Raw genomic sequence first — 56669 nt, 5'->3', positions numbered from 1 at the left:
TTTCACGGAAACTAGCGCGCATACCGTTATCCACAGCGCACGCACCAAAGTCTTCGGTGTACGCCACACGCAGTGAACCTAGATCGACAGACTCGGGACGCAAAAACGACAACGGGTCCAGAGGATAGCTCAGGGGGTCTCCCGCATCCATTCCTGCCGTGGCCGCCATTTGTAGGCAAGCATCCTCCACTGTGCGACCCATTGGCCCTACCACCGAAATCGAGGTCCAACCCAATAATTTACGCACACTGGGCACCACGCCGGGCGATGGACGAAAACCCACCACACCGCATTTAGCGGCGGGAATGCGTAATGACCCTCCCGTGTCAGAACCCGTGCACACGGGCAACATGTCGCAGGCCAAAGCAGCGGCAGATCCACCCGAGGAGCCGCCAGCATTCAAATTCGGATTAAACGGATTCCCCGTCGCGCCCCACACCGCATTGCGCGAGTTCGCCCCGGCGCCCATCTCGGGCACGTTCGTCTTGCCCGTCACAATCGCGCCCGCACGACGCAGCCGCGCGACCAACTCGACGTCCTCTTCTGGAACGTGATCCCGATAAATCGGCGAACCAAACGTAGTCAGTAAGCCGGCCGTCGGCTCTAGATCTTTCACGCCCATCGGCAGACCATGCAGTAAACCTAGTTTATCCCCCGCCATCACCGCCCGCTCCGCCGCACGCGCTTCTGCGCGAGCGCGTTCATAGGCTTTGGCTGTCACCGCGTTCACATAAGGGTTCACCGCTTCGATACGGGCGATACACGCCTCCAGCAACTCCACAGGGGAAAGCTGCCGTGCGCCTATCATCCGCCGCAACGTCACCGCGGAAAGAGAAACCAGAGAGTCATCCAGCGCCATGGTGGGAATACCTCGATCGGACGTGAGTCAATGTGGTGAATCAGCATACGTCTCTTCGGGGCAGACAATCAAATCGACGCACGATGAAGGCAGACGATACGTCAACAGTCCTTACTTTGCCTGAATACTGGCGCGTTTAGCGATATCTGCAATACATCGCGCTTCTTGGTCTTGCGCACCGCTTACCAACTTGCGGGGGAAGACCGTGATAGGCATTGCATAGCCACGGCAATCACTCATAGGCCTTCTTTTTCCACAGTTCCCAGGGTCGATTCATTACACCGGCCATCATCTCGTCAGCCAGCGCGGCCTCTTCCTGGCTCAGGTAGGTGATGTCGCCATTCAGGCCGATGGCCTTTTGCTGAAGCGCCGCATTCATTTCGGTATAGATGGCGCGATAGACCGCGACCGGTATGCCGTCGCCCACGGAGACGAAACCATGTCCGCGCATCAATGAAATCTGCCGATCACCGAGTGTCTTCGCCAACTCTTTGCCATGATCGCGATTGCGCACCAGCATGTCCGTGTCCCCAAAGCAGCATCGGATATCAAACACCGGTGCGCCGCTGCCTAGAAAGCCCGCCATGTGGTAAATGGGCTGCAACCGCACGGAAGATCCCGCAAAAGGGATGACCGATGGCGAATGGCTGTGCACGACGGCATGGACGTCGGGCCGCGCACGATAGATCTCGCCATGAATATAGCGCTCGAGATAGGGCTTTCGGTCGTCGTCCGTGGTCACTTCAGAGTCCATGCCAAACTCCATGATGTCGTCGGCGGTGACGAGCTCGGGAGCTAGCGAGCGAGACAACAGAAAGCGCTGCGTATCGTGCGGATGCCGCACACTGACATGGCCGAAACCGTCCAGCACGCCAAAGCGTGCCAGTACGCGGTTGGCGACGACCAGATCATCGATGCAGGTCTTGAGATCATGCGAATTGCTCATGGAGTGTCCTTACAACAAAGTCTGAAATTGAAGCCGCGCTATTGCAGTTTGATGCCGGAATGTTTGGCCAGATTACCGTACATCTCCAGATCCTTATCAATTTGACTAGCCATCGCGGTAGCGCCAGTCTTCTCGATCTCGTAGTAGCGATCGCGGAACGCTTTCTGCACGTCGGGGTCCGCCATGGTGGCGGTAACGGCCGCCTCGAACTTCGCCTTCACCTCTTTGGGCAAGCCCTGCGGGCCAAACACACCGAACCAAACCGAAATATCCAAAGCGCCGAACGGCTTGGTCTCGGCGATGGTTGGCAGATCTGGCAGGAACGACACCCGCTTGGCGGATGCCACAGCCAGCATGCGTAACTTACCCGTCTCGGCGTGCGGCGCCAGATTGGGAATCGTGCTGAAAAGGATGGGCACCTGATTGCCGAGTCCGTCATTAATAGCCGGCGCGCATCCCTTGTAGGGCACATGCACCATGTCAAGATCGGCGGCCAGTCTGATGGACTCACCCGCAAAGTGCTGCGGCGTACCGTTGCCGCAGGAAGAATAGCTGAGCTTGCCGTTGTTCTTCCGGATGAAGTCGATCAACTCGGGCACTGTCTTGGCCGGTATCGTTGCATTGACACCCAACGCCACAGGTGCGAGCACCAGCAGGGATAGCGGTGTCAGCTGTTTGCGTACATCCGGCGTACCCTGCATATTCAAGCTGGCATTGATAGTAAGCGTGCTGTTAGTCAGCAAAAAGGTATACCCATCTGCCGGTGCGCCGGCGACCTGATTGGCGCCGATATTGCCTGAGGCGCCCGGCTTGTTATCCACGATGACGGATTGACCGCCCAACTGCGCGGGCAGTTTGGTGGCCAGCAGCCGGGCGACAGTATCGGCACCCCCGCCTGCGGAAAATGGCACGACCAGGGTAATGGGACGGTCAGGGTAGGTATCAGCGGCATGGACGGCAGCCGAGCCCAGCGTAAAGCTCAGCAACAGAGCGTACGACATCCTCCGCAGTAGCGGGGCGATAAGCATGACGGTTGTCTCCGGGGTTAATTATTTATTTCTTCGAATGCAAGCCATTATCTGATCGCCGTCATATGGGTTCAAATGAAATAATCGTATTAACCATACGGTCTAGCGTATGGGTCGATAAGTTTGTTCCGGAAACAGCCCACCGCTAAATCCCTATTTCCTGCCCCACCACTCGGTGCCAGGCACTAAGAATGGCGCTATCGTTTTCGGCATGAAGCCAGGCACCATGAACCACGGACTCCACTGTACTGTCCTCGATCGTCGCGAAGCGCACGTCGGGTAGTTTTGCGTTGGCGAGCGCACGCGGCACCAAAGTTACACCCATGCCTTTCGAGACGCAGGCCACCACGGTCAGCCAGTGCCGAACGTGGTGCTGGATATCCGGGTGAAAGCCCGCAGCCAAGCAACGAGCAACGACCTGATCGTAATACGACGGCGAGAAGGCCCGTGAGAACAAGACAAAGGGCTCGTCGCGAAAATCACTCAGTTTCTGTATCTGTTCGCTGCTGGCTGGGTGTTTCAGCGGCAAACACAGTAGAAATGGCTCGCTTAGCAGCTCGCGGGCAGCGATCTCCGTCGGCAGCTTTGTGCTGTGAACAAATCCATAGTGGATTTGACGCCCCAACAGCGCTGGAATCTGATCCGAGGTACTGAGCTCCAACAATTGCAAAGCCACCGCGGGGAACTCGGCTCGGAACCGATCGACCGCCCGATCCAGGCCCCGATACAACATAGATGCGAAAAAGCCGACGCGAAGCACCCCATCCAAGCCTCCATGCACTCTGGTCGCGACATCTGCCGCTTGTCGAACTTGGGATAAGGCTTTGCACGCCTCTTGATAAAAGGCCGTGCCCGCCGCCGTCAACCTGACATCGTGCGACGAGCGCTCCACGAGCGCAAAACCGAGCTGCTGTTCCAACTGGCGTATGGATACGCTGAAGGGTGGCTGCGATATGTTGCAGCGCCGCGCCGCGCGACCAAAGTGCAGTTCTTCAGCGAGAGCAACAAAATGCCTGAAATGTCGGAGTTCTATACCTGTGGTCATTCGCGGGGCGTATGGGTCGTTCCGTAAAACGTATTGGACGCTAGGGTGGGTTTGACGCACATTATGTCCCGATTCAGGCTGTTGCGGCGTCAAGCCCGCCAGCACCCAAATATGGAGGCAACCCAGTGAAAGAGTTCGTTCGATACGAGGTTATAGAAGGCGTTGCAGAAATCACCATGGATCGCGGACCAGTGAACGCCATCAACATGCAATTGGCGCGCGAAGTCGTTGACGCCTACCATCGTGCCCGGCAGGATGATTCGGCACGAGCCGTCATCTTGAAAAGTGCCTTGCCAACAGTATTCTCTGCCGGGGTCGACTTGAAGATCGCACTGGAATTCAACGGCCAAGCACTACGTCGACTAATTGAGGTCTTTTACTACGAGATGCACGAGGCGCTCTATCGCATGGGCAAGCCCGTCATTGCAGCCGTAAACGGGCATGCGCGCGCAGCCGGAGTAACTTGGGCCGTGTCCTGCGACATGGTAATCGCCGCAGAAGAAGCCGAAATGGGATACCCCGAGATCAACGTGGGGCTCCTACCTGCCATGCATCTGGTTCATCTGCCGCGACAAGCAGGGCGCCATCGGGCCGCTCACCTACTTTTCACTGGCGATATTGTCAGTGCGGAAGAAATGATGCACCTCGGTGTAGTCAATGAAGTAGTACCACGCGAACGGGTCCTTGAACGCGCCCGGGCGTTGGCGCGGCGGCTTGCACAGAAGTCGCCGTTAGCCATGCGTATGTTGCGAGACGCGTTCATGCGCGCCAACGATCTCGACTATCGACGCTCGATGGAAAGCGTCGTCGAGACGATGTGCCTATTGAAAGAATCGGAAGATTCGCGCGAAGCACTTCGTGCATTCGTCGAGAAACGTGAACCCGTTTTCCTGGGTATCTAGTTCTACGGGCCCGATGCCTATTTAAAAAAATAAAACAGGAGACAACTATGATTAGAAAATTCATGCCGAGTATCGCAGCCTTGCTCGTAGCTGCCGTCGCAGGCATCGCACACGCAAGCGGCACCTATCCCAACAAGCCAGTAAAAATCATCGTGCCATTCACGGCAGGAACAGCAACCGACACGATTACCCGCATTATCGCCAGCGGGCTCACCCAGTCACTGGGCCAGCCAGTCATCGTAGAAAACCGTGCGGGCGCCGACGGTGCGATCGGTGCAGCAGAGGTGGCCCGTGCTGCTCCCGACGGATATACCCTGTTGATGTCCACTAACGGCTTCTGCGCCGTACCGTCAATGCGGAAAAGTCCACCCTACCACCCCATCAAAGACTTCTCGCGCATCTCTATGGTGGGGCGCTACTCGTTCTTTCTATTTGTCAACGCATCAGTCCCCGCACATTCCCTACAAGAATTGCTGGACTATGGCCGCGCGCACCCTGAAAAGCTGAACTACGCCACCGGCAATCCGACGGGCATCGTCGCCACCGGGCAGATGCTCTCACTGTCCAAGGTCGACATGCTGCATGTCCCCTACAAAGGCGAGCCTGCCGGTGTCACAGATCTGGTGGCCAATCGCGTACAGCTAATGTTTGCAACGCCAACCACTGCCGGTCAGTACGTTGCCCAAGGAAAGCTACGCATGTTGGCCACTACGCTGCCTACACGCAGCCCGGCCTTCCCTGAGATTCCAACAATGAAGCAAGCGGGTGTCCCCGCGTTCTCAGTCTCTTCCTGGGCAGCCTTGCAGGGACCCGCCAATATGCCGAGTGATCGGGCCGAAAAACTGTCGCGCGCGGTGGCCAAGGTACTCCAACAGGAGGATATCAAGCAACAGTTGGCACGCCAGAACTTCCTCCCCGCCAGTTCCACCACCGCGGAGCTGGAAGTCTTTATCAAAGATCAGCTTGCGGTCTACGCACAAACTCTGAAAGAAGCGAATGTCCAACTCCAATGACGGTTCTCTGGCGGAGATGAATCAAGCCGATACTGGTGCACTATCGGGTGTCGTCGTACTCGATCTGACACGGATACTCGCTGGCCCTTGGTGTACGCAAATGTTGGCCGATTTCGGCGCGGAGGTCATCAAGATCGAACGTCCGGAAGTCGGCGACGATACGCGAAGCTGGGGACCACCCTGGATGCCTAACGCCGATCTAGCTCCAGGGCCCGACGCTGATAATCCAAGCACAGCAGGCAACCAGCGTCACTCAACCTACTTCGCCGCGGCCAACCGCAACAAAAAATCTGTGTCTGTGGATATCTCCAATGCCGACGGCCAGAAGCTTGTGCACGCCCTCGCCATGCATGCCGATGTGCTGATCGAGAACTTCAAAGTGGGAGACCTCGCCCGCCACGGGCTGGATTACGCGTCGCTCTCTCGTGCAAAGCCCGGACTAATCTACTGCTCGATCACTGGTTATGGTCAAACGGGCCCCTATGCTGCCCGTCCTGGATATGACTTTATTTTTCAGGGGGAAGGCGGCTTGATGAGCGTCACAGGTGAGCGTGACAATCTCCCTGGTGGCGGGCCTCAGAAAGTCGGCGTGGCTATCGCGGATATCGTCACGGGGATGTACGCGTCAAGCGCAGTGCTCGCCGCGCTCCACCGGCGGGCCACGACCGGCACGGGTCAGTACATAGATCTTGCATTACTCGACTGCATAACAGCTTTTGGTGCGAACCTGGCTTTTAACCATTTGGTCAGCGGGGACGTACCACAGCGCTACGGTAATGCACACCCTGCTCTGGTTCCCTATGAAGTACTGAAATCGAGCGATGGTCACGTCATTGTGGCCGCCGGCAACGACGCGCAATGGCAGCGATTCTGCCAGGCATTGCAACGGGACGATCTGGCTACCGATCCGCGCTACGCTACGGGAAGCGACCGCATCATTCATCGTCAGGCGTTGATCCCGGAAGTCGAGCGTACCTTTATCACGCGGGAGTCAGCATACTGGCTAGCGCGACTGACTGATCACGGCATCCCAAACGGTCGTATCAACGATTACAAAGCGGTTTTTGAACATCCGCAAATCCAACATCGAAACATGCAGGTCAATATGCCGGATAACGACGGAAAACAGGTCCCCGGTGTAGCGAATCCGGTGAAGTTCTCCGAATCTGTTGTGCAATATCGCCACGCAGCCCCTAAGCTTGGACAGCACACACGAGAAGTACTGAGTGAAAGACTAGGCATGGAAGCATCGGCTATCCAATCGCTGGCAGATCGGCGCGTTATAGCTATGCGCTAAGCATTGGATAATGGGCATGGGTATCGATAAACCAAATCGGGCGCCGCACCGTCAAAAAGAGCATCCTAGGGCAGCAAGGCGCTTATCAAACCGCTGTGCCTATCAGTGAAGCAACGTCCGAGCATAACTCTCGCCCCGTTCACCCGCCTCGTCGACGCCAGGCCCACACCACAGTCGCAATCGGCGCCAGTATCACCAGCCACGACAATCCGTCCCAAACGCCATCGCCCAGCAGCGCCGATACAAGACCAACGATAGACGCTACGCCCAACCAGATCGGGACGTTAAAAACCTCGCCAGGCGATTGCTGGTGATCGGTGCGCACATACCGGAATTCATACTTGTTCATTGCGCGACCTCGTTAGTATTCGTGCGGCGCAGGGCACTTGCGGGCTCTGGCATGCCGTCGGTCTGCGTCTTGGGCGCCGTCACCGCCTTGGGCTTGCGCAACCACAGGTATAAGCCGCTGCCCAGGACAACGATAGCGAAAATGTCCAACAACGCCCATAGCAGCTTCAACGGCAGACCGCCGTAGTCGCCAAAGTGCAGCGGCTGCGACAGGAACAGCGTCTTCACGTACCAGGGCATATCCCGCGAATCGGTCAGGCGACCGGTGGAGGCATCGACCAGGGCAGGCTTGAGCAGGCGCGCAGTGACTGGCGTGCTGCCCTTCAGAAAGAAGGTGTAGTGATGGGGACTGGAGAACATCGTTCCCGGAAATGCCACCAGGCTCACAGTCATGTCGGGCACCGCGGCGCGAGCGGCGCGGATGGACTGTTCCAGATGCGCAGGCTGGGTCACAGGCGGCAAGCCGCGGTAAGGCGCCGTCATTTCGGCCATCTGGTCCATCTGCCACAGTCCCAGGACGACTCGGTTCAGTGTATTAATGGTACCCGTAATACCCACCACCGTAAGCCAGACCACCGTGACGATGCCCAGCAGGTTGTGCCAGTCCAGCCATTTGACGCGCGTGCTTCGCTGGGTGCGTAGCGCGCCGAATTTCAGGCGGCGCATGAAGGGGTAGTACAGCACCACCCCCGACACGATGGCCACGACCATCAGCAGGCCCATGGCCCCCAGGAATAGCATGCCCGGCAACCCTGCAAACATATCCGTATGGAGCTTGAGCATGACATACATGAAACCTTCATTGGTCGCCGGTTCGTCCAGCACCTTGGCCGTGCGCGAATCCACAACGACCGCGTTGTTCTCCTCGGGCGGGGCATCGACGGCACTGGCCATCGAGACATACGTAATGTCGGGATGCTCATCCTGCTCCCAGAACATGTAGCGGATGACCTCGCCCGGACGGCGTTCCAATGCCGCCTGCGCAATCTGGTCCATACTGGCGTTCGGCGTACCCGCAGGCATGAGCGGCGCCTCGACCACGCCCGACAGGTGCTCGATTTCTTCGTGAAAGATAAGGGGTAGCCCGGTCAGGCAAAGCAGCAGCATGAATACCGTGCAGACCAGACTGCTCCACTTATGAATCCAGGACCAAGTATGGGTAGACATCACGGTGTCCTCAGAAGGCGATGCTGGTCGATAGTGTGAACGTGCGCGGCGATCCTACAAACAGGTAGCCCGCGGTCGCGGTGCCCCAGTAATCCCTGTCAAACAGGTTTTCCACATTCAGGCGGAACGTGACGGGCTTACCACTGATCTTGGTCTCGTAGCGCGCGCCGGCGTCAACCCGGGTCCAGCTGGGAACGGACAGCGAATTGGCGGCATCGGCATACGTGCTGGCGGTGTAGATGACACGCCCCGTCAACGTCAAGCCTGGCAGGAAAGGCGTATCCCATTCCGCGCCGAGGTTGAATTGCCAATCGGGCACGCCGATGGCCTTGTTGTCTTCGAGGTCGGGTGACACGGCGTCGGTGATGACGCCGTCGATGTAGCTGACGCCGCCCAGTAATCGCACGCCACGCGTCACCTCACCTGCGAAGGTAGCCTCCAGGCCGCGGTTGCGCTGTTCACCGAAGACACCAAAGGTATCGCCAGAGATGCCGGAACTGGGCCGGGTCAGTTCAAACAGGCTGATCGTGGCCAATATGTCGTCGTTCAGGTTGTATTTGACGCCGATCTCTTTTTGCTTGGACTTGAACGGCGGTAGCGTTTCACCGGGATTGGTAATTGCCGCGCTGGTGGGTGCGGTGTCGCCCTGGGACAAGCCTTCGACGTAGCTGGCATACAGCGAGAGGTCGGGCCGTACTTTGAATACCACGCCGGCGAATGGCGTAGTGGCGCGCTCGTCGTAGCGCGGCCCACTGGCATCGCCAGTCATGAAGTTGTAGTTCTGGCTTTCTACCTGCTGGCGGCGCACGCCCAAAGACAATTGCAACTGATCCTGCATGAAGGACAGGGTGTCCGCCAAGGCATAGCTGGTGAGTTTCGTATCCTGGTATCGCCGCAGCGGGTTGTCGACGCCGGATGTAGAGGGGGTGTCGAAGACGTCGCCCGAATAGATATTGGAACTGCCAACCGGATAGTCCGTATAGAAACCCAGTCGGGCGTCCTGGTCCAGCTTGGTGTAGCTGAAGGCGACGTTGTGATTCACCGGGCCGGTGGCGAACGTACCGCGTAAGCCAGCCTCGGTGGACTTGCTGTCGACCGTCATCCGTTGCCAGCCGCCAGCGAAGGAATAATCGCCTTGCGAGTTCAGCAGGACGGGGTTCGCGGCAAAGGAATCCCAGTTCAACTTGCGCTGACCATAACCGGCGTAGGCGGTGATGTTGTCCGTCAAGTCGTATTCGACCTTGAAGACACCCGAGCCATTGCGACCATCGCTATAGCCCAGGCCGGGATAGGGGTTGTTGTTGCTCGGCGCCTCGGGGACCGACGTCAAGGCCGGGCCCATCTGGAACTGGCGCACGACATTGTCGATGTGTTCCTTTTGCCAAAGCAGGTCCAGTGAGGCGCGCAGTGATTCGCCACGATAGTCCAGCGCCAGAGAAGCCAGGCTATCACGCACCGATTGACCCTTGATCGGCGTATCACCATCCCGGGTCATCGCGTTCACGCGTATCCCGAAAGCGTTGTCCGGCCCGAAGCGGCGGCCGATGTCTGCATGCACGCCAAAAACAGAGTCCGATGCCACGCTGCCTGTAATGCGGGTGATCGGCTCATCGGTCGCGCGCTTGGGCACCAGGTTGACGACGCCACCTATGCTGCCGCCCGGCGTCATGCCAAACAGTGCCGCGGACGGGCCTTTGATGATTTCCACCCGCTCCAGCGTCTCGACGGGGGCACGCCAGTAGGGAGCCAAGCCGAACATGCCGTTGAACGCAAAGTCCGCCGTAGGCACATTGAAGCCGCGGATGGTGAGGTCTTCGTTAATGTTGGATCGCGCACTGCTCATGCGTACAGACGGATCCAAGGTAGCCACGTCGGCCACAGAGCGCGCCTGCGCGTTTTCTATGGTCTGGGCGGTGTAGCTCGTAACGCTGAAGGGCGTGTCCATGATGGAGGTGTTGCCCAGAATGCCCATGCGGGCCCCCCCGCCGATCTGGCCCCCCGCGATCGGCGCAGGCGCCTCGCCCAAGGCCTCCGGCGCACCCGACACCGTGACGGTGGGTAACACGCTGATGGACGCCGCATCCGGTGCCGTCGTCTGTGCCGTTGCCGTCGCCGCATAAAACGCCACGCCGCCACCGGTCAATACGCGTTTGATGGCTACGGTCATGCGTCTTTGCGCGCCTGCGCGATCGCCGGAGGGTTGTTCCACCATGAATTCCATGTTCAAAAGTAACAGAACACGTATGATAATCGTTATTATTCACGAAAGGTGGGGGGGTTTTACCCTTACAAAGGCCTAGCTCTGTGCCAACGCCGGTGCGGCGTTGGATTCTAGCCAAAGAAGCCGTCGCAGGGCTATGCCTTCGTCTTAGGCGCGCTCAGACTCTTGCTATAGAAACCAGACTGATCAAAGCAGCAGACACGCAGCTTTCCCGAAGCCAGCATGTCGCAAGCGTTCTCGACCCGGCGCTGCCGTGTTTTGGCCTGCTTTGCCGACTCAATCCAGTGGATCCAATCCACCCGTGCGATGGTCGTCGTGTCGTCCCAAGCCGCCTTAGCGTCCGCAGATGCGGCAAGGGCTTCCCGCAGGTCGTTGGGGACTTGCGGCTCGGGTTCCGGCTTGGCCGAAGATAATTGAACGGTCACCGTGTCTCCAGGTGACACGGCCGCGGTCTTTTGAAGCGAGTCATCGACCTTGAGCCAATGGCTGAGCTGACCGTCGGGTTCCAATGTGGCTTGAAACGGACACCCGTTAATCGTCCCCTCTACGGAGGTTCGACCCCGCCTCGGTAAGGTATCGCTAGCGGTTTTGGGCAAAACCAGAAACGCCCATGCGTCGTCCTCACCGGGTTTCGCCGGACGAAGTAGTGTTGCCTTGAATGTGGACGCCCCTGTTTTTGCCATATCGGGATACCTGTGGCGGCGAACAGCAGGTCGATCGCCGCATCGTGCGCTAGCCGAGTGAACAGCAATCAGCTTACATCACTCACACGATACCTCCCAAGAGGCTCGACACCAACAGAGAACATCCGCAGTCAACCCTCCCCGCTAGCTGCGCCAGCCTCCTATCTCAGCCTGGACGCGCGGCGAAACCCGGACGGATCTGTTCCATATAACAGGCTGAACGAGTGGGAAAAATTGCTGCGGCTAGAAAATCCCGCGCGCTTGGCCACATCGGCGACGGGCAGCGAGGTCGTGGTCAACAACTCCGCTGCGCGACGCAGACGAACAATTTTCACCAAACTCATGGGAGAGCGGCCGAAATTCTCGGTGAAGGACGCAGCAAACGAAGAGCGGCTCATGCCGGCAATCGTAGCCAGGCGTTCGACGGTAAATGGAGCCTCAGGTTGTCGGAAAATAGCTTTTAGCGCAAGGGCAAGTCCGGAATCGCTGACATCGAACAGCCAGGGCAACACACGGTCGCCTTGTTGTATGCAACGGCGTAGCGCCAGAATTAAGCACTGTTTCAATAATGTCTCGATCAGCGCGCGCGACCCCACGGCGGACCGGGAAGCCTCTGCCAACATCATGACGAATTGGCTGCGCAGCCCTTCAGCATCATCAAAGCGCGCCACCAGGGGTGCCCTCAAGAAACTGAACGGGTCCGGACCGGATTGGGGACCGATACTCACCTCCCCGCAAGCGGTAGACATTCCAGGTTCACCCTGACCGACCGTGACCGTGGGGACCGATTGACCTGTTTGCGGCGCGTGAAGCCTTTGCCGGTATTCCAGCCGTATTGGCGATGATGGGGAGCTCTCCAGACAATAGGCAATGCCGGCCGGCAAGAGCACAAAGGTATGGGGATTCAGCGCGATCGCATCTCGCGGGAGGGTCAAGGTTCCCGTGCCCGCCAGACAATAGTGCAAGGTCGCGGTCTGACAGGCGTCGAACTTGACGCTCCAGCCTCGCCGAATGTCGCAAGCAGTGAAATGCGTTGCGCCCACTTCGAGAGTAGCCAGCAATTCGTCAAGAACGTCAGAAGCGGCTAAGCCAGGCTTACCATTTTGGACGATTTCGCACGAATTCTGGATCAGATCGCACGGTGATGAGACTAGCATGATTCGTTCACCCCCTTTCTACGGAGATATCCCATGTACGACATGAAAAACATGAGTTTACTGAAGAAGCTGGACGAAACCGCACCCGAGGCAATGGCCGGTTTCTGGGCATTTGATAAGGCGGTATTTGCCGAGGGTGCGCTCTCGGTTCGTACGAAGCAACTGATTGCCGTCGCGGTCTCGCTCACCACCCAGTGCCCTTATTGCCTGGAATTGCATACCAAGGCAGCTCGCACCGCTGGCGCAACCGATGAGCAATTGGCGCAAGCCGCCCTCGTGGCAGCGGCGATCAGGGCTGGCGGAGCGATCACACATGCGACTCACTTATTCAAAGGATAAGCAGCTCTCTGGATCTATGTTGTAAGAGAAAAATTATTCCCTGATGGAATAATTTTTCTGGCCTGGCGTCTTACAGGGATATTCAGCGCCCTATCGGGGTAAGGAGCCTTATGCAGCACGAACCTGAACGCGATGCCCGGCCGCTCAATGCCCGGCAAACTTACCTGCGCCTGGGCGTGATCGGCACTATTTTGCTTGCCTCGGGTGCTGCTTTTGCGTACGTGGGCGGCTGGCTGGACCCGCAACGGCTGACGCCGGACCGAGTGGTGGATGCACTGGAAGCCAAGAGCGGCGTCCATCCGGGCTTTCGTCGCAATCACGCCAAGGGGGTCTGTGTCGTTGGCCATTTTGAAAGCAATGGTTCGGCACATGCGTTGTCAACGGCGGCGGTGCTCGCATCGGGCAAAACGCCGGTCGTGGGGCGGTTAGCCTTGCCGGGCGGTAATCCGGTTGTGCCGGATGCGAGTGTGCCCGTCCGCAGTTTTGCATTGCTGTTCAAGTCCCCCAATGGTGAACAGTGGCGCGCCGCCATGAACAACATACCGGTGTTCGCGGTGGCGACGCCGCAGGCGTTCTACGACCAGCAGGTTGCCACCAGCCCTGATCCTACGACTGGCAAGCCCGACCCGCAACGCGTACAAGCGTTTTTCGCGGCGCACCCCGAAACGGCGGCATTCCGTGCATGGGCCAAGACCGCCAAACCGTCGGCCAGCTACGCCACCGAAAGCTACTACAGCCTGAATGCCTTTTACTTTGTCGATGCGCAAGGCAAGCAACAGCCCGTACGCTGGCGTCTGGCACCGTTGAATGCCGCAGCGGCGTCAGCGGCCCAACCGCAGCATGATGGCAATTTTTTGCAAGCCGACCTGCTGCAACGGTTGGAGCAAGGGCCATTGACCTGGCGTCTGCTGGTGACGCTGGGAACAGCCGACGACCCCACTAATGACGCGACCAAGGAGTGGCCGGAAGATCGGCCCACCGTCGACGCAGGTACCTTGGTGATAACCAGCGGCGTCCCGCAAGACGAAGGCCCTTGCCGCGATGTGAATTACGACCCGACTGTGCTGCCGCAAGGTATTGCTATTTCAGATGACCCGCTGTTGCCGGCGCGCTCAGCCGCTTATGCGGCGTCTTATGAACGTCGCACTAGAGAGGGACCACACCAGGGGGCAATGATCTCACCTCATCCGACCCTACCGGAGCGCACACAATGAGCTTGTCAGCCTATTCCCTTCATCGCCCTCCGGCCAAGTTCAGTCGGCTGTCACGTTTTCTGCATTGGTTAATGGCGATCGGCATCATTGCGATGCTGTTTATCGGCGTGGGCATGGTGGCCACGGTTTCCGAGCGTCATCAATGGCTGATGCAGATCCACAAGCCGCTGGGCGTAGCACTGCTGGTGCTGGTATGCATACGCCTGGGTACGCGGCTGTACAAAGGGGTTCCAGCGTTGCCCGGCACGATGCCGGCTTGGCAGCGCAAGGCGTCGCACGCGTCGCACATTTTGTTATACGTGCTGATGTTCGCCATGCCGGTGATCGGCTGGGCGATGGTGTCGGCCGGCGGTTATCCAGTAATAGTGGGTGGCTGGCTATTGCCACCCATTGCGCCCACTGATGCAGCCCTGTTTGCCTGGTTGCGCGGCGCCCACCGTTATCTTGCCTTTCTGCTGTTTGCCACGGTGCTGCTGCATCTTGCGGCCGCGCTGTTCCATGGCTGGATAAAGCGTGACGGTGTACTGGAATCGATGACCCGCGGCCGCTGAAAAAATCGCTGACGTTGGGTACAGGACTCGGCAAAGTCCCGACGTGCCCAACAGTCAGCGATACGCCCTCTGGATCAAGCAGCCCGCCGAGAAGCAGCCTCGCGCTGGCGTTTGGCTTCTTCTAATAAATAAACCTGGTAATCATCCAGGTCGCCCTCGAAGTCTTTTATCCCACCGCGCGATACCAGCCAGAACTCGTCGCAAACGGAGCGCAACAATGCGCGATCATGGCTGACCAGCATCACTGAACCCTCGAACTCGTTCAAGGCAACGCTCAGGGCCTCGCGGGTAGCCAGATCCAGATGATTGGTCGGTTCGTCGAGCAGCAGTAAATTGGGACGTTGCCAGACGATCATGCACAAAACCAGACGCGCCTTTTCTCCGCCGCTCATACTGCCAACAGCCTGCTTGACCATGTCGCCACTGAAATTAAAGGTGCCCAGGAAATTGCGCAGCCCCTGTTCGCGACAGTCCATAGCGCTGGGGCGCATGCCAGCCGGAGTGTCTCGCACCAGACGAATCATGTGTTCCAGCGGATTGTCGGCGGGCCGCAAGACATCCAACTCCTGCTGAGAAAAGTAGCCGATATTCAGGCCTTTCCCCGTGATGATCTCGCCCGCGATCGGGTGCAATGCGCCGGCAATGGTTTTTACCAATGTCGACTTACCTTGGCCGTTGGCACCAAGAATACCGATACGTTGTCCCGCCAAGACAGAACGATTGATGTTCTGCACGATGACGGTGGGCGTTGCACCGGTCGGCGCGTCTTCCGGTGGCGGGTAACCGCAGCTGGCGGCGGACATCGACAGCATGGGGTTGGGCAAGTTCAAAGGCTCTTTGAATTCGAACTGGAACTCTGCGTCGGCCAGAATGGGCGCAATTTTTTCCATGCGCTCCAGAGCCTTGACCCGGCTTTGTGCCTGCTTGGCCTTGCTGGCTTTTGCCTTGAATCGGTCAATGAATTTTTGCAGATGCGCAGCCTTTTCCTGCTGCTTGGCGTGTGCTGCCTGTTGCAGCAACATTTGCTCAGCCCGCATGTCTTCAAACTTGCTGTAATTGCCGCCATAGCGCACCAGTTTGCCCTGGTCGATATGTAGCGTGACAGCGGTGACGGCATCCAGGAACTCACGGTCATGGCTGATGACGACCATCGTGCCGGCATAATTCTTGAGCCAGGCTTCCAACCATACCAGCGCGTCCAAATCCAAGTGGTTGGTCGGCTCGTCCAGCAACAGCAATTCTGACGGGCACATCAGGGCTCGCGCCAATTGCAGGCGCATGCGCCATCCGCCCGAGAAACTGTTTACCGGCCTGTCGAGCTCGGCCACGCTGAAACCAAGCCCTAATATGAGCGCCTGCGCACGGGCGGGCGCATCGTGTGCGCCTGCGTCGTGTAATGCCATGTAGGCGTGCGCCATACGCATGCCATCCTCGCTGGCCTCGGAGGCGGCGACCTCGGTTTGCGCGGCCAGCAAGACGGTGTCGCCCTCCACCACAAAATCCGTCGCGCTTTGCTCGGTTTCCGGCATATCCTGCGCCACTTGCGACATACGCCACTGCGCAGGAATGGAAAATTCGCCGGCGTCCTCGTGCAGGGTGCCATTGAGCACGGCGAATAACGATGACTTGCCCGCACCATTGCGGCCGACCAAGCCTACCTTTTCCCCGGGATTAAGCGTAACGGAGGTTTTGTCGAGCAATACTTTGCTGCCGCGACGCACGGTCACGTTCTTGAGAATAATCATCGAGGGGAAATCTTCATTTTCGGGCGAATAAGTAAAAAAGCCCCTTGGGGGCAGCAAGCCGAAGGCGCAGCGTGGATGGTTTTTTGCCTTAGGGTGGCCCAGCAGCAAAAAACCCCAACCGAGACCGGTCGGGGTCGGAACAAGGATGGCGGAGCGTCTAGTCGCCTAGCTGGGCTTTTGTGTGGACGGAATTGTAGCTGATCAGTGTGTCTCGCCATCCCGCCAACAAAATTCCCTAAGCAGCGGCGCCGTCAAATTTCTGTAACGTCAACGCATCCAGGTCAATGGATGGCACACAACGCAGGTTTACAGCACGAACCGCGGACCCGTCTGGATTCGCCCCCTCGGCGAAAGCCTCTATGCCGCACGTCTGGCAAAAACGATGGTCAATCTTGTGCGTGTTGAATCGATACGAGCGCAGCGAGTCCTCACCTTGCACCAACGTAAATTGCTCTGCCGGAACGAAGGACAACAGAAACCCCTTGCGCCGGCAATGCGAACAATTGCAACTGACGGCCTGCGTCGGGATGGGGCCCTGGACTTCAAATCTGACAGCGCCGCAATGACAGCTTCCTTCGAAGGACATAGCTTTTCCTTGTCGTCATTTTGCTTGCGAATACTGTAGCAAAGTTCAATGACGAGATTGAGCAAAGCTTGCCCTACGACCCCGTCGCGAATCAGCGGGTGCTCTCCGCGTTACTTGGCAGAGCCCGTTGAAGCACACAGGCCACATGCTCCGCTCGCAGCCCCCCTTGCGCTTGCGTACCATCGGCAATCTGATGACGGCAACTGGTGCCGTCCGCGACCAGCACGGTGTCGGCGCCGGCCTCGCGTACCGCCGGCAGCAGGGACAGCTCGGCCATTTTCATGGAGGTTTCGTAGTGCGACGCCTCGTAGCCGAAACTGCCCGCCATGCCGCAGCAACTCGACTCGATCAGTTGCACCTTCAGGTCCGGGATCAGCCCCAGGATCTGCTGGACGGGCTTAACGGCGTCGAAGGCTTTTTGGTGGCAGTGGCCATGCAATAGGGCGCGCTTCTCTGGCAACGGGTTCAGCTTGAGATCGAGCCGACCCGCCTTCAATTCGTTGGCCAGAAATTCCTCGAAAAGGTAAGCGTGCCGCGACAATGCCTGGGCGTCTTCGCCCAAGCCCATCACCAAGAATTCATCGCGTAGCGAAAGCAAACACGAAGGCTCCAGACCCACGATGGGAATCCCCCGCGCGACGAACGGCCGCAGGGCATCCACGACGCGGCGGGCTTCGACTTTCGCCTGATCGACCATGCCGGCCGACAGATAGGTGCGACCGCAGCACAAGGGACGCTTGGGCTCGGCATCATTCGCGGCCGGAACTGCAACGTGGACACGATAGCCCGCCGCCTGCAATACCTGAAGCGCCGCCCGGGCGTTCTCGGATTCGAAATAATTGTTAAAGGTATCGGCAAACAGCACGACGTCAGCCGTGTCCGCATCGGTCGACACAGCTTGATCGGTAAAGACGTCGCTGCGCCATTTCGGCAAGGTCCGCTTTGACGAGAACCCCAACAGGCGCTCCGACAACCAGGCGGCGCCTGGCAAGGTATCTCGCAGGTTAAATAGAAAGGGCAAACGGGCGCCCCAGGGGGCCCAGCGCGGCAACGTGGCAATGATCCGGTCCTTTAGCGCCAGGCCACGCTTCTGCCGCCACTGATCCAGGAACTCGATTTTCATGCGTGCCATATCCACGCCGGTAGGGCAGTCGCGCTTGCAGCCTTTGCAACTGACGCACAGGTCCATGGTGGCACGCATCTCGTCAGACGTGAAAGCATCGTCGCCCAGTTGACCCGACAGGGCCAGGCGCAAGGTGTTGGCGCGACCGCGCGTCAGATGCTGCTCGTCGTGTGTAACGCGGTAGCTGGGACACATCGTGCCAGCATCGAACTTGCGGCAGTGGCCGTTGTTGTTGCACATTTCCACCGCCTTGGCCAACCCCTGGGCCGGGTCGTCACCGGTACCCGGTGCACTGACCGTTTCCGTGGCGGGGTCACTATTCACGTTCCAGGCGGACCAGTCCAGCGCCGGCTTGAGCGCAATCGTGCGATAGTCTGGCTTGAAGCGGTACAAGGATCGATCGTCCATCTTGCTGCTGCGTACGATCTTGCCCGGATTCATCAGCCTGTCCGGATCAAAAGCATCCTTGATTTCTTCGAACGCGCGCGTGAGCCTCGGGCCGAATTGCCAGCCTACCCATTCGCTACGCACCAGTCCGTCGCCGTGCTCGCCGGAAAAAGCGCCCTTGTAGCGCCGCACCAATGCGCCGGCTTCTTCGGCGATGGCGCGCATCTTCGCCGCGCCGTCCCGACGCATGTCCAGAATGGGCCTGACGTGTAACGTGCCCACCGAGGCATGGGCATACCACGTGCCCTTCGTGCCGTGTCGGGTAAACACATCGGTCAACTGGCTCGTGTATTCGGCCAGATGCTCTAGCGGCACGGCGCAGTCTTCGATGAAGGAAACCGGCTTGCCGTCTCCGCGCATGCTCATCATGATGTTCAAGCCGGACTTGCGAACATCCCAAAGCGCTTTCTGTGCCGCGGCATCCGGCATTTCCACAACTGAGCCGGGCAGTCCCAGATCCCCCATCAGCTCGACCAACCTCGCCAGGTGGGACAGTTGCTCATCCTGGGACTCGCCGGCAAATTCGACCAGCAGAACAGCCGCGGGTTCGCCGATCAGCGCGCTATCGATAACAGGACGAAAAGCGGGATTGCTGCGAGCCAGATCGATCATCGTCCGGTCGACCAACTCAACCGCACAGGGCCCCAAGCCCACGATGTGGCGGGTCATATCCATGGCCTGATAGAAGGTCGGGAAATTGACCACACCCAGCGCTTTGGCGGCGGGCAACGGCGACAGCTTGAGCGTGATACTGCGGGTATAGGCCAGCGTGCCCTCGCTGCCCACAAGCATATGCGCCAGATTGATCTTGCCGTCGGCGGTATACGGACGCGGGCTTTGCGGATGAAAGATATCCAGGTTATAGCCACCCACGCGACGCAGCACGGACGGCACCATACGCTCGATTTCGTCGCGCTCGCGCGCGGCGATCTCAGTCAACCGATCCATGATGGTACGTATGCGGGGCGACGCATTGCCCATGCGGGCTGCCTCCCCAAAAGTCGCGGCGGTGCCATCCAACAGCAAGGCATCGATACTTAGCACATTGTGAACCATATTGCCGTAGGCGATCGACCGCGAGCCACAGGAATTATTACCCGCCATACCGCCAATCGTGCATTGCGCGGCCGTGCTGACGTCCACCGGAAACCAGACTCCGTGCGGCTTGAGCCATGCATTCAGGTGATCCAGCACGATGCCGGGTTCCACCGTCACCGTCATGGCGGCCAGGTCGAAATCGAGGACGCGATTCAGGTATTTGCTGTTGTCGATGACGAGGGCGGCACCCACGGTCTGGCCGCATTGCGAGGTGCCAGCGCCGCGCGCCAGCACGGGTACGGACATCTCGCGACACAGGTTCAGCGCTGCCGCGACATCATCGCCCCTCTTGGGAATCAACACGCCGACGGGTTCGATCTGATAGATGGATGCGTCGGTCGAATAACGCCCTCGCGCGCCCCGGCTGAACAGAACCTCGCCCTGCGTTTCATTGCGCAGGCGGGCGGCCAGTTCAAGATGCAACGGATTCAGTTCGGCATGTGCTTGAGGGGATAAGGGCGCGTTCATGGGATTCCTGCAACAGATCGGTGAGCAATATCAGGGTTCGCTTGCGGCGTCAGCGACATCTGGAGTGTCAGGGACGCCGGTGGTTTGGGAGGCCTCGGCACCATCGGTCGCGAGCTTCAGATTTTCCAGAACTGCCTCGCCCTTGCGCCGAAGGTGCTCGCGCATAATCTGCGCGAGCCGGGGACCATCGCGCGACGCCAGGGCGTCAGCCATGTCCAGGTGCTCTTGCATAGCCCGATCCCATTTGTCGTGATTGAGATTGGATCGGAACCGCAAGTTCTGTAGTCGCAGGTTGATGTTTTTGTACACCTGCGACAGCAAGTCATTGTGGCCCGCGCCATTGATGCGATCGTGAATGGCGCGGTTGACATGGTAGTACGACGAAAGATTTTGCCGGGCATGACACGCCTGCATCTCGTAGGTCAGCGCCTTGATCTCGGCGATCTCCTGATCCGTGATGCGCTGGCAGGCCAGCTCGCCAGACAACGCTTCCAGAGCGCCCATGACTTCGAAGCTTTCCCGAATGTCTTTTTCGGACAGGGCCACAACATGCGCGCCCCGGTTGGGCTGAATACGAACCAACCCATCGGCCGCCAACAGCCGGAAGGCTTCGCGCAAGGGTGTGCGCGACACCTGCAGTCGGTCACACAGTGCGCGCTCGTTCAGCCGCGTATCCGCCGCCAACTCACCCTCGATGATCATTTCCCTCAGGCGATCGGCGATGGTTGCGGGCAACGTGCGCCTGTCGACCGCCTCTGACGAGGGGACCGGCTCCGTCTGCGGCGAGGAAGAATGGCGGGGATGGTTCACAGCATCAATTTTCATTTGTATACAAAAATAGGAATGTCGCACATCATCAACGATAACCATGCCCCATGCCGTACCGATTAAAGGATTCCGCCTATTTTACCTATCCTATACCTATAAAAATGCTGTGGCGCGGCAAAACTTTTGCTTGCGAAAGAGCGCCTTTGCTGCGTATTCTTCATTAATATTTGTATTTTGTATACCAAATAATCAGGAGCACCCTCATGATGCCGCTGCACTCGCACCCATCCGGCCGTCACTTCCTGCAGATCCCGGGTCCCACCAATGTCCCTGATCGTGTACTGCGCGCTATCGACAATGTCACCATCGATCACCGTGGCCCCGAATTTGGAGAGCTCGGAAGGGCCGTACTGGCGGGCATGAAGAAAATCTTCAAGACCGAGGGCGACGTGATCATCTACCCCGCCTCGGGCACCGGCGCCTGGGAGGCCGCGCTGGTGAACACGCTGTCACCCGGCGACAAGATCCTGATGGCAGAGACCGGGCATTTCGCCACGCTCTGGAAAAAGCTCGCCGAACGACTGAAGCTGCAGGTAGAGTTCCAGGAGGGTGATTGGCGCCATGGTGCGGATCCCGAACAGATCGGCAAGCGCCTGGCCGCAGATAGCGGCCACGAGATCAAGGCGGTGTGCGTGGTGCACAACGAAACTGCCACCGGTGCCGTCAGCGATGTCGCGGCGGTGCGCCAGGCGATCGATGCCACCGGCCACCCCGCCCTGCTGATGGTGGACACGATCTCATCCCTGGGCTCGGTGGACTACCGGCACGACGAATGGGGCGTCGATGTCACGGTGGCCGGCTCTCAGAAAGGATTGATGCTGCCGCCCGGACTGTCGTTCAACGCCGTCAGCGCCAAGGCCCTGAAAGCCTCCGAAACGGCCGCACTGCCGCGCTCGTACTGGGACTGGAAGGAGATGCTGGCCATCAATCCGAGCGGATATTTTCCATACACCCCCGCAACCAACCTGCTCTACGGTTTGCGCGAGGCGCAGGAGATGCTGCAGGCGGAAGGATTGGACAATGTCTTCGCACGCCACAAACGGCATGGCGAAGCCACCCGTCGCGCGGTCCGCGCGTGGGGGCTGGAGATCCTGTGCGTCAAGCCCGAAGCGTACAGCCCCGCCTTGACGGCCGTGGTGATGCCCGAGGGGCATAGCGCGGACGCCTTCCGCAAGGTCGTGCTGACGCATTTCAACATGTCGCTGGGACAAGGCCTGGGCAAACTGTCGGACAAGGTTTTCCGTATCGGCCATCTGGGCGATTTCAATGACCTGACGCTGTGCGGCACCCTTTCCGGCGTGGAAATGGGTTTAGGCAACGCCGGTGTGCCGCACAACAAGGGCGGGGTGCAGGCCGCGCTGGATTACCTGGCGCAGACCAGTCGGGCTCAGCCCGCCTGACAGCCTGACACAAACAAGACCCGAAATACGATGGGCGACAAGTAGATCAAGCAGCATCACAGTGCATAAAGTCCGCAAGCTTGGGAAATAAGAACAGGACTCGCCGGACAGGCAGGAAGGCTCAAAAACAAAGCGTACCGATACCGGACGCTCCCGTAGCACGACCCGGAGGAGACACTCATGAAGCACCTGACTCACAGACTGTCGAAGAAATCCTATTTAATCGCGTCGCTAACGGCGCTGGCCGGCTTGACCGCGTTGCCCGCGCAGGCATGGGAACCCACCCGTCCGGTCGAGATCATCGTACCCGCTGGCGCAGGTGGCGCGTCCGATCAAATGGCACGCACGATCCAGGGCATCATCCTCAAGCACAAGCTGATGAAGCAGTCCATGCTGGTGCTGAACAAGGGTGGCGCCAGCGGAGCCGAAGGCATCATGGATACCAAGAGCTCGCCAAAGGATCCGCACAAACTGATGGTGGCCTTTTCTGCCATCTACACCCTGCCTCTCGCCGTCAAGCTGCCCTTTAACTGGCGAGATCTGAACCCGGTCGCCATGATCGCCCAGGACGAGTTCCTACTGTGGACCAATGCCGAAGAGCCCTACAAGACGGCCGCAGACTATTTGAAAGCGGTCAAGGCAGCGCCCGCTGGTCAGTTCAAAATGGGCGGCACCGGTGCAAAACGCGAGGATCAGATCATCACCGTGGCGCTCGAAAAAGCCGCTGGAGTGAAGTTCACCTATGTGCCCTACAAGAGTGGCGGCGAAGCTGCCACCCAGCTGGTGGGCAAGCACACCAACTCCAACGTGAACAATCCCAGCGAGAATATCGCGCAGTGGCGTGCCGGCCAAGTCAATGCCTTGTGCGTGTTCTCGGATGAGCGCATGGCATACACAAACAAGGTCACCAAAGAACAGTCATGGGCCGACATTCCGACCTGCAAAGACGCCGGCTACGACGTGCAATATCAGATGCTGCGGGCCTTCTTCCTGCCCCCCGACACCACGGCTGAACAGGCCGCGTATTACGCCGACCTGATCAAGAAAGTCAGCGAAACGCAGGAATGGAAAGACTACTTAGCCAAACAGGCGCTCAAAGGCGACTACCGGACCGGCGAGGCGTTCGTGAAATTCCTGGAAAAGGACGAAGCGAATCACAAAGCCTTGATGGAAGAAGCCGGTCTGGCCGCGAAGTAATCAGCCCGAGGAGTCAGGATGGATCATCAGCAAACGCAGGGCAACCCGTCGAAAGGCGGGTTGACGCACAGTGCCGTTGACGCGATTACCGCCGTCGTCTTTTTCTTCGTAGGCGTGGTCATGATGGTGGACAACCATCGCATCGGCGTCGCATGGGCGTCGGACGGGCCCGAGTCGGGATATTTCCCTTTTCATATTGGGCTCATCATCTGCATCGCTAGTGTGGCCGTGTTCCTGAAGGCAAGGTTCAGCAAGAACCCCAATCGGGAAGTTTTCGTCAGTTGGGAGCGGTTCCGATTGGTACTGCTGGTATTACTTCCCACTGCCGTGTATGTGCTGCTGATTCAATTCCTCGGGATTTACGTGGCATCGACGCTGTTCATCGCCGCCTTTATGCGATTGCTGGGCAAAATCTCCTGGCTCAAAACGGTGGTGATCAGCGTCAGCGTAAACGTACTGTTGTTCTGGATGTTCGAAGTTCAGTTCATGGTGCCTCTACCGAAAGGGCCGCTCGAAGCCCTGTTCGGTTACTGAAACCAGGAGGAGACTGCAAGTGGAAGAACTGAACTCTTTATTCCATGGATTTGCCACGGTCCTGAGCTGGTACAACCTGGGCATGATGTTCATCGGCCTGGTGCTGGGCGTCATCATCGGTGTGCTCCCCGGATTGGGAGGCCCCAACGGGGTCGCGATATTGCTGCCGCTGACCTTCACGATGCCGCCCACCTCGGCCATCATCATGCTGTCGTGCATTTACTGGGGGTCATTGTTCGCTGGCGCGATCACGTCGATTCTCTTCAATATCCCGGGCGAGACCTCATCAGTGGCCACCACCTTCGATGGCTACCCCCTGGCTCAGCAGGGCCGCGCGGGTAATGCCCTGACGGCATCCTTCACGGGTTCGTTCGTCGGTGCGTTATCGGGCGTGCTGCTGATTACCTTCCTGGCACCTCTGGTGTCCAAGTTCGCCCTGCGCTTTGGTCCTCCTGAATTCTTCGCGGTATTTTTGCTGACATTTTGCAGTTTTGTCGGCACGGACAAGAAGACGCCATTCAAGACCATCATTTCCATGATGTTGGGTTTCGGATTGGCGGCCATCGGCATGGACACGGTCAGCGGCGGCCTTCGCATGACGTTCGGCTGGTCGGAACTGCTGCGCGGCGTCGATTTCCTGGTCGTCGTTATCGGGCTGTTCGGCATCGGTGAAATCCTGGTCAGCATGGAAGAAGGCTTGAAGTTCGAAGGAAAAAGCGGCCGCATCAATCTCAAAGTCGTGCTGCAAACCTGGAAGGAACTACCCAAATACTGGATGACGCTCATACGCAGCACGGTAGTAGGCTGCTGGATGGGCGTGACACCGGGCGGGGCCACCGCGGCGTCGTTCATGGGCTACGGCCTGGCGCAGCGTTTTTCACGCAACGGCCACAAATTTGGCACCGGCGAAATCGAAGGCGTGATTGCGCCTGAGACGGCCGCCCATGCTTCGGGCACGTCCGCCCTGCTTCCCATGCTGGCGCTGGGCATACCCGGCTCGGCCACCGCGGCCGTGCTGCTGGGCGGCTTGATGATATGGGGCCTGCAGCCGGGCCCTCTGCTGTTTGTCGAACAAAAAGAGTTCGTCTGGGGCCTGATCGCCAGCATGTATCTGGGTAATTTCGTGGGACTCATCATCGTACTGAGCACCGTCCCACTGTTCGCCGCGATACTGCGCATCCCCTTCGCCATCGTGGCCCCCATCATCATCGTGGTCTGCGCGATCGGCGCGTATTCGGTTCACAACGCCATGCTCGACGTGTGGTTCATGCTGCTGTTCGGGGTGATTGGCTATGTTCTGAAGAAACTGTCGTATCCCCTGGCCCCCATGATCTTGGCACTGGTCCTGGGTGATCGCATGGAAGACGCCTTCCGTCAGTCCATGCTCGGCCCGGGCACCGGCCTGCACGTGTTCTGGTCCAACGGCCTGGTTGGCACCATCACGACGCTGGCACTCATCATGCTGTTCTGGCCGCTGGTGCCGATACTATGGCGACTGGTACGCAGGTCTGCCGGCGGCGGCTAAAGTACGATCTTTGCTCCGCCTATACGAGCAGCACGATTCCCTGGATATCCATATTGGGGATGATTAAACCCAATATGGATATGCCGAGTATCGCCGCACCATCGCGCTGGGATTTTTCTGACTTCAGGCGATAGCGCCATTGCCAGAACAGCTCCCATTCCTAGCGACTCAGGAAAGAAACTGGTAATAACGCAGAACCCAGTAGAACTGCCCAATCAGTGCAGCGATCACGAATACTTGGTGAAAGCGTCGATTCTTTACAAACATCGCAATGAGACAACACATCGTCATAACGCTTTGACGAATGAGATATTCCAAGCCAAGCTCTTGAAAATGAGCCACGCCTTTCAAAAGCGTGTCGATAATATCAACGGCGAACAGCCCGCCCAGCAGACCGTAGAACCATTTTTTCCGTGCGTGAAAATAATCCTCAAAGCCGTTGTACTCTTCCATGCGATCTGGAAACAGAATTGCGCAAATAAAAAAATACAGCGCCGCATAACAAATCAAGAACAGATAGAACTCGAACGTCCACTGCGCGATATGCTTAAGCCCAAATTCGAACCACCAGAAATGGATAACTGCCGAGAAAAGAAAAATTACCCAGCCCAGATGAACCAGATATATGGGTTCACGGTGAGGATGCTGGACAAACCGGGCAAGCCCCGAGAGTAAACGCGCCAGGCTAAGCCCCATGACAACGCCCAGTATGGTGCGGATGTGGATGAGCTGATCGGAATGCGAGATGGTCGTTTCCATAGCGTTAAACCCAGATAGTCCAATTGATCATGGCAGTAGCCGTCTATTAAACACTCTATGGTGGCGCCCCGCAGCGCCCCTACAAATTCAGCTCACCCAAGGAATCGAATACGCGCTGCGCCGCGCTATTAGTACTGACCGGACTCAAGTACAAGCGAAAGCTTATGTCAGGCAGACGCGGCAGGGCTTCGGCCTCGCCCATCACGCGCAGATCGCTACCCAACATCTCGACGCTACGTGCGGTGACTCCCAAGCCCGCGCGGACCGCGGCACGCACCCCGACAACGGTCGGTGAGGTATACGTAATCCGCCACGGAATACCCGCGCGTTCCAAGTGGTCAACCGCAATACGACGGAACTGGCTGGATTCAGCCGCCACAATCAAGGGCAATGGTTGGCTAGCATCGTGGCGATACCTCGCAGCGCACATCCACACAATAGGCGAGGTGCGCAGCGCGATCTGGCGCAACTCGGGCGCATCCATGGCTGCTACCGTCATGTCGATCTCACCCTGGCGTAATGCCTGCATCAGATGGGGACTACGCCCTGTGTGTATGGCGATACGCAAGCCAGGAAAGGCTCGCGAAAAATGCGCCAACAAGTTCGGCAGGATGCTGTCCGTCACATCATGCGGGGCACCTAGCCGCAACTCACCATTGACCGCCGTCGAGGCCATGGCCGCGCAGGCCTCATCGTTAAGTGCCAACAGGCGCCGGGCATAGTCCAGCAGACGTACGCCGTCCGGCGTCAATTGCTTATTGCGCCCCACCTTCCGGAACAGGCGCTTGCCCAGCTGGGTTTCCAACCGGCGCATCTGTTGTGTCACGGCCGATTGCGTGCGCAGGACTTCAGCGGCCGCTGCGGCAAATGACTCACGCTCGACGACGGCCACAAATGTCCTGAGCTGATCAATGTCCAGAGCCTGCATCTCAGTTAAGCGTTGCTAATGTATTGGAATCAGAAACCTGCTGTTTTCCCGGATCCGCATGTTTATAGTCGCGGTGCAGCTCATAACGACTATATGGAGACAACTATGCAGACCCTGCTACGCGGCGCCCTGGCCGCACTTTTGGTATTCGGCATCGGCCAATCCGCCGGGGCCGCCGACTATCCCAACCGCCCCATCCGCATGGTAGCGCCATTCGCGCCCGGTGGTGGCTCTGATGTGGTCGCCCGACTGGTCGCGGAAAAGATGGGGCCAATTTTGGGTCAGAGCGTGGTAGTGGAAAACCGCCCTGGTGCGTCGGGCATCATCGGCGGCGATCTGGTCGCCAAAGCCGACCCCGACGGCTACACCATTCTGATGAACAACAGTGCCCTCACCAGCAATCCAGCCCTATACAAGAAACTCCCGTTCGATACCGAACGCGATCTGGTACCGGTGATCGATCTGGCCAGCGCTCCCACGCTGTTAGCCGCGCATCCCTCCGCGCCCTTCGATACCATGGCGCAGTTGGCCGATTACGCCAGGAAACATCCCAATACCGTGTCGGTCGGTACACCTGGAGCAGGTCAAATGTCACACTTGGCTGCCGAAATGGTCAGTCAGGCCAGCGACACCGAGTTGATGATGATCCATTACAAAGGCACGGCCAACTCGCTTAACGATCTGGTCGGCGGCACGATCATGATGTCGTTTGGGACCGTACCGGGCTTTATCAAATTCATCAAGAGTGGCAAGCTCAAGCCCATCGCCGTGGCCAGCGCGCAACGATTGCCGGTGCTGCCCTCGGTACCCACCGTGGCAGAGACTTATCCGGGTTTCGAAATGAATGTCTGGTTCGGCGCCTTCGTTCCTGCCGGCACACCCGCCCCCATCATCGACAAGCTGCACCAGACCATCGCTCAAGTACTAAAAGACCCGGCCATACGCGCCCGCTTTGCCGACGAAGGCCTGGAGCCTGGCGGCATGTCGCGCGAGAAATTCGATGCGCTCTTTCATTCAGAACTGGCCCACTGGAAGAAGTTCGTCACGGAACGCAACATCCATCTCGACAACTGAAGCACGCCATGCCCATGCCATCCCTCATCGAACTCGCCCGTACGCCGTTGGCGGCGGAACCCCTGAAGCGCTTTGCCGCCGCGGTTTATCAACAGGCCGGCGTATCACCAGCCGATGCCGACCTGGCCGCAGACGCGCTGCTCCAGGCCGATTTGTGGGGCCATCAATCACATGGCCTACTTCGACTGGGTTGGTACTACGCTCGCCTGCAATCGGGCGCGATGCGGGGTCACACACAACTACAGACGGCGACGGATGCGGGTGCGATCGCCGTACTGGACGGCAACGACGGCGTCGGCCCTGTGATCGCACAGCAAGCCACTGAGGAGGCCGTGCGGCGTGCACGCCTGCATGGCGTGGGCATCGTGTCGGTGCGCAACTCCAATCATTTCGGCACCTGCATGTACTTCACGCGCATGGGCGCACAAGCGGGCTGTGCCATGCTGATGATGAGCAATGGCGGGCCGAACATGGCCCCCTGGGGTGGACTGCAAAAGAAGATAGGCACCAACCCCTGGTCCATCGCCGTACCCGCGGGCCGCCATGCGCCGATGGTTATGGACATCGCCAATTCCGGCGTCGCACGCGGCAAAATCTATCTCGCTGACAATCGTCACGAACCCATCCCGCCACACTGGGCGGTGGACGCGCAGGGCAACCCCACGACTGATCCCAAAGAAGCGCTCAAGGGTTTCATCCTGCCCATGGCCGGTCACAAAGGTTATGCGATCGGTGTGATGGTGGACGTGATGTCCGGCGTGCTGTCGGGCAGTGGCTTTCAGGACCAAGTCCATGGCCCGTACGACCCCGTCAATCGCAGTCTTGCCGGCCATTTCATCATGGCACTGGATATCGCCAGATTCCAACCGCTGAGCGAATTTCACGCACGTATGGAAGACTACATCGCCTCGCTCAAGAGCGTGCCCGTCGCGCCTGGCCACAAGAAAGTCTATTACCCAGGTGAACTCGAAGCCGAGGCCGATCAGCACCACCGAAACGCCGGTCTGGTACTTCCTGTCGACACACTCAGCGACCTGGAGCGCATTGGACAGGAAGCGGGAGTGAATTGGCGTGACTATGTTGTGCCGGTTTAGTAGACGACGTATTGAAAGGCAATAACGCTACTTCCCAGACGACGCAAACTCCCCCGCCAAATAATCAATCATCGCCCGCACCTTGGCGGGTGGGCGCCGGTCTGGCCTGAACAGGATATGTATGCCCCCCAGATCCAACATTGGATGATCTAGTTCCAGCGCAATCAGCGAGCCCTGCGCCACCGCGTCCCCAACGATAAAATCTGGTTGATAAATCACGCCCTGCCCGGCCAGTGCGGCGGTCAGTAGCGCATCGCCATTATTGGCGACGAGATCCCCTTTCACGGGGATCAACACATCGCGCGCGCTGCCAAAAACCCAATTACCCTGGCCTTGATGCGGTGACAGCGTGTAGCTCAGACAGTTGTGCCCTGAAAGCTCGGAGACACGCTTCGGCGTGCCGTGCCGCGCGAGATACTCGGGTGATGCGCATACTCGCATCGGACAGTCCCCTAGTCTGCGCGCCTTGAGGGAGCTGTCGGCCAACTGACCGATACGGATGACCAGATCCCACCCGTCTTGCATCAGGTCCTGCTGGGCATCGCTGAGGCCCAGCTCGACGGTAACCCGGGGATATCGCTGGCTAAAAGCCGGCAGCAGCGGGGCAATAAAGCGCACGCCAAAGGAAAGAGGTGCGTTGATCCGCAAGCGCCCCACCGCCTCGACACGCTGCGCCATGACATCGGCATCTGCTTCATCGAGCTCTTGGATGATGCGCTGGGAAGCGGACAGATAGTCGACACCCGCATCCGTCAGCATCAGACGCCGGGTGCTTCGGTGCAGGAGCTTGACGCCAAGCCGACTCTCGAGCGCATCAATATGCTTGGTAGCCATGGCGGGCGACATCTCCAACGCCCGCCCAGCCGCGGAGAGGCTACCGAGCGCGGTTGCCTGGATAAAAACCCGCATACCTGTCACACGATCGAGCATATTATTTCCCACTCACAGTTGGAACTGTTCATGCATCTTGCCATATTCTCTACTAATGAGAAGAAAGCTACGATAACAAGCATGATATTTCACAGGTCCACCGACCAAAGGATCACCCCCATGAGTACATCATCCCCTGCCACATCGACCATGCCGGTGCTGTTCATCCCTCATGGCGCTGGCCCCTGTTTCTTTATGGATTGGAATCCACCCGGCACGTGGGACACCATGGCCGATTTTCTAAAAGGCGTAGCCGCCACGCTGCCCGCAAAGCCCAAGGCCATCGTGATGGTTTCCGGGCATTGGCTCACGCAAGAAGGCTTTCGTGTGACCTTTGGTGCGCAGCCGCCGCTGATCTACGACTATTACGGTTTCCCCCAGCATACTTATGAACTGCAATATCCGGCACCCGGCGAGCCTGCGCTAGCCGAGCGCGTAAGCGGCCTGCTGTCGCAAGCCGGGCTGTCGAGCAACCTGGATGGCGAGCGTGGCTTTGACCACGGGATGTTTATTCCGCTGAAGTTGATGTTCCCCGAGGCAGATATCCCCGTTATCCAGTTGTCGCTACGCCGCGACCTAGATGCGCAGACGCATCTGGCGGTCGGTCAAGCCTTGGCCCCGCTGCGTGGCGAAGACATCCTGATCGTCGGCAGCGGCATGAGTTTTCACAACATGCGCGGCTTTGGCGATCCGCGTTTTACCGCCCCCTCAGAAAGCTTCGATGCTTGGTTGACCCACGCTGTCGAAACCGATGCGCAACAACGGTACGAGGCCCTGAGCCATTGGGCGCATGGTCCCCACGCCTACCAGTGCCACCCTGCTGGTCACGAGGAGCACCTGATCCCCCTGATGGTCGCAGCCGGTGCCGCAGGCCAAGACGCAGGCAAGAAGATTTTTTCCGGCAAGGCGCTTGAAACCCAGATTTCTGCCTTTCGCTTCGGCTAATTGCGCCGCTTGGTTTTGAAATCGGTGCCGCGTTTAGACCGCGACGCCGATTTCAACGGGAGATATGGCATGCAAATTGATCTTTCCAGAAAACAGGGCAGTAGAAGTAGAATGGCCTGGCACTCTCCTCATCTTTGAAGGTAGACGAACATGGCTGATCCCAATCCCGATTTCCAACGCCCCAGTGAGCCACTCACCAAGACGCTCAACGCGCTGCGGGCACATTGGGGTTGGTTCGTAGCGATCGGTATCGCTCTTGTCGTCCTCGGCGTCGTCGCACTGGTCCATGTGTTCGCGGCGACGTTGGTCAGTGTGATCTTCATCGGTACGCTGATGTTGATTGGCGCCGTGGGTCAACTCATCCAGGCATGGCGGGTCAAGCACTGGAGCGGTTTTGTTATTTGGTCGCTAAGCGGATTACTGTACGGTGCGGCGGGTGTCGTGGCTGTGACGAATCCCGTTGCTGGCGCGGCGATGCTGACGCTCTTGCTCGGTGCGACGCTTATCGCCGCTGGCGCTTTCCGATTGTGGGTCTGGTTCAATCATCGCAGTCAACAGGGCTGGCGCTGGCTGGCTCTCTCAGGCGTGCTGACTTTTGCCATTGGGATCTTGATCGCCGCAGGCTGGCCCGCCAATAGCCTGACCATCTTGGGCTTGCTGCTAGGCTTTGATTTGCTGTTCCAGGGGTGGTCGCTGCTGTTTGCAGGACTGGCGCTGCGCAAAGCCGAGTAGTTCGGCGACCTGCCCCGCCTAACTAGGCGGGGCATCCCCAGCCGACGCCACTAGCCCCCTGCTTTCAATCCCAGCCGCTTTATCGTTTCGCTCCAGCGGGAATACTCGGATGCCACATAATCCTGGCAAGACTTGGGATCTTTGTTCATGAGTTCTGCCCCCTGAAATCGCAGGCTTTTCTGAACCTCAGGATCTTTGAGCGACTCCTGCAACGCGCGATCAAGCTTCTCCAGAATCGCGGGATCCGTGCCCTTTGGCGCGATCAATACTTGCCATGTGCCCGCATCAAAACCTTTAAGCTCGGGCACAACCTCGCTTAGGCTAGGAACATCAGGCAAACCGACCGATCGCTTTTCCGAGGTCACCGCCAAAGCTGTCGCCTGGCCATTCTGAATAAATGGCATTGCACTATTAAACGATCCGGAATACATGAAGCTCACGTTGCCGCTGACGAGATCTGTCAGTGCCGGACCATTTCCTTTATAGGGAACATGCGGGAAATCCAACCCCAAACGATTTGCAATATCCATAGATACCAAGTGGTCGATCGATCCATTCCCTGATGATCCCTGAAAATACTTCCCCGGATTCGCCTTGACCTCGTCGTAGAACTGAGGCGCGGACTTTATATCCATGGCCTTGTTTGTTAAAAGAATCAGCGGCACACCGACTGAGCAACTTGCAGTCGTAAATGCTTTGGTTGGATTCAAATCATCCCGCCCAAACAAAGGCGGTGCTGTCGTGATGGACGAAGTGCCGTACAGCAAGGTGTACCCATCAGGCTTGGCACGTATCAACTCCTGCGTGCCGATGTTCCCTCCAGCGCCAGGCTTGTTTTCAATAATAATCGGGACGTTCAGCTTCTGTGACACGGTCTTAAACAGAACCCGTCCGATCGCATCCGTGGGGCCTCCCGGCGCAAAACCGATGATCAGAGTGATGGGCTTGTTGGGATAGCCTGCATCCGCATGGGCACCGCCTGTTAAACCCATCATTGCAATGGCCGCAATGGCACATATCAGTTGGTTCATTTTCATAGTGTCTCCTTTGTGCTGATTATTTGTATAAAAAGAGCGTCAAACTTATTGCCACGCTGCAGGATGTACGCCATTAGGTGCGGGCGGTAACGACCACCCCGCACGGGTTCGTGAGAACTGTGCGACAGGTGGCAACTGCTGCAATACGCCGTAAGCAGACTCGCGCTGTTCCAGTACCGGAGTTAACGCTTGAGCGAAATGTCGGCGCGGCTGCGTCGGGTCAAAGCCGTCTAATAGCCCCAACTCTTGCACCCACATCGATGTACGCGCCAAAGACACTTTGACGTGATAGCTCCCCCCCTCCTGTGCCCGACGTATTAACGCCTGCATTGCGCCCATTGCCCCCAGATAGCCCGTCAGATAATCATTTAGTAAGTACGGTGGTACTACCCGAGGCTTGCCCTGGCCACCTTCTCGCATGGAAATACCGCTCACTGCCTGACCCAACTGCTCAAATCCGCCGCGTTGCCCCCAGGGTCCGTCATCCCCAAATGCTGTCACCGAAACGTAGATCAGGCCGGGTCGGATCGCAGCGGCGTCCTGTGGGCCCAGGCCGCGCTTGCACATACTTCCCGGACGCCATGACTGGACAACGACGTCCGCGCCACTAATCAACTGTCGTGCCGTTTGCAAGCCCTGTTGAGTGTCTAAATCGAGAAACGCAGACCGTTTTCCGATATTGGTGTCCACCGTTTGACGAAATGGATCTTGCATAACCGGGGAACTAATACGCAAGACCTCTGCACCGTGCTCCGCCAATGAGCGCGCCACCACAGGCCCGGCAATCACATGTCCTAAATCTAGTACGCGCAGACTATCTAAGGGGCGAAGATTCACCCGCGCGGGCTCGGGATCACTGTCACTGATTTTGATGACCTCCACCACCGGTAACTGTGCCAGCAGCTTTCCTTGGGGGTGACTTAACCAGGAATCTTGCGAACGAGCATAAATACCAGGCAGCTTACGTTCGGCGAATGCATTCTCTATATCGTCGCCTTTCCAGCGCGATATCGCTTTTGACAGTGCCGATGTCGTATTGGCACAGTCAAGCAACTCTAGTACACCATCGCGCAAATGTGGATACGACCCAATCGGGAAAAACCATTGGTTGTCGGCCGTTTGATAAAAATCAGCTTTCAGCTCCGTCAGCAAGGACAACGCCGGTAAGGAAAATCCGCTTTGAGTCTGAAAATGCCCTGGGTTCAACGAGCTCGCCGCCTGCATCCAATCAATGGCGATACTCTGACGCAGACCCGTCGCCATTTGATACCAACGCTCGACCGTAAGTGCGTAGGCACCGATGGCGCTCGCTGCGGCGACCGTCAGCTTGTGTGGGGAGTCGAAAGTAGGATTCGTACCATGAAAGCGCAGTCGACGCTCAGGTGCGTCCCGCGTACCCCAATCATGTCCTAATAACGCCGCAATGGCGCGATGGGCGTCGTTACCCTGAGCATTTGTCTCGGTCATGGTTTTCTCTAGCTGAATGCTGATGAAAAGACCCAGTCTAGAAACGACTCTTTATCGTGTCCAACATATAATTCAGCACTCTGTGAGATAAAATTTATCTTTATGCTGAACAGCCGATTACTGCGCCAGTTCATCGCCGTGGCCGAAGAATTACACTACGGCCGTGCAGCCCTGCGTGTGGGCATCGAACAATCGCCCTTAAGCCAGGCCATACAAAAGCTGGAAGCACACATAGGCACACCGCTTTTTGTACGCAACAAACGTAGCGTGACGCTGACACCTGCGGGCAAAGTATTCCTGGAGGAAGCGTATCAATGGTTAGCGTACGAACGTGTCGCCATTGAGCGCGCACTACATGCCACGGGCGGCGAAATCGGCCAGTTGTCCATGGGATATATCGGCAGTGCGGGTTATGGGTTCATGCCTGAGTTGATTGGCCAATTCCGTCGAGAATTCCCTCAGGTCAAACTGCGTGTTTTCGAAATGACAACGCGCGATCAGTTAGAGCGACTAAAAGGGCGATACTTGGATGTAGGGATGCTACGCACGCCGTTGCCGAACGATGAAACGCTGCTATCGTCTATGCGATATCAACATGATCGGCTCATGGCCGCGTTACCGCATACCCATCGTTTAGCCCGCCGGAAATCTATCTCGTTGAAGGACTTGGAGCATGAGTCCTTCGTTGCGTTTGCCCGTCAACATGTACCGGCAGCACATGCCCAATTGATATCGGTTTGCGCCATTGCCGGTTTCCATCCACGCATCGACCAAGAAAGCGCACAAGTTGGCAGCGTGATCGGCTTAGTCGCCGCCGGGTTATCGGTGGCCTTAATACCCAGCAATCTACAGTCTCTGATCCACCCAAAGGTCAGCTATGTCACGCTATCGGATACCATTGAATTTCTGAAGCAGGAAGTTGGCTTGGCGTGGCGTCGCGATGATGCAAATCCAGCATTGGCGTCATTTCTGAAAGTGGCTCAACGGCTCAGCCACTGAGACCGGTGATGTAGGCTTTTAATAGGAGATGCTGTGTAAGCCCTATCCTGCTTAATACGTCAATCTGCAACTACGTCAGTCATCTCTGATTGAGGTGCGATAGCGGGGCAATCGGTTTACCATATGGAATCCCATTGCCCCGCTACCCATGCTCTCGGAGGCCATTCAATTGACTAACGCTCGGACAATCGTCGGTGCGCATCTCCGTGAAACAGGCCAACTGCTGTGCAAATACGGTCTGGTGCTTGCGACGATCTTATTAGGTTCAAAGCTGCTGGAGACGCTCTTGATGCGTCTTGCCGTTGAACTCGGCCTGATCCATCGCTTTGTGGGGCTGATCGCGGTGATCATGATCATCCTGCTGCAACTCGTGGTGTTCGTTGGCATGTTTGTCGTACTCCGTGACCGACCGTTGACCTTTCGGCGACGCCGCGCCCGCGCAGCAGGCGCAGCCGCTACCGCTGACAGCGATAACGACACACCGTTTTTCTCTGGTGCATTGTTGGCGGTCCTGATTCCGTTTTATGGCTATTACGCCGGTTGGGGCTTTCTAGGCAATACACTGCGCGACTACTCGCAGGTATTTCTGTCAGAGCAGTTAAGCCGAATTGACTTCATGAACCCCGACGCGATGGGGCCCTCGGCCCTGGAAGTCACAGGCACGTTGTGGTTGCTGATTCCTGTGACTCTGATCTGGTGGTTACGCCGCACGGCAAAGGCCAAGCATGCCAGTACGGGACACCCTGCATGGCCCTTGGTAGTGGTCGCGTGCGAAGCAACCTGGGTCATCCTGGGTCTTTATGTACTCAGCAACTGGAAGGGACAGTTCTTCGCGTGGCTGGCGACGCTACCATCGCCAACAATCTTGCTGAACTGGATTGTACCGGCGGCACACGCCGCGATGACTGATGCCAGCCTGCGACCTGTGGATTGGGCCCCCTCCTTTCAATGGGGAAGCTGGCTGAATCAACTGTTTCGCTATGCATTACTGCCGCTAGTCTGGTTCAACCTGGGCGCGATCGTCTACGGGCACGACTTGAACATGATGACTGATTCGACCAAGCGAGTAACCGACCGCGTCACCCATCGCTGGACGATCTTACCCAAGCCCGTCCGAGATTTTTTTGGGCACTTCTGGACGGGGTTGCTCAAGCGCTGGCACGCAGTGGTCAATGGCGTGCTGCTGGCCGCGTCCGCAGGAATATGGTTGACCGTATCAATTTTGGTCTTTTGGCGGCTGGCGGATTGGCTGGGGCGCTGGACCTGGGTCGGCATTGCCAAATTAATTGGCCCGCAGGATATCAATGTGTGGAGCGTGGCCATCATCCCACTGAATATTTTGTTCGGCGCACCAGGGCAACCACAGAACGGCGTCGTGGTGATGGTGGTGCAGTTCTGCGTACTGGCGGCCGGCCTATCGTTGGCCATGGCATCACGAGAAGCGGCTAAGGCAGCTGCCTGACCGTCGGCGTCACTGCAAACGACAACGCCCGCGGGCGCGTGCCGATGCCGGATATCTGAAGCCGCAAATCCTGCTGCAGTCGATCAGACGGCAGCAGGAAAAGCTGATCGGCCCGTACCGTCTCCGTGCCGGTTTGTGGATCTCGTGCAAACAAACGGCACAAACCGTGGTTCCGACGATCCGGCGCGATGGCCTTGATGGCGGCATCTGAACTGGCGCTCGTCAGCGGCAACCAGACTTCTCCTGCCGCATTGTGTAGCGAAACGCGGCAATCCTTCCATGCGTCGCGCGCGTCTGGCGTGACCTGCATGTTCAAGCGCACCAGCACAACGGCTCGTTCCGGCATTTGCGCGGCAATGGCTGCGATCTGCAACTCGACGGCAACTTGCAGGCCATCCAGAGAAGCGCCACTGGCTGGGGCGTCGATGAGACGTGATTCACGAGTGGTGTTCAGGTCGCGCAGTGCCGGCCATCCCTGGACCGCGAGCAGCACCGCAAACAACGCAACGGCTGAGACCAACCACCCGAGTTGCTTCATTTGCCTATCCTCAACACCTCTTGGTGCGATACGGGCGCATTGGAAGTGGGCTTGAGCACAAGCTCACTATCCAGCGTGTTGGGTCCCCTGCGCGCCACAAGTAGTCGCCCACCCTGGATTTCGTCAGGCGGCAGTTCAAAGTAAGCGCGCCCCTTGTTGGCTATCCCGGGATGAAACTGACGAACATCCAGCGTCAACGGCGTGCCTTCGGCGCGTGTCGTTTGCACATACTCGCGGCCGCTTCGACCCAGCCATGTGGCGGTCAACCGTACCGACTCTCGTACATTCAAGAGCTCGAAATCGACGACCAGAAAAACACCTTGCGTATCCCTTGTGATGGCCTTGCCGTAACGCTCAAATGCCAGTTTGTCCGCGGTTTTCCAGTCGGTAAAACGCGCGCTGAACAATCGCCCTTGTGCCAGGGTCTCGTCTGGTGATCCATCTCGGGCTTCCGTTCGAAACGGTCTAAAAACGCTATTGAAATCGGGTGTCGTCATCATCATGGCAGCCAGGATGCAAGCCCCCAGCAGCACCGGGATGATGTATCGCAGGCGGCTCATGGCGCGGTCTCCGGTGTCACAGCGATGCGTGCGACAGGCGAATAGCCTAGCCAACTGGAACGACCGTAAAGATTATCCTCGAGCTTGAATTGCTGGCGAAAAAACGTCAGGGACAAAGACTCACCGGACCGCCATTCTTTAGGGAGTTGCCAAGCGATTTCTACCGCTTCCGGCATTCTGGGCTGGAGTTGAAACAGATCCTGCCGATCACGCAGCAACGTGATCTTCGGATTGCCAAATTCGACGTTATCCGCCTTCACCGTGATCAATCGAAAAGGAGAACCGAACGACGCAACCTGCGTCTCGCCGGTAACGTTCTCGAGTGTTGCGGACAACACGAAGGAAGGCGGCCCATCACCAGAGGACTCACGTACTTGCAGCGACAACGGTGTCAACGCAACACGGCCCAGAGTCATCGGCGCGCCTAACTTTACCTCGGGCAGATTGGGGGTGCGCGCCGCGTCAATGGCCTGCCACCAGCCATACAAAAGCGCCGCAACAATACCCGAAGCCGCCAAGGCTCGTCGCGCACCACGACGTATCAGCGATGTTTGCCCAGTTGTCATAGCGCGATTTTCGCCCGAGTCGCCCTGGTATACCGGCCTCAACTTGTCGTTTTTGTTACGAAATATGTACCATCGATCATGCGTTGCCCGTCATCACCATATGCCCGAGCCCGTCGGCATCCAGACCAGCAACGTCGCGCTCGATGACTTTGACGCCGTTCTTCAAAATCGCGACGCGATCGGCCAAGGCGACCACATCCGCCATGTTGTGAGTGATCAGGATCACGGTACGCCCCTCTTCGCGCAGCTTGCGCACGAGGTTCAGGACCAACGCGGTTTCCTTGACGCCTAACGCGGCGGTGGGCTCGTCCATGATGACAACGCGGGCATCCCAACGCAGCGCACGCGCGATCGCAACGGCCTGGCGCTGGCCGCCGGACATGCGTTCGACCGGGCGTTCCATGTCTTCGATGGGTACTGACAAGCGCTGCAAATACGCGCGCGCGTCCGTGGCCATGCGACGTTTGTCCAAAACACTGAATGGCCCGACCCGACGCACGAGCTCGGCGCCCATGAAGATGTTTTCCCAGATGGATAGTCGTGGGGCAAGCGCCAAGTCCTGGTAGATGGTAGCGATGCCCTGCACCAGCGCGTCATGCGGTGAGGCAAACACCACATTCTTGCCATTCAGGCTGAATTCGCCGCCACTGGGTTCTTGTGCCCCCGAAATGATGCGAATCAGCGTGGACTTGCCCGCGCCATTGTCGCCACAGATGGCCATGACCTTGCCTTCGGGCACGTCCAGATCGACGCCTTTCAGGGCCTCGACGGCACCGTAAGATTTCTTGATCTGGCGTAGCGACAACGCGATGGACATAGGCATCGACTCTTACTTGGATTGCAGGAACTTCTGGACGTTGCTGGCATCGACGAGCACCGAGTCCATGAACAGATAGGGGCCTTCGGTAATGTTGGCCTTGGGTTCCTTCTTGACCACGATGCGGTCGATGGCATCGATGGCGTTGGTGCCCATTTGCTCGAACGGAATCATCATGGTGGCAGTGATCAGGCTGTCAGGATCGGCGATCCGGCGATAGGTCTCTGCGGCGCCATCCACGGAGACCAACGTGATTTCGCCCTTTTTCATGCCCTGGGCCTGGAGCAGATCGTCGATGACGTAGGCCTGACCGTCAAAAGATGCCCAAACGCCTTGAAACTGCCCCTGATGTCGCAGGAACAATGCCTGCATGCCGTTGCGAACATCGTCGCGCCAGCTTTGGGTACGGGCCATGCTGAACTTGGCCAGGTCTTTGACCGCGGTGTTCTCGGACAGTACAGCATCGAGCATCTTGCCGCGAATACGCGTGCCGGAATTACCATCGAAGCGGGCCGACAAGATGTTGCCCTGGTAGCCCAACTTGCCCAATAGATACAGGACAGATTGCGCGCCGGTCGCGTATTCGTTGACCTCGATATCGAACAGCATATGCGGGCTCGCCCCCGACATGACGCCGACGACGGGAATGCCCTTTTCCTTGGCGCTCTGCAGTTGGGCATCGGTCTCCACCGGTTTGCCCATAGCGATGATGATGGCGTCGACCTGCTTGTTGACGAGCGTATCAAGCTGCTCGGCCAACTTGGGCAGTGAGCCTTCCGCGTTCAGTTGGGTGACGGTCCAACCCTTGCCACGGGCAGCCTCGGCGGCGGCATTGGCGACGCGGGCATGCGTCTCAGATGACATCTGGAACGCGACAACACCTACGTCGAAGGCATACGCGGCGCTCGCGGCCAGGGCTTGGACGGCAAATGCGCTCAGCAACAGCGTGCGCTTCATGAATTTGGTCATGCTGATCTCCCCTTTCAATCAGAACTTAAAGGCCGCTTTCTTCAGTACGGCCGATGACACCGCGACAGAGGCGATGATGATGAACCCTAGAACAATATCTTGTATGTAGTATGGAGCGCCCATCAGGACCAGACCGTTACCGAGTACCTTCAGAATGAGCGCAGCAACCAGCGTACCGGGAATGTTGGCGTGACCAGGATTGAACATAGTCATGCCCAGCAGCACGGCGGCGATGGCATACAGAAAGTAGTCCGCCGCCATGTTGGGTGCGGCAGATGACAAACTCGACGTCAGCAACACAGCGGCCAGTCCGGCGCACAGGCCCGAAAGCATCAGGCCCACGCTCTTCATGGCGCGGATGTTAATGCCGGCCAGACGCGCGGACTCGCCGGCTTCGCCGGTCGCCGTCATCCGGGCGCCCGTACGGGTCCATTTGACGAGAAATAAGGCCAACAACACGACGCCCAGCATCCATAAAATCAGAATAGGAAAGCCCAGAGGCTTGCCGCGGGCCAAATCCGTAAAAGCAGCGGGCCACCGGCCTACGTACGACACACCATCGGTCAGCATAAAGGCAAAACCGCGAGCCATGGCAGCCATCCCCAGGGTGGCGATCAGCGAGGGAACGCGCAAACGCGTGACGGCAATGCCGTTGACCAGGCCGCAGAGCAACCCCACGCCCAGACCTGACGCAATGGCCAACAACACGGGTTGACCGGTGTGCACCAGCGCGCCCGTGACGACCGCGGCAAGGCTGGCGACGTCAGCGACCGACAAGTCCAGCTCCGCCGTAACCAGCGCCAGCGTAAAGCCAATAGCAATGATGGCCAGGAAACTGGTTTCCTTGGCAATGTTCAATAAGTTATTAGACGACGCGAAGTTCGGGGCGGCCAACGCGAAAAAGCACACCAGGGCTAGCCCCGCGATGGCTGTACCGTACTTTTCCAGGATGCCGCGCATCAATTCAACCTCTGCTGCGTTTAATGACGGGGCGGATACTGATCACGAGTATCCGCTGTCGAGCCGCAGCCCGACACTAATGGCGTCGTAGTTTATACCGCGTCGCCGTCTCGCATCGGTAATCTGACATCTGCCAGAGCGTGAGAGATGGGCGCCAGCGCGGTTTCGGCAGCGCGGAACTGCGCATAAAGCTGTCGGTAGAACGACACACGCGATGGCTGAGGTTCGTAGCGTCGCGCCACCCTTAGCAGCGCATCTTGCGCCGCAGCAAAATTGCCATACCGTCCCAGGCTAGTCCAAGCCGCAATGGCTGCACCCTGCACACCCGGCTGTTCTGCCTGTCCGACCACGACGGGACGTTCGCAGATATCAGCTTTAATCTGACACCACTGCGGATTGGATGCAGCGCCGCCGCCAAAACGGATTTCTTTTACTGGGGCACCGAGCGCAGCCTCGGCGTGCTCCAACACGACACGGTTCAGAAAGGCGACGCCTTCGAGCAGCGCCCAGGCCAAATCGCCCGGCCCGTGCCGCCGGTTCAGCCCCAGGAATGCACCGCGCAGGTTCGGATCCCAATACGGCACGCGCTCACCCTGCAGATAGGGCAGGAAAAGCGCCGGCTGAGAATCACGTGGTGCACTGAGCAACGCGTTCATCGCCTGCCCAACACCGGCCATGCCTTCATCCCCTAACCTACCCAGCAAAGGTAATAACCAGGCCACCGTATCGGCGCCGTTCTGCCCCGGCCCGCCAATCTGGTAGTGGCCATGGCCCCAATCCACGGTCATCAGACCCTGCGCCTGCACCGGCTCGACGCCCACCGCACCAAAGACCTCGGTCGTACCCGAGATGTTGTACGCGTAACCCGGTCGCAATGCGCCCAGCCCTGCCACCGCGGCCCAAGTATCGTTGGAGCAAGCCACGACGGGACGTCCGGCCAACCGGGCCAGCGAACCCGGCAAGCCAGCCTGCACCGGCCCGACAACATCCAGAGGTCCAAGCAACTGCGGAACCCAAGCCGGATCGGCACCCATCGCCGTCAGCAGATCCGGGCCATCGGCCTGTGCAACGGCAGCCGCGGCCAACCGCGCCATCGATACCGTATCGCTGGTCGCTCGGCCTGTCAGGCGAAAATTCAAATAATCCTTGGGCTCCAGCACGGCGCGCACGCGTGCGGCGTGCTGGGGCTCGGCCCGCAACAGCCAGGCGATACGAGCCCACGGATGAAAGGCGTTGATCTGCTTGAGTTCGGGATGAGACGTCGGCATCGGAGCCAGCCATTCGGCCATGTCGGCTGCCGTACGCGCATCCCGCCAGGTGATGGCCGGCCGAATGGCAACACCGTGCTCATCGACAAATACCTGCGTACGCGTCACGCCACAGATGGCAATGGCCTCTACCGCGTCAAAGGCAGGACCGGCTTTAATCGCCAGCGCGTCGGCCAGCGATTGCAGGCCGCGCCACCAATCGTCCGCATCAATTTCATCCCACCCTGGCTGGCCTGCTGCCCCTCTCGGGCTATCGATGAAACCGGACTGAACGATGTTCCCCGAGATATCGACCAACGCAGCCCGAAACCGCGTACCACCCAGATCGACTGCCAGAACGTAGCTCATCCCTGCTTTCGCATTGGCTGAATTTTGTCGGAACCGTGCGGCACGGTCCGTAAATGATCCACCTGATCACCAGCGGAAAGTATTTGCATAGCAGAAGTCGTTAATTAGGCGTCACGGCGGGCGCTTGGCCGGCGCTGTCGCCACCATCAGTGGGATGGGTATCCGCCGGCTGTGCCGGCAGTGCACTGTCACTGCCGTTATGGGTGTTAGTGCTATTGGTCGCTGGGGGCGGCGTTTGCTGTGCATTGGGACTGCTGTTCGCCCCTGCAGGTTGCGTTTGCACCGGGGCCTTGCCACCGCCGGTATTCGTTGCAGCGGGTTTCGCGGGCGTCGTGCCAGCATTGATGGCCGCATTTGCCGACGACAGGTTCTGTTGTAATTGTTTGAAGAACCCGTCGTAGAACTCACTGCGCGATATCGTTTCACTGGACGTCTTGACGAGCGAATCGTCGCTGGACCCCACGGGCATAGAGACCGCGCCCAGCACACTCAAGCCTACACTGGCCGAATTGCTGGATTTCTTCATCGTATACAGGTCGCGCAGCGCGCTGACATAAACAATGGTGTTGCCATCGCCACTGGGCGTGCAATCCACATTGAACAGAATCTGCGCGTGCTGGTTGTCGTTTTCCTTGTCCTGATAGTTCTTGTGTCCGCTGACCCGGTTAGGCTCGACTTTGTCGATGACATAGCCCTGCCCCAGCAGCGAACGCCGTCCGGCTTCGCAGGCAGCTTGGCTAGAGCCAGGAAAGCTACGCGAATACGTGGCCCCTTGTTGCGTAAAAGAATCACGCTCATCAATGGTCGGCGTGGGCGCACAAGCGGCCAACATCACTAACGAGGACAACAAGCCGGCGCGAGCAGCGGGCAACAAATACGGAACAGACAAGAATCGAATCGACATACAACCCATGGGGCGCCCCCCGGCAACAAGAAAGATCCATTATTTCTGATCGCCAGACCGGATCCTGAATCCAAGCGTATGCAGGTTACTACGTATGTTACTACGCAGTAACCTGATTAGATGCCGACCTTAATCGCGATGGCGGTGCTTCCTGTGCTTCTTGCCCCAGTGCTTGTCGTGCCCGCGATAGTTCGCGCGCCGGTAGTTATCGTGGCCCCGGTCGCGGCCGCGCCAGTGGCGATGACCTCGGTCATCGTCATCGGTCAGGACGTTGCCCAGCACCCCACCCGCGGCCGCGCCGCCCAGCGTAAGTAAAGGATCCCCTTCTGAAAGCAAAGCGCCCGCCACGCCGCCCAGGCCAGCGCCAATGATCGTATTACGCGTTTGGTCGTCGGCCAGCGCGGTTGTGCTGATCCCTAGTGCCAGAACACTTGCAAAAGCAGCTTGAGTAAGTCGTTTGGTGATGCTCATCATTATTCTCCTGTAGCGGGCTGCCCCTGCAGTGCAGCCACACACACGTGTCGAGTGAACAATCCACTCGCCTTGGAGAACAAGGTAGCACCCGTAGCCTGTGTCTGTCTTGCAGACAGAGATACCGGGTGTATAAGCTGTTTCAGTCGCTTTCGCCGATTACAGGGTTGAAATGGGGGCATCCACTCAAAATCATAGAAATTCAATTTAAATCAATAACTTAAAAGAAACAACGTATACCGACATTCACAGGCATCGAAGCTAAATCTTTCTGAAACAGCACACGGCGCAAGAGATATACCTTGAGCGTGGAATGACTTGCCAGAACAATCGGGATGTTCAATACAACGTTCGCCACTGTCGATTTTCTACTTCCAGGTTTTGAACCATTGAAAGGCACTCGCAATGTCTCGCGACAAGATCAAACCCATTGCCGTGTCCTCTCCCACACGCCAGGCAAATACACCTGATGTGCCGACCTTTCAGGAACTGGGATACGACGGCATGACGATACAAAGCTGGTCGGGTCTGGTGGCGCCAGCCAGCACGCCCAAAGATGGGCAGAAAAAGCTATCCGACGCACTGACCAAGGTGATGCAGTCCGAGTCAGTCAAGCAACGGTTGGCTAGCGTGGGCATGAACCTACCGCCCGACACCAGCGCTGATGCACTGCAAGCGCTGCTGACGCAAGACTTTGCGCGCTGGGCTGATGTCGTGCAACGCGGCGGCATCACTTTCAATTGACTGCTCCCTTCCCTAAAGGGAAAGGGATTCCCACTTCACCGAACCGAGCCGTTGCGCATCGACACTCATGCACTCAGGTCTTACCGTTTCTCCATGGGCTAACACCGCCAGCCCGGCGGCACGTTTGGTTTGCATGTCCAAGATACTATCCGCGTCAAACCAAATCACTGGGTATTCATCCAAACAACAAATCAAATAAGACCAATCCTGCAGCCTGACGGCTGTGCCCCTTTCCTCCCGGGCATGAATGCCGAGGTTTCTCGGAGCAATGGATGAACGATGCGGTTTTGGTGGGCGCTTATCCGGCACCGGCCAAGATAAAGCAGCGATGGATTGGGCCTTGAGCCGCCTACGCGACATCGGACCCGATATTCGACTACTGTCAGTGCCCTACGATGGCTGGCGCCGTTTGTCCAGCAACGTGATTTTGCTGGGCGAGACACCTTTGCATTTGGACTGTATGCCGCTGCTGCGTTCGGCATCGACCGAGCCCACCGGATTGGAAAGCACGATTATCGATCTGGGCGCGGGCCGTCCGGCAGACTTTGAACGCGCCGGCGATGCCGTGCGTGGCAAGGTCGTGCTGGTGAGGCATGAATATCCGTTTGCGCCAGATCACGTGCACCGCCGCCGCAAATACGACATGGCGCTGGCGCAAGACTCAATAGCATTCCTTATCGCCAACCCCGTGCCTAACGCAGGTCCTTTGTCCGGCTCATCGGGGCGCCCACACGATGGCGCCGGCATTCCGGCGGCTTATATCGATTACGAAGGTGCAGTGGCGTTGAGCGCGCAACGCAACGCACGCGTGCGTCTGAATATTCAAGGCGAAGAACTACGCGACTCGATGGCCAACGTCGGCATGCTGGATCTGCCCGGTGGCCGCGACAGCCGCATCGTGATCAGCGCACATATGGATGGCCACAATCTAGGTCAGAGCGCGCTGGACAACGCAACGGGTGTTTCCGTAGCACTCGCGGCGGCCCGTATCTTGGCATCGAGATTAGGGCCTGACACCCCGGGACTGAGAATATGCTTTTTCACGGCAGAAGAATGGGCATTGGCTGGCTCGGCACGCTATCTCGCGGACATGTCGCAACCGGAGCGTAGTGCATTGAAACTCAACTTGACATCCTCCCCTCCCTGAAGAAAGGGGATCCCTACGGCGCTACGCGGTGATTTGCCTAGTCGCTTCGGCGGGTTCCTGCTTCACAGAGCGGCCTGACTGCACCGGCTCTCCACAGGCTAAGACGCGATGCCCTCGCGCTAAAACATTGATCGCACCGACCACATCGGCGTGATTTTCGTAGCCGCAATCGACACACAAGAATTTCGCCTGAGTCTGCCGATTGCCTTTTGATACGTGACCGCAGCACGGACAAGTGCGACTGGTGTTGTGCGGTGGCACGGCCAGCAGCATGCCACCGTTCCACGCGACCTTGTAATCCAGTTGCCGCCTGAACTCCCCCCAGCCCTGATCGAGAATGGCGCGGTTCAGGCCCGATTTCTGTTTCACCCTCATGCCGTGCCGTTCGCGGTTGCCCTTGGAAGACCTGGACATATTGCGTACCTGCAAATCCTCAATACATACGAGCGCGTGGTTTTGGCTGATCGCTGTGGTGGTTTTGTGCAGGAAGTCTTTTCGAGTATTGGCGATGTCGGCGTGAATCTTCTGGACGCGGGCTTTCGCCTTCTTCCAATTGTTGCTGAATTTGACCTTGCGGCTCATGCGGCGTTGATAACGAGCCAGGCGTTGTTGATGTGTCTTGAAACTATTAAGCGGTGCGATAAAACTGCCATCGCTCAGGGTGGCGAACCGAACCACCCCCACATCAATGCCGATAGCGCTCGTTGCACTGGGCAGCGGCTGTTCGACTTCGCGTTGCGTCTGAATCGACGCGAACCACTTGCCGCCCGACTGGCTCACGGTGACGTTGCGGATCTCGCCCGACAGGTCGCGGCTGTTACGGTAGCGCAGCCAACCGAGTTTTGGCAGGAAGAGGCGGTCGTTTGCTTCGTCAAGTTTGATCTGCTTCGGGTCAGGATAGCGGAAACTACCACCGCTGCCTTTGCGTTTGTATTTCGGAAAGTCGGCGCGCTTGGCGAAGAAGTTTTTGTAGGCCTTTTCCAGATCCTTCAAGGCGTGTTGCAATGGGTGGCAGGGCGCGTCTTTCAGCCACGGCGTTTGCACACCATTGCGCCACTCGGTCAAGTGCTTCGCCATGGCGACGTAACCGATGAATTTTTTTCCTGCTTCGTGATTCTCTGTTTGCATCGCCAACGCCTTGTTGTAGACGAACCGGCATGACCCCGCGAAGCGGCGCATATCACGCGCTTGCCGGCCATTTGGCATCAGTTCGAATTGGTAGGCTTTTAAGCGTTGCATCGTTCAATAAGCGGAACGGGTGGAGTTCGACGGCAAGGAGGACCACGTTCACCTTTTGGTGAACTACCCACCGAAGGTTGCCATCCTACTTCGCCGGTAGCTGCGGCGGTGCATCTATTGCCATTCTCCGCCAGTACATTGAGCCGCAACAGACGCCTCACTAAATGCACCAAAAACCGGACGGATTTACCGTCCGCGCTCTTGACCCCACCCTGAACGGCGAGGTTTGCCGCGCAACTGATCAACCTGGACACGGTGGCCGGAGATGACACGTTGTGCGCTTTGATCAGTGAATATCCGGCGCTAGCGGACATCGTCGATAGCGCCGCCCAGAAGGCAGGCGTTCCGTTATCACACTGGTTGCCCTTCATGCCCAACTCGGACCACGCCAATTTCGCGAAGCACGGCATCCCCGCGCTTCGTTTGGTGGCGGGCTTTAACAAGCCCGAATCGCGAGTGCGCCACATCCTGTCGCGCGGCGATATACCAGACATCATTAAGGAAAGCGAAATGCGTAATGCCTTGGCTGTGACTTGTGCCATGGCATCGGTGGCCCTGGAGATGAGCGATCAGCAGTTGGATGCTTTGAAGGCTGGGGCTACTTGCCCTGGGGTTTAGTGTGCTCAACTCGCCACTAACAAACCATTATCAACGACCAACGCATCACGCTCCACAACACGAGCCCGAAATGAGCCGTCAAGCCAGGTCTGGACTTCGAGAGTTTCACCGGGATAAACCGGCCCGGAAAAGCGCAACGACAGCGACCGCACTCGACGTCCAACCGGCACACGTGATCGAGTTACAGCATGAGCCACCATGCCAAAGGTACACAAACCGTGCAAAATAGGACGTTCGTAGCCTGCCGCTCTTGCGATGGCGGGATCGCTGTGCAGCGGGTTGTAGTCACCATTCAAACGATAGAGCAAGGCCTGTTCGGGCCTTGTCTGCATCGATACCACGTGGTCGGGCGCAGATGTGGGCATCACATGTGCGGCACGGGCCTTCGTGGGAGCCCCTGACATCCCGCCATCACCACGTAGTACATGAGTGGCGAATGTCCGGGCCAAAAGCACGCCTGTTGTCGCGTCGGTCAGCTGTTTTTCGGTGTACAGCAACAGACCTTTGTCGCCTTTGTCCACCGCCTCCAGCACACGCGTTTTGCCGATCAACTCCCCGGCAGCAGGGATTTCATGGAACACCTCCACGCCCTGCTCCCCGTGCAACAAACGAACGACATCGGCAGCGATCTCGGGCGCCTTGAGCCAAAACCCCGGATAACCGAGAATCACCGCCATGGCAGGCATGACTCGCGGGCCGTACTGGCTGTCGACGAACGACAAGTCATACTCGTCCAACGGATCCTGGCCCAGCCCTAGCGACAGGGCATACAGCATCGTGTCGCGCTCTGTATAGCGGTGCACGACCGGGGGCAAATCGTGATTAAGTAATTGTTCATAACTCAAGCGCATTGATGTCTCCCGAGATGAAGCATGCCATCCCTCAAATCGGGTCCCAGCTCATGACATCTGGTGAACGCTCCAGTGGATAAAAATGCTTCTGCATGGCGGGAATGGCCACCTCTGCAATTCGCCGCGGTGTCCAGCCTTCGCTGAAATGAACTGAGCGCAAGGGGCGTGGCTGACTCATCAGCATGATTTCATTGGCGCGCACCGCGAAGATCTGACCCGTCACTTCTCTTGCCTCATCCGTCAGCAAGTAAACCGCCATCGGTGCAATTTTTCCGGCTTCCATTTTTTTGAGTTTTTCGACCCGATCACGTTGCTGCGGTGTGTCGGTAGGAATCGAACTGGTCATACGACTCCAGGCCGAAGGAGCAATGCAATTGGAGCGCACGTTGTAACGCCCCATATCCAGCGCGATCATTTTTGATAGCGCCACGATGCCTAGTTTTGCCGCACCGTAGTTGGCCTGCCCATAGTTGCCGATCAAGCCTGAGGTGGACGTCATATGCACCATCGCGCCGCTTTCCTGATTTCGGAAATAGGTGGCAGCGGCGCGGCTGACAAAGAACGTGCCATCCAGATGAACGGCAATGACAGAGCGCCATTCGTCTTCGCTCATTTTGTGAAACGAACGATCGCGTAGATTTCCAGCGTTATTGACCACACCATCGATACGGCCAAAGGTATCTATCGCGCACTGAATGATCGCCTCTGCGGATGCCCGCCCAGCAACCGAGTCCATGCTGGCTACGGCTTCGCCACCGGCCGCACGAATTTCCGCAACGACCGCCTCAGCGGGAGGCACGGGTGCCTCGCTCGCTGACAGGTTGTCGCCATTGAGCGCCACACCAATGTCATTGACCACAACCTTGGCGCCTTCAGCGGCCAATTGGAGCGCAGTCTCGCGCCCGATGCCACCTCCCGCCCCCGTTACCACCACCACCTTGCCTTCCATCATGCGTTCCATACTCTACCTCCTTGGGCGCGGCAACCGCGCCTCTGTCCATTGCGCACGCAGCGCCTACTGAATCGTGAGTTTGGCGCCGCGCACGACCTCGGCCCATTTTTTCCCTTCACTGTCGACAAAGGCAGCGAACTCGGCCGGCGACTCGGGGTGCGGTATCGCTCCTAACCCGAGTATCTGCTTCTGCATTTCCGGCGTGCGAATGATGTCAACGACTTCTTTATTGATCTTCGCCACGATCTGCGGCGGTGTGCCAGCGGGTGCCCACAGACCAAACCACGACACCACCTCATAACCCGGCACGCCAGCCCCTGCCATAGTGGGGACATCAGGTAATTGGGCGCTTCGCTCGGCTGAAGTCACCGCCAGGGCTTTCAGCTTGCCGCTCTTGATATGCGGAAGTGCCGATGGCAAATTATCGAAAATCATCGTAATCTGCCCGCCGAGTAAATCGGCCACAGCAGGCGAACTGCCCTTGTAGGGCACATGCACCATGTCGACCCCGGTCATCATCTTGAACGTCTCGCCCGACATATGCAGCGTACTGCCATGGCCAGACGAGCCAAACGTCAGCTTGCCAGGATTGGCCTTACCGTACGCGATCATTTCTTCGACTGTGTTAAAGGGTGCATCTTCGCGTACCACGAGTGCATTCGGCACCATGGCCGCTCGCGTGATGGGACTGAAATCCTTGATCGCGTCATACGGCATGTTTTTGTACAAACTGGGATTAATGGCGTGCGTGCCTATCGTTCCCAATACCAACGTATAGCCATCTGGTTTCGCCCGGGCTACTTGCGCGCTGCCGATATTGCCGCCCGCGCCAGTCTTGTTCTCCACTACCACCGAGACGCCCCAGCGTTCACCCAATTTCTGACCGATAGAACGCGCCAGAATGTCCGTCGTTCCACCCGCCGAAAACGGCACAATGACGGTAATCGGCTGCTTGGGGTAGTCCTGTACGCCATCGGCCTGTGCCGGTGCACCGACCATCAGTCCAGCAGCGACGCCCAGGTAAATCATCCATGCTTTGACCAATTCCGGGCCGCGCCTGAAGCCCATCATTTTCCTTAGTTGCTTTTCCATGTTGTCTCCGTGTTTTGTCTTTGTCTACAAAAGCCCTGTGCTTCACTCCAGCAAGGCCAGCTCCTGCCCTTCCTCAATCTCGTCGCCCACACTCACCAACACATCGACGACTGTTCCCGCGAACTCGCTTTCTACAGGAATCTCCATCTTCATAGATTCCACGATGAACAGCTCATCTCCCAGTTGCACCTGCGCTCCCGATACAACGTGGCAAGCTGCCAGACGACCTGCCACATTCGAAACTATTTTCTTCATACATCCTCCGTCGTTAATCTATGCGGCAATCAGCGCCTGCAATCCATCCACCGCCATGGTGCCTGCCTGAAAACGATCTGACCGCAACGCTTTAAGAATCGTCGGGATGTTCGTCTTGATCCCTTCTACTTGCGTTGCTTCCAGGGCATTGATCATGGACAAGATTGCGTCATCGCGACTGTTTGCGTTCGTAATCAATTTGGCAACCATGGGGTCGTAGTGGCTCGACACGCGATTCCCTTCGGCATACCCCGTCTCAATGCGCAAGCCGATGCTCGACTGCGGCAACTGAAACACCCGCAGCAGACCAGGTGACGGTAGACAGCGAACAGGATCCTCGGCATAGATACGTGCTTCGATGGCGTGTCCATTACGCTTCGGCGTTTGTGTCAGCACATTCGATAATCGTTCCCCCGCTGCCAGGCTGATCTGTGCTTGCACAATATCGACACCAGTGATGGCCTCGGTTACGGCATGCTCGACCTGAAGTCGGGTGTTCACTTCCAGAAACGAAAAGCCCGATTCCGGCGTATACAGCATCTCTACCGTGCCAATGACGTCATAGCCGATCTTGATCAGCACTTGGCGTAATTGTTCGGCCATTTCCTCGACCACCTGCGGATCGATGGCCGCGGCGGGTGCCTCCTCAATGACCTTCTGGTAGCGACGCTGCGTTGAACAATCGCGCTCGAACAACGAGATGACTTCTCCATGACGATCCGCCAGAAACTGAAACTCGATATGCCGGGGCTCCCGCACAAAGCGCTCCATATACAAAGCAGAGTCACCAAAGGCCTTTTCCGCTATGCCGCTGGCACGCTCCCACGATGCCGGCAGACTCTGTTCATTCTCGACCGGAACCATGCCGATTCCTCCGCCGCCTCCGGCTGGCTTGATCAAAACCGGATACCCCAACTCTCGTGCCGCTCGCGTCACCGCGGTAACATCATCGCGCGGCAACACACCCGTGCTGCCGCCCATCGCCAATCCGTGCGCCTGCATCAACGTCCTTGCTGCCGCCTTGTTGCCGAGCGCTTCGATCCACTTGGGCGACGGACCAATGAAGCAATGGCCGGCTGCCTGCACTTGCCGAGCAAACCCTGCGTTCTCTGACAGGAACCCGTATCCCGGATGTACCGCGTCTGCCCTGCAGCGTGCCATCACATCCAGCAGCAAGGCCTGATTCAGGTAGCTGTCCCGCGCCGGAGCAGGACCAATGCATATGCTTTCATCCGCTTGCGCTACATACGGCAGGTCACGATCCGCTTCGGAATACACGACCACAGATTTCAGGCCCATCTCACGCACAGCGCGCAGAATGCGGGCGGCGGCAGCGGCTCGGTTGGCGATCAAGATTTTTTTCATCATTGCCCCCGGGCACTATGGCCGATAGCCATTAGGTGCGCGACCGGGCTCACGCAGCGGCGCCGCCAGATTGGCGAATTCAACCAGACGTGCCCGTGTCGTGGCCGGATCGATGATGTCTTCGATAACGAAGGCCTCGGCGCTGCGAAATGGCGATGTCAGGCCCCGCACCCGCGCCTCGATTTCCGCGCGCTTGGCCTGCGGATCGACTGCTGCCTCTATCTCTGACCGATAGGCGACGTCCAGGCCTCCTTCGATCGGCAGTGAACCCCACTGGGCTGATGGCCACGCATAACGGAAATTAAAGCGGCTCGAGTTCTGATGCCCTCCCGCAGCCACGCCAAAGGCTCGTCGCATAATGAGGGAAAACCACGGCACAGTAGATTCGGCCACCGCCGTCAGCGCCCGCACACCGGCCCGCATGACAGCGTCTTTCTCTGCCTCAAGACCAATCTGGAATCCTGCAATATCCACCAGATTAACGACGGGTAGATGGAATGCCTGCGCCATATCCACCAGACGCGTAAATTTCTCCGCGGTGTGGCGATCCCACCCCCCACCGTAGTGATAGGGATTGCTGGCCGCGAACACCACTGGCCAACCATCGATCCTGGCCAGCCCGGCTACGATAGCTTTGCCCCAGTAACGACCTATCTCAAACACGCTGTTCGGGTCAAACAAACTGTCGACAATGGGCCGTATCTTGTAGACCTTGCGTGTATCGCGTGGAATCGCGTCGCGCAACCACGCTTGGTCGATGGTCTCACGCGGCGTTTCCGCGCGCGGCGGTAATTCGTATACCGATGGCGGTAAATAACTGAGGAAACGTCGCGCCGCCTCGAATGCCTCTTCCTCGGATGCTACCTCGTCGTCGACCACGCCATTGCGGGCGTGTATAGCGCTGCCACCCAGTTCATTTTTGCTTAAATTTTGGCCGATTTTGGCAACGACGGGCGGGCCGGCAATAAACAACTGCGACGTATCCTTGACCATGACGGAGTAATGGCTGCCAGCCACTCGGGCCGCGCCCTGCCCGGCCACTGAGCCCAAAGCCAACGACACCACGGGCACCTGATTCAGGTTGCGCGCGACATAGGCCCAGATTTTCATCTTGGGTAGCAGCGCGTGTCCCATGTTCTCGATATTGCGAACCGAGCCGCCTCCGCCAGTACCATCGATCAGGCGAACAAGCGGTATACGCAGATCGAATGCCATCTGCTCGGCAAAGATCATCTTGTCACCAACGGCCCCATCATTGGCGCCTCCGCGCACGGTGAAGTCGTCGCCGATGATCACGACAGGCTTTTCCCCAAGGGTGGCACGCCCCATCACCACATTCGACGGCACCACATGCTTGAGTCGCCCATTCTCGTCGTACTCGCCGCTGCCGGCAAGCCCGCCGACTTCCACAAACGACTGTTCGTCGACCAACCGTGACACGCGCTCGCGCACCGTCAACTTACCGCCATCGTGCTGACGTTTTATCTTTTCAGGCCCGCCCATGCGCTGCGCAAATTGTTTACGCTGCTCCAGCTCGTCTAGTTCTGCCGCCCAACTCATCTAATACCTCCAGAGACTGCTTCCGCCCTTTTCGTCAGGGTTCCATTTCTATCCACGTATCGGCCAGCTGCAACGGCACGGCCGTGCACGCCTGGACCGTCGCGAAATCCACACCTTTAACCATCGCGATCACGCTTAACCCTTGTGGAGTCACATCTAGCGTCGCCAGATCGGTGTAGACCCGATCCACGACCGCCTTGCCGGTCAAGGGATATGTGCATTCCGGCACAATCTTCGGCTGCCCATCACGATCCACGTGCTGCATCATCACGTAAACTCGTTGGGCCCCGGCAGCTAGATCCATGGCGCCACCTACGCCGGGGATCGAATCTGGAGCACCCGTGTCCCAGTTGGCCAGATCACCCTGCGCCGATACTTGAAATGCCCCCAGCACGGTCAGATCTATGTGACCACCCCGCATCATGGAGAACGACACGACGTGATCGCAGATCGATGCCCCAACGTCTAACGCAACAGGCTCTTTGGTGGCGTTGAGTAAATCGGGGTCGACCAGCGCTCCGGGAGGCAGACCTTTCATACCCAAGATGCCGTTCTCGCTGTGCAGGACGATTCCCCGCTCCGCATCCAGAAAATCGGCTACTAGCGTGGGCATACCAATACCCAAGTTAACGTAGCAACCCGGCTCGATATCGTTGGCGATAATCTGGGCCATACGCTCACGCGATAATTTATTGACTGGCATTGGGACACTCGACAATGCGTTGAACAAAAATTCCTGGGGTGATCACGTGCTCTGGATGTATGTCGCCCGGCGGCACGACACTATCCACCTGCACGACCGTCATCTTGGCCGCCATACACATAACGGGTCCGAAATTTCGGCTGGCGTATCGGTAAGTCAGGTTGCCCGCGCTATCGCCATACCGCGCCTTGACGAAAGCCACATCACCCACGAGCGGTTGCTCCAACACGTAGCCTCGGCCGCCAATGACGCGAGTCTCCTTGTGCTGCGCCAAACGCGTGCCGTATCCCGTGGGTGTGAAAAACGGCCCTATACCGGCGCCGGCGGCACGCAACCTCTCAGCCAACGTCCCCTGTGGGACCAATTCCAGTTCGATTTTTCCCGCCATGTACCATTCGCTAAATGCGGCGGCGTTAGGTTTGAGCGGATTAGACGAGCGTGCAAACGAGCACACCATTCTGCGTACCCTTCCGGCCCGAATCAATTGACTCAACCCTGCTTCACCATTGCCAGCGTTGTTATTCACCACCGTCAGCTCGCGCGCCCCAGTCTCCAGCAGCGCCTGCAACAGCTCGGTCGGCACGCCCGACGCACCAAAACCACCAATCAGCAACGTGGAACCGTCCGCGACACCGGCAACGGCATCTTGTAGGGACGATACGACTTTGTTCAACATGAATTACCCCGTGCAATACGGGCGCGGGAAGCCCCGCGACCCGACACTCTGTTTACTGTGCCGCCAGATGCGCTGACCGGACCACTTCTCGCCACTTGTCAATCTCACTCTCGACGTATCGACCGAAATCTGCAGGCGAACGTCCACCGGGAACGCCACTCCAATTGCTTATTTGGCGTCGCACGACCGGGTCTTGCAGAATGGCCACGACGTCTCGGTGCAAGCTCTCCACCTGTCCGGCATCCGTGCCCGCCGGATAGAACAAGCCAAACCATGCGGAAACGTCGAAACCTTTCAGTCCAGACTCAGAGAGCGTGGGTACGTCTGGCAATGCCTCGACGCGCTGCGCGCTGCTAACCGCCAAGGCGCGCAATTTTCCTGCCTTGATATGCGGCAGTGACACTGCCACGTTATCGAACATCATCTGCACTTGACCTGCTAGCAGATCGGCGACTGCCGGCGCATTTCCTTTATAGGGGACCTGGATCACGTCAACGCCAGTTTGCAAGCGGAACATCTCCGCGGTCATATGCGTGGATTGACCCGTGCCTGAGTTAGCCAACGCCAGCCGGCCAGGTTGACTGCGTGCCAATTCGATTAGCTGCGCAACCGACGCCGCCGGTACACCGGGATTGACCACCAACACATTTGGGACAGCGAACACATCGGTGACCGGAATAAGATCTGCTGGCACATAAGCCAGTTTCTTGTGCAACGAATAATTGATCGCATTGGGACCCACATTGCCCATCAGCATGGTGCACCCGTCCGGCTTGGCGGCGGCCACCTGCGCGGCACCAATCGTTCCTCCCGCACCAGCCTTGTTCTCGACAACCACTGGCTCGTCCAACCGAACGGACAATTTGGTGGCAATCAACCTCCCCACCAGATCGGTCGTCCCGCCTGCCGCGGCAGGCA

At 58.1% G+C, this 56669-nt stretch carries 57 protein-coding genes and 1 pseudogene (1 of these 58 cut by a window edge); 20 read left to right on the top strand and 38 right to left on the bottom strand.

Annotation, left to right across the window (positions count from 1 at the left end; genetic code table 11):
• The 4 genes from ACNAZS_RS08560 to ACNAZS_RS08545 all read right to left on the bottom strand — a co-directional run.
• Window positions 1-859: the 5' portion of an amidase gene (locus ACNAZS_RS08560; protein WP_415788192.1), read on the bottom strand. The gene continues 632 nt to the left of window position 1, outside the view; only the first 859 of its 1491 coding nucleotides appear in the window; its start codon is at window positions 857-859; its stop codon lies beyond the left edge, outside the window.
• A gap of 232 nt (window positions 860-1091) precedes the next feature.
• Window positions 1092-1805 (bottom strand): class II aldolase/adducin family protein, encoded by a 714-nt coding sequence (locus tag ACNAZS_RS08555; protein ID WP_415788190.1) that lies wholly within the window; start codon window positions 1803-1805, stop codon window positions 1092-1094.
• Window positions 1806-1843: 38 nt separating this feature from the next.
• On the bottom strand, window positions 1844-2833 hold the full coding sequence (locus ACNAZS_RS08550) for a tripartite tricarboxylate transporter substrate binding protein (protein ID WP_415788188.1): 990 nt from the start codon (window positions 2831-2833) through the stop codon (window positions 1844-1846).
• A 145-nt stretch (window positions 2834-2978) separates the two neighbouring features.
• Window positions 2979-3878 (bottom strand): LysR family transcriptional regulator, encoded by a 900-nt coding sequence (locus ACNAZS_RS08545; RefSeq protein WP_415788186.1) that lies wholly within the window; start codon window positions 3876-3878, stop codon window positions 2979-2981.
• A gap of 125 nt (window positions 3879-4003) precedes the next feature.
• Here ACNAZS_RS08545 and ACNAZS_RS08540 point away from each other — a divergent pair, with 125 nt between their 5' ends.
• Genes ACNAZS_RS08540 through ACNAZS_RS08530 form a run of 3 tightly spaced genes read left to right on the top strand, consistent with a single transcriptional unit; the run spans window position 4004 to window position 7090 of the window.
• Window positions 4004-4780, top strand: a complete 777-nt coding sequence (locus ACNAZS_RS08540; RefSeq protein ID WP_415788184.1) for an enoyl-CoA hydratase/isomerase family protein — start codon at window positions 4004-4006, stop codon at window positions 4778-4780.
• A gap of 47 nt (window positions 4781-4827) precedes the next feature.
• Window positions 4828-5793 (top strand): Bug family tripartite tricarboxylate transporter substrate binding protein, encoded by a 966-nt coding sequence (locus ACNAZS_RS08535; protein ID WP_415788182.1) that lies wholly within the window; start codon window positions 4828-4830, stop codon window positions 5791-5793.
• The gene (locus tag ACNAZS_RS08530) at window positions 5777-7090 is read left to right on the top strand and encodes a CaiB/BaiF CoA transferase family protein (RefSeq protein ID WP_460475446.1); all 1314 of its coding nucleotides are present in this window, start codon (window positions 5777-5779) and stop codon (window positions 7088-7090) included. Before ACNAZS_RS08535 ends, ACNAZS_RS08530 begins: the two co-directional genes overlap by 17 nt.
• 139 nt (window positions 7091-7229) lie before the next feature.
• On the opposite strand, the gene ACNAZS_RS08525 is transcribed toward ACNAZS_RS08530, so the two are convergent.
• From ACNAZS_RS08525 to ACNAZS_RS08505, 5 genes are all read right to left on the bottom strand, one after another.
• Complete coding sequence (locus ACNAZS_RS08525; RefSeq protein ID WP_415788180.1) at window positions 7230-7439, bottom strand: hypothetical protein; 210 nt, start codon at window positions 7437-7439, stop codon at window positions 7230-7232.
• The gene (locus ACNAZS_RS08520; protein WP_415788178.1) at window positions 7436-8605 is read right to left on the bottom strand and encodes a PepSY-associated TM helix domain-containing protein; all 1170 of its coding nucleotides are present in this window, start codon (window positions 8603-8605) and stop codon (window positions 7436-7438) included. The genes ACNAZS_RS08525 and ACNAZS_RS08520 overlap by 4 nt, the downstream gene beginning before the upstream one ends.
• 10 nt (window positions 8606-8615) lie before the next feature.
• A complete protein-coding gene (locus ACNAZS_RS08515; RefSeq protein WP_415788176.1) occupies window positions 8616-10772 on the bottom strand; it encodes a TonB-dependent receptor in 2157 nt (718 codons plus the stop codon).
• A 188-nt stretch (window positions 10773-10960) separates the two neighbouring features.
• On the bottom strand, window positions 10961-11509 hold the full coding sequence (locus ACNAZS_RS08510; protein ID WP_415788173.1) for a YdeI/OmpD-associated family protein: 549 nt from the start codon (window positions 11507-11509) through the stop codon (window positions 10961-10963).
• A gap of 161 nt (window positions 11510-11670) precedes the next feature.
• Window positions 11671-12666 (bottom strand): AraC family transcriptional regulator, encoded by a 996-nt coding sequence (locus tag ACNAZS_RS08505; protein ID WP_415788171.1) that lies wholly within the window; start codon window positions 12664-12666, stop codon window positions 11671-11673.
• A 33-nt stretch (window positions 12667-12699) separates the two neighbouring features.
• Between ACNAZS_RS08505 and ACNAZS_RS08500 the strand changes: the two genes are divergently transcribed.
• The 3 genes from ACNAZS_RS08500 (at window position 12700) to ACNAZS_RS08490 (ending at window position 14770) form a co-directional block, all read left to right on the top strand.
• Complete coding sequence (locus ACNAZS_RS08500) at window positions 12700-13005, top strand: carboxymuconolactone decarboxylase family protein (protein WP_415788169.1); 306 nt, start codon at window positions 12700-12702, stop codon at window positions 13003-13005.
• 110 nt (window positions 13006-13115) lie between these two features.
• Window positions 13116-14219, top strand: coding sequence for a catalase family peroxidase (locus ACNAZS_RS08495; protein ID WP_415788167.1), 1104 nt, complete (start codon window positions 13116-13118; stop codon window positions 14217-14219).
• Entirely contained in the window at window positions 14216-14770 is a 555-nt protein-coding gene (locus ACNAZS_RS08490; protein WP_415788165.1) for a cytochrome b, read from the top strand. Before ACNAZS_RS08495 ends, ACNAZS_RS08490 begins: the two co-directional genes overlap by 4 nt.
• 74 nt (window positions 14771-14844) lie before the next feature.
• On the opposite strand, the gene ACNAZS_RS08485 is transcribed toward ACNAZS_RS08490, so the two are convergent.
• The 4 genes from ACNAZS_RS08485 to ACNAZS_RS08470 form a co-directional block, all read right to left on the bottom strand.
• Window positions 14845-16515, bottom strand: coding sequence for an ABC-F family ATP-binding cassette domain-containing protein (locus tag ACNAZS_RS08485; protein WP_415788163.1), 1671 nt, complete (start codon window positions 16513-16515; stop codon window positions 14845-14847).
• Window positions 16516-16750: 235 nt separating this feature from the next.
• Window positions 16751-17101: a GFA family protein gene (locus ACNAZS_RS08480; protein WP_415788161.1), complete on the bottom strand. Its 351-nt coding sequence runs from the start codon at window positions 17099-17101 to the stop codon at window positions 16751-16753.
• A 91-nt stretch (window positions 17102-17192) separates the two neighbouring features.
• Complete coding sequence (locus tag ACNAZS_RS08475; RefSeq protein WP_415788159.1) at window positions 17193-20237, bottom strand: FAD-binding and (Fe-S)-binding domain-containing protein; 3045 nt, start codon at window positions 20235-20237, stop codon at window positions 17193-17195.
• A gap of 30 nt (window positions 20238-20267) precedes the next feature.
• Window positions 20268-21062, bottom strand: a complete 795-nt coding sequence (locus ACNAZS_RS08470) for a GntR family transcriptional regulator (RefSeq protein ID WP_415788157.1) — start codon at window positions 21060-21062, stop codon at window positions 20268-20270.
• A gap of 206 nt (window positions 21063-21268) precedes the next feature.
• Between ACNAZS_RS08470 and ACNAZS_RS08465 the strand changes: the two genes are divergently transcribed.
• The 4 genes from ACNAZS_RS08465 to ACNAZS_RS08450 all read left to right on the top strand — a co-directional run bounded on the left by ACNAZS_RS08465 (window position 21269) and on the right by ACNAZS_RS08450 (window position 25721).
• Entirely contained in the window at window positions 21269-22465 is a 1197-nt protein-coding gene (locus ACNAZS_RS08465) for a pyridoxal-phosphate-dependent aminotransferase family protein (RefSeq protein ID WP_415788155.1), read from the top strand.
• A 180-nt stretch (window positions 22466-22645) separates the two neighbouring features.
• Window positions 22646-23662: a Bug family tripartite tricarboxylate transporter substrate binding protein gene (locus ACNAZS_RS08460; protein WP_415788153.1), complete on the top strand. Its 1017-nt coding sequence runs from the start codon at window positions 22646-22648 to the stop codon at window positions 23660-23662.
• 18 nt (window positions 23663-23680) lie between these two features.
• The gene (locus ACNAZS_RS08455; RefSeq protein WP_415788151.1) at window positions 23681-24196 is read left to right on the top strand and encodes a tripartite tricarboxylate transporter TctB family protein; all 516 of its coding nucleotides are present in this window, start codon (window positions 23681-23683) and stop codon (window positions 24194-24196) included.
• A gap of 19 nt (window positions 24197-24215) precedes the next feature.
• On the top strand, window positions 24216-25721 hold the full coding sequence (locus ACNAZS_RS08450) for a tripartite tricarboxylate transporter permease (RefSeq protein WP_415788149.1): 1506 nt from the start codon (window positions 24216-24218) through the stop codon (window positions 25719-25721).
• Between the two features lie 168 nt (window positions 25722-25889).
• On the opposite strand, the gene ACNAZS_RS08445 is transcribed toward ACNAZS_RS08450, so the two are convergent.
• Together ACNAZS_RS08445 and ACNAZS_RS08440 are read right to left on the bottom strand one after the other, a co-directional pair.
• A complete protein-coding gene (locus ACNAZS_RS08445) occupies window positions 25890-26480 on the bottom strand; it encodes a hypothetical protein (protein WP_415788147.1) in 591 nt (196 codons plus the stop codon).
• Window positions 26481-26559: 79 nt separating this feature from the next.
• Entirely contained in the window at window positions 26560-27408 is an 849-nt protein-coding gene (locus ACNAZS_RS08440; protein WP_415788145.1) for a LysR substrate-binding domain-containing protein, read from the bottom strand.
• Window positions 27409-27513: 105 nt separating this feature from the next.
• Here ACNAZS_RS08440 and ACNAZS_RS08435 point away from each other — a divergent pair, with 105 nt between their 5' ends.
• Entirely contained in the window at window positions 27514-28482 is a 969-nt protein-coding gene (locus tag ACNAZS_RS08435; RefSeq protein WP_415788143.1) for a Bug family tripartite tricarboxylate transporter substrate binding protein, read from the top strand.
• Window positions 28483-28490: 8 nt separating this feature from the next.
• Window positions 28491-29576: an Ldh family oxidoreductase gene (locus tag ACNAZS_RS08430; RefSeq protein WP_415788141.1), complete on the top strand. Its 1086-nt coding sequence runs from the start codon at window positions 28491-28493 to the stop codon at window positions 29574-29576.
• 27 nt (window positions 29577-29603) lie between these two features.
• Here ACNAZS_RS08430 and ACNAZS_RS08425 read toward each other — a convergent pair whose 3' ends face one another.
• Window positions 29604-30506: a LysR family transcriptional regulator gene (locus ACNAZS_RS08425; RefSeq protein WP_415788139.1), complete on the bottom strand. Its 903-nt coding sequence runs from the start codon at window positions 30504-30506 to the stop codon at window positions 29604-29606.
• Window positions 30507-30626: 120 nt separating this feature from the next.
• On the opposite strand from ACNAZS_RS08425, the gene ACNAZS_RS08420 reads away from it, so the two are divergent.
• Both ACNAZS_RS08420 and ACNAZS_RS08415 read left to right on the top strand, forming a co-directional pair.
• Window positions 30627-31451 (top strand): DODA-type extradiol aromatic ring-opening family dioxygenase, encoded by an 825-nt coding sequence (locus ACNAZS_RS08420; RefSeq protein WP_415788137.1) that lies wholly within the window; start codon window positions 30627-30629, stop codon window positions 31449-31451.
• Window positions 31452-31601: 150 nt separating this feature from the next.
• The gene (locus tag ACNAZS_RS08415) at window positions 31602-32183 is read left to right on the top strand and encodes an HdeD family acid-resistance protein (RefSeq protein ID WP_415788135.1); all 582 of its coding nucleotides are present in this window, start codon (window positions 31602-31604) and stop codon (window positions 32181-32183) included.
• A 50-nt stretch (window positions 32184-32233) separates the two neighbouring features.
• Here the strand turns inward: ACNAZS_RS08415 and ACNAZS_RS08410 are convergent, their stop codons facing one another.
• On the bottom strand, window positions 32234-33220 hold the full coding sequence (locus ACNAZS_RS08410) for a Bug family tripartite tricarboxylate transporter substrate binding protein (protein WP_415788133.1): 987 nt from the start codon (window positions 33218-33220) through the stop codon (window positions 32234-32236).
• 45 nt (window positions 33221-33265) lie between these two features.
• Window positions 33266-34687, bottom strand: coding sequence for a CoA transferase (locus ACNAZS_RS08405; protein ID WP_415788131.1), 1422 nt, complete (start codon window positions 34685-34687; stop codon window positions 33266-33268).
• A 102-nt stretch (window positions 34688-34789) separates the two neighbouring features.
• On the opposite strand from ACNAZS_RS08405, the gene ACNAZS_RS08400 reads away from it, so the two are divergent.
• Together ACNAZS_RS08400 and ACNAZS_RS08395 are read left to right on the top strand one after the other, a co-directional pair.
• A complete protein-coding gene (locus tag ACNAZS_RS08400) occupies window positions 34790-35686 on the top strand; it encodes a LysR family transcriptional regulator (protein ID WP_415788129.1) in 897 nt (298 codons plus the stop codon).
• Window positions 35687-35975: 289 nt separating this feature from the next.
• The gene (locus tag ACNAZS_RS08395) at window positions 35976-37148 is read left to right on the top strand and encodes a hypothetical protein (RefSeq protein ID WP_415788127.1); all 1173 of its coding nucleotides are present in this window, start codon (window positions 35976-35978) and stop codon (window positions 37146-37148) included.
• On the opposite strand, the gene ACNAZS_RS08390 is transcribed toward ACNAZS_RS08395, so the two are convergent.
• The 9 genes from ACNAZS_RS08390 to ACNAZS_RS08350 all read right to left on the bottom strand — a co-directional run bounded on the left by ACNAZS_RS08390 (window position 37132) and on the right by ACNAZS_RS08350 (window position 44552).
• Window positions 37132-37686, bottom strand: a complete 555-nt coding sequence (locus ACNAZS_RS08390) for a hypothetical protein (protein ID WP_415788125.1) — start codon at window positions 37684-37686, stop codon at window positions 37132-37134. The genes ACNAZS_RS08395 and ACNAZS_RS08390 overlap by 17 nt on opposite strands.
• Window positions 37683-38246 carry a hypothetical protein gene (locus ACNAZS_RS08385; protein ID WP_415788123.1) on the bottom strand — a complete coding sequence of 188 codons (564 nt, stop codon included), beginning with the start codon at window positions 38244-38246 and terminating at the stop codon, window positions 37683-37685. Before ACNAZS_RS08385 ends, ACNAZS_RS08390 begins: the two co-directional genes overlap by 4 nt.
• On the bottom strand, window positions 38243-38812 hold the full coding sequence (locus tag ACNAZS_RS08380) for a hypothetical protein (RefSeq protein ID WP_415788121.1): 570 nt from the start codon (window positions 38810-38812) through the stop codon (window positions 38243-38245). Before ACNAZS_RS08380 ends, ACNAZS_RS08385 begins: the two co-directional genes overlap by 4 nt.
• Before the next feature lie 76 nt (window positions 38813-38888).
• Window positions 38889-39629 (bottom strand): ATP-binding cassette domain-containing protein, encoded by a 741-nt coding sequence (locus tag ACNAZS_RS08375; RefSeq protein WP_415788119.1) that lies wholly within the window; start codon window positions 39627-39629, stop codon window positions 38889-38891.
• Between the two features lie 12 nt (window positions 39630-39641).
• Window positions 39642-40598 (bottom strand): sugar ABC transporter substrate-binding protein, encoded by a 957-nt coding sequence (locus ACNAZS_RS08370; protein ID WP_415788117.1) that lies wholly within the window; start codon window positions 40596-40598, stop codon window positions 39642-39644.
• A gap of 18 nt (window positions 40599-40616) precedes the next feature.
• Window positions 40617-41558 (bottom strand): ABC transporter permease, encoded by a 942-nt coding sequence (locus ACNAZS_RS08365; protein WP_415788876.1) that lies wholly within the window; start codon window positions 41556-41558, stop codon window positions 40617-40619.
• Window positions 41559-41650: 92 nt separating this feature from the next.
• Complete coding sequence (locus tag ACNAZS_RS08360; RefSeq protein ID WP_415788115.1) at window positions 41651-43174, bottom strand: xylulokinase; 1524 nt, start codon at window positions 43172-43174, stop codon at window positions 41651-41653.
• Window positions 43175-43274: 100 nt separating this feature from the next.
• Window positions 43275-44078 (bottom strand): DUF2242 domain-containing protein, encoded by an 804-nt coding sequence (locus ACNAZS_RS08355; RefSeq protein WP_415788113.1) that lies wholly within the window; start codon window positions 44076-44078, stop codon window positions 43275-43277.
• Window positions 44079-44207: 129 nt separating this feature from the next.
• Window positions 44208-44552: a hypothetical protein gene (locus ACNAZS_RS08350; protein ID WP_415788111.1), complete on the bottom strand. Its 345-nt coding sequence runs from the start codon at window positions 44550-44552 to the stop codon at window positions 44208-44210.
• 402 nt (window positions 44553-44954) lie between these two features.
• On the opposite strand from ACNAZS_RS08350, the gene ACNAZS_RS08345 reads away from it, so the two are divergent.
• Window positions 44955-45293: a Bug family tripartite tricarboxylate transporter substrate binding protein gene (locus ACNAZS_RS08345; protein WP_415788109.1), complete on the top strand. Its 339-nt coding sequence runs from the start codon at window positions 44955-44957 to the stop codon at window positions 45291-45293.
• 12 nt (window positions 45294-45305) lie between these two features.
• On the opposite strand, the gene ACNAZS_RS08340 is transcribed toward ACNAZS_RS08345, so the two are convergent.
• Entirely contained in the window at window positions 45306-45428 is a 123-nt protein-coding gene (locus ACNAZS_RS08340) for a hypothetical protein (RefSeq protein WP_415788106.1), read from the bottom strand.
• Between the two features lie 205 nt (window positions 45429-45633).
• On the opposite strand from ACNAZS_RS08340, the gene ACNAZS_RS08335 reads away from it, so the two are divergent.
• Window positions 45634-46440: a M28 family peptidase gene (locus ACNAZS_RS08335; protein ID WP_415788103.1), complete on the top strand. Its 807-nt coding sequence runs from the start codon at window positions 45634-45636 to the stop codon at window positions 46438-46440.
• A gap of 21 nt (window positions 46441-46461) precedes the next feature.
• Here ACNAZS_RS08335 and ACNAZS_RS08330 read toward each other — a convergent pair whose 3' ends face one another.
• Window positions 46462-47679, bottom strand: a complete 1218-nt coding sequence (locus ACNAZS_RS08330) for an RNA-guided endonuclease InsQ/TnpB family protein (protein WP_415788101.1) — start codon at window positions 47677-47679, stop codon at window positions 46462-46464.
• A gap of 10 nt (window positions 47680-47689) precedes the next feature.
• Here ACNAZS_RS08330 and ACNAZS_RS08325 point away from each other — a divergent pair.
• Window positions 47690-47843 (top strand): annotated as a pseudogene (locus ACNAZS_RS08325) (IS200/IS605 family transposase); the annotation flags it as partial.
• 109 nt (window positions 47844-47952) lie between these two features.
• A complete protein-coding gene (locus ACNAZS_RS08320; RefSeq protein WP_415788099.1) occupies window positions 47953-48297 on the top strand; it encodes a hypothetical protein in 345 nt (114 codons plus the stop codon).
• A 5-nt stretch (window positions 48298-48302) separates the two neighbouring features.
• Here ACNAZS_RS08320 and ACNAZS_RS08315 read toward each other — a convergent pair whose 3' ends face one another.
• The 9 genes from ACNAZS_RS08315 to ACNAZS_RS08275 form a co-directional block, all read right to left on the bottom strand.
• Window positions 48303-49148: a MaoC/PaaZ C-terminal domain-containing protein gene (locus ACNAZS_RS08315; RefSeq protein ID WP_415788097.1), complete on the bottom strand. Its 846-nt coding sequence runs from the start codon at window positions 49146-49148 to the stop codon at window positions 48303-48305.
• A 31-nt stretch (window positions 49149-49179) separates the two neighbouring features.
• Window positions 49180-50109, bottom strand: a complete 930-nt coding sequence (locus tag ACNAZS_RS08310) for an SDR family oxidoreductase (RefSeq protein ID WP_415788095.1) — start codon at window positions 50107-50109, stop codon at window positions 49180-49182.
• Window positions 50110-50163: 54 nt separating this feature from the next.
• Window positions 50164-51168: a Bug family tripartite tricarboxylate transporter substrate binding protein gene (locus ACNAZS_RS08305; protein ID WP_415788874.1), complete on the bottom strand. Its 1005-nt coding sequence runs from the start codon at window positions 51166-51168 to the stop codon at window positions 50164-50166.
• Window positions 51169-51234: 66 nt separating this feature from the next.
• Window positions 51235-51447: an acyl-CoA carboxylase biotin carboxyl carrier protein subunit gene (locus tag ACNAZS_RS08300; RefSeq protein WP_415788093.1), complete on the bottom strand. Its 213-nt coding sequence runs from the start codon at window positions 51445-51447 to the stop codon at window positions 51235-51237.
• Window positions 51448-51465: 18 nt separating this feature from the next.
• The gene (locus ACNAZS_RS08295) at window positions 51466-52812 is read right to left on the bottom strand and encodes an acetyl-CoA carboxylase biotin carboxylase subunit (protein WP_415788872.1); all 1347 of its coding nucleotides are present in this window, start codon (window positions 52810-52812) and stop codon (window positions 51466-51468) included.
• Between the two features lie 15 nt (window positions 52813-52827).
• The gene (locus tag ACNAZS_RS08290) at window positions 52828-54372 is read right to left on the bottom strand and encodes an acyl-CoA carboxylase subunit beta (protein WP_415788091.1); all 1545 of its coding nucleotides are present in this window, start codon (window positions 54370-54372) and stop codon (window positions 52828-52830) included.
• Window positions 54373-54406: 34 nt separating this feature from the next.
• On the bottom strand, window positions 54407-55075 hold the full coding sequence (locus tag ACNAZS_RS08285; RefSeq protein WP_415788089.1) for a 3-oxoacid CoA-transferase subunit B: 669 nt from the start codon (window positions 55073-55075) through the stop codon (window positions 54407-54409).
• A complete protein-coding gene (locus ACNAZS_RS08280) occupies window positions 55062-55751 on the bottom strand; it encodes a 3-oxoacid CoA-transferase subunit A (RefSeq protein ID WP_415788087.1) in 690 nt (229 codons plus the stop codon). The genes ACNAZS_RS08285 and ACNAZS_RS08280 overlap by 14 nt, the downstream gene beginning before the upstream one ends.
• A gap of 52 nt (window positions 55752-55803) precedes the next feature.
• On the bottom strand, window positions 55804-56669 hold an 866-nt coding region (locus tag ACNAZS_RS08275), incomplete at its 5' end, for a Bug family tripartite tricarboxylate transporter substrate binding protein (RefSeq protein WP_415788085.1).

The sequence above is a fragment of the Bordetella tumulicola genome (genome assembly GCF_965138755.1).
In the GTDB taxonomy this organism is placed as follows: Bacteria; Pseudomonadota; Gammaproteobacteria; order Burkholderiales; family Burkholderiaceae_B; genus Bordetella_A; species Bordetella_A tumulicola.
Note: the sequence above shows the minus strand (reverse complement) of the source record. Positions and strands in the feature narration are given on the sequence as shown.

Coding starts and splice junctions, on each gene's coding strand:
- ACNAZS_RS08475 (WP_415788159.1), bottom strand. CDS start 20,237: ATGAACGCGCCCTTATCCCCTCAAGCACATGCCGAACTGAATCCGTTG.
- ACNAZS_RS08375 (WP_415788119.1), bottom strand. CDS start 39,629: ATGTCCATCGCGTTGTCGCTACGCCAGATCAAGAAATCTTACGGTGCC.
- ACNAZS_RS08465 (WP_415788155.1), top strand. CDS start 21,269: ATGATGCCGCTGCACTCGCACCCATCCGGCCGTCACTTCCTGCAGATC.
- ACNAZS_RS08520 (WP_415788178.1), bottom strand. CDS start 8,605: ATGTCTACCCATACTTGGTCCTGGATTCATAAGTGGAGCAGTCTGGTC.
- ACNAZS_RS08395 (WP_415788127.1), top strand. CDS start 35,976: ATGCGTCTTGCCGTTGAACTCGGCCTGATCCATCGCTTTGTGGGGCTG.
- ACNAZS_RS08330 (WP_415788101.1), bottom strand. CDS start 47,679: ATGCAACGCTTAAAAGCCTACCAATTCGAACTGATGCCAAATGGCCGG.
- ACNAZS_RS08535 (WP_415788182.1), top strand. CDS start 4,828: ATGATTAGAAAATTCATGCCGAGTATCGCAGCCTTGCTCGTAGCTGCC.
- ACNAZS_RS08310 (WP_415788095.1), bottom strand. CDS start 50,109: ATGGAACGCATGATGGAAGGCAAGGTGGTGGTGGTAACGGGGGCGGGA.
- ACNAZS_RS08455 (WP_415788151.1), top strand. CDS start 23,681: ATGGATCATCAGCAAACGCAGGGCAACCCGTCGAAAGGCGGGTTGACG.
- ACNAZS_RS08480 (WP_415788161.1), bottom strand. CDS start 17,101: ATGTCCTTCGAAGGAAGCTGTCATTGCGGCGCTGTCAGATTTGAAGTC.
- ACNAZS_RS08510 (WP_415788173.1), bottom strand. CDS start 11,509: ATGGCAAAAACAGGGGCGTCCACATTCAAGGCAACACTACTTCGTCCG.
- ACNAZS_RS08355 (WP_415788113.1), bottom strand. CDS start 44,078: ATGTCGATTCGATTCTTGTCTGTTCCGTATTTGTTGCCCGCTGCTCGC.
- ACNAZS_RS08420 (WP_415788137.1), top strand. CDS start 30,627: ATGAGTACATCATCCCCTGCCACATCGACCATGCCGGTGCTGTTCATC.
- ACNAZS_RS08295 (WP_415788872.1), bottom strand. CDS start 52,812: ATGAAAAAAATCTTGATCGCCAACCGAGCCGCTGCCGCCGCCCGCATT.
- ACNAZS_RS08545 (WP_415788186.1), bottom strand. CDS start 3,878: ATGACCACAGGTATAGAACTCCGACATTTCAGGCATTTTGTTGCTCTC.
- ACNAZS_RS08400 (WP_415788129.1), top strand. CDS start 34,790: ATGCTGAACAGCCGATTACTGCGCCAGTTCATCGCCGTGGCCGAAGAA.
- ACNAZS_RS08285 (WP_415788089.1), bottom strand. CDS start 55,075: ATGCCAGTCAATAAATTATCGCGTGAGCGTATGGCCCAGATTATCGCC.
- ACNAZS_RS08485 (WP_415788163.1), bottom strand. CDS start 16,515: ATGATTATTCTCAAGAACGTGACCGTGCGTCGCGGCAGCAAAGTATTG.
- ACNAZS_RS08340 (WP_415788106.1), bottom strand. CDS start 45,428: ATGCAAACCAAACGTGCCGCCGGGCTGGCGGTGTTAGCCCATGGAGAA.
- ACNAZS_RS08385 (WP_415788123.1), bottom strand. CDS start 38,246: ATGAGCCGCCTGCGATACATCATCCCGGTGCTGCTGGGGGCTTGCATC.
- ACNAZS_RS08500 (WP_415788169.1), top strand. CDS start 12,700: ATGTACGACATGAAAAACATGAGTTTACTGAAGAAGCTGGACGAAACC.
- ACNAZS_RS08425 (WP_415788139.1), bottom strand. CDS start 30,506: ATGCTCGATCGTGTGACAGGTATGCGGGTTTTTATCCAGGCAACCGCG.
- ACNAZS_RS08410 (WP_415788133.1), bottom strand. CDS start 33,220: ATGAAAATGAACCAACTGATATGTGCCATTGCGGCCATTGCAATGATG.
- ACNAZS_RS08345 (WP_415788109.1), top strand. CDS start 44,955: ATGTCTCGCGACAAGATCAAACCCATTGCCGTGTCCTCTCCCACACGC.
- ACNAZS_RS08470 (WP_415788157.1), bottom strand. CDS start 21,062: ATGAAAATTGATGCTGTGAACCATCCCCGCCATTCTTCCTCGCCGCAG.
- ACNAZS_RS08445 (WP_415788147.1), bottom strand. CDS start 26,480: ATGGAAACGACCATCTCGCATTCCGATCAGCTCATCCACATCCGCACC.
- ACNAZS_RS08315 (WP_415788097.1), bottom strand. CDS start 49,148: ATGCGCTTGAGTTATGAACAATTACTTAATCACGATTTGCCCCCGGTC.
- ACNAZS_RS08495 (WP_415788167.1), top strand. CDS start 13,116: ATGCAGCACGAACCTGAACGCGATGCCCGGCCGCTCAATGCCCGGCAA.
- ACNAZS_RS08380 (WP_415788121.1), bottom strand. CDS start 38,812: ATGACAACTGGGCAAACATCGCTGATACGTCGTGGTGCGCGACGAGCC.
- ACNAZS_RS08390 (WP_415788125.1), bottom strand. CDS start 37,686: ATGAAGCAACTCGGGTGGTTGGTCTCAGCCGTTGCGTTGTTTGCGGTG.
- ACNAZS_RS08530 (WP_460475446.1), top strand. CDS start 5,777: ATGTCCAACTCCAATGACGGTTCTCTGGCGGAGATGAATCAAGCCGAT.
- ACNAZS_RS08525 (WP_415788180.1), bottom strand. CDS start 7,439: ATGAACAAGTATGAATTCCGGTATGTGCGCACCGATCACCAGCAATCG.
- ACNAZS_RS08360 (WP_415788115.1), bottom strand. CDS start 43,174: ATGAGCTACGTTCTGGCAGTCGATCTGGGTGGTACGCGGTTTCGGGCT.
- ACNAZS_RS08490 (WP_415788165.1), top strand. CDS start 14,216: ATGAGCTTGTCAGCCTATTCCCTTCATCGCCCTCCGGCCAAGTTCAGT.
- ACNAZS_RS08555 (WP_415788190.1), bottom strand. CDS start 1,805: ATGAGCAATTCGCATGATCTCAAGACCTGCATCGATGATCTGGTCGTC.
- ACNAZS_RS08365 (WP_415788876.1), bottom strand. CDS start 41,558: ATGCGCGGCATCCTGGAAAAGTACGGTACAGCCATCGCGGGGCTAGCC.
- ACNAZS_RS08435 (WP_415788143.1), top strand. CDS start 27,514: ATGCAGACCCTGCTACGCGGCGCCCTGGCCGCACTTTTGGTATTCGGC.
- ACNAZS_RS08370 (WP_415788117.1), bottom strand. CDS start 40,598: ATGACCAAATTCATGAAGCGCACGCTGTTGCTGAGCGCATTTGCCGTC.
- ACNAZS_RS08290 (WP_415788091.1), bottom strand. CDS start 54,372: ATGAGTTGGGCGGCAGAACTAGACGAGCTGGAGCAGCGTAAACAATTT.
- ACNAZS_RS08505 (WP_415788171.1), bottom strand. CDS start 12,666: ATGCTAGTCTCATCACCGTGCGATCTGATCCAGAATTCGTGCGAAATC.
- ACNAZS_RS08350 (WP_415788111.1), bottom strand. CDS start 44,552: ATGATGAGCATCACCAAACGACTTACTCAAGCTGCTTTTGCAAGTGTT.
- ACNAZS_RS08460 (WP_415788153.1), top strand. CDS start 22,646: ATGAAGCACCTGACTCACAGACTGTCGAAGAAATCCTATTTAATCGCG.
- ACNAZS_RS08305 (WP_415788874.1), bottom strand. CDS start 51,168: ATGGGCTTCAGGCGCGGCCCGGAATTGGTCAAAGCATGGATGATTTAC.
- ACNAZS_RS08550 (WP_415788188.1), bottom strand. CDS start 2,833: ATGCTTATCGCCCCGCTACTGCGGAGGATGTCGTACGCTCTGTTGCTG.
- ACNAZS_RS08405 (WP_415788131.1), bottom strand. CDS start 34,687: ATGACCGAGACAAATGCTCAGGGTAACGACGCCCATCGCGCCATTGCG.
- ACNAZS_RS08300 (WP_415788093.1), bottom strand. CDS start 51,447: ATGAAGAAAATAGTTTCGAATGTGGCAGGTCGTCTGGCAGCTTGCCAC.
- ACNAZS_RS08515 (WP_415788176.1), bottom strand. CDS start 10,772: ATGACCGTAGCCATCAAACGCGTATTGACCGGTGGCGGCGTGGCGTTT.
- ACNAZS_RS08430 (WP_415788141.1), top strand. CDS start 28,491: ATGCCCATGCCATCCCTCATCGAACTCGCCCGTACGCCGTTGGCGGCG.
- ACNAZS_RS08415 (WP_415788135.1), top strand. CDS start 31,602: ATGGCTGATCCCAATCCCGATTTCCAACGCCCCAGTGAGCCACTCACC.
- ACNAZS_RS08440 (WP_415788145.1), bottom strand. CDS start 27,408: ATGCAGGCTCTGGACATTGATCAGCTCAGGACATTTGTGGCCGTCGTC.
- ACNAZS_RS08280 (WP_415788087.1), bottom strand. CDS start 55,751: ATGTTGAACAAAGTCGTATCGTCCCTACAAGATGCCGTTGCCGGTGTC.